The sequence below is a fragment of the Dawidia cretensis genome, assembly GCF_018598175.1.
Lineage (GTDB): Bacteria > Bacteroidota > Bacteroidia > Cytophagales > Cyclobacteriaceae > Ohtaekwangia > Ohtaekwangia cretensis.
The window spans coordinates 1-57,671 of sequence record NZ_JAHESE010000027.1; the positions used below are offsets into that span (position 1 = coordinate 1).

General features: G+C 51.0%; 45 protein-coding genes (1 of these 45 running past the window's edge). 27 read left to right on the top strand and 18 right to left on the bottom strand.

What is annotated here, in order from left to right; genetic code table 11:
• Together KK062_RS21585 and KK062_RS21590 are read left to right on the top strand one after the other, a co-directional pair.
• The coding region (locus KK062_RS21585; protein WP_254086432.1) for a phosphatase PAP2 family protein at positions 1-612 on the top strand (612 nt) is incomplete at its 5' end.
• Positions 613-681: 69 nt separating this feature from the next.
• On the top strand, positions 682-2,880 hold the full coding sequence (locus KK062_RS21590; RefSeq protein ID WP_254086433.1) for a TonB-dependent receptor family protein: 2,199 nt from the start codon (positions 682-684) through the stop codon (positions 2,878-2,880).
• Between the two features lie 129 nt (positions 2,881-3,009).
• Here the strand turns inward: KK062_RS21590 and KK062_RS21595 are convergent, their stop codons facing one another.
• The 4 genes from KK062_RS21595 to KK062_RS21610 form a co-directional block, all read right to left on the bottom strand.
• Entirely contained in the window at positions 3,010-3,759 is a 750-nt protein-coding gene (locus tag KK062_RS21595) for a lysophospholipid acyltransferase family protein (protein WP_254086434.1), read from the bottom strand.
• 255 nt (positions 3,760-4,014) lie between these two features.
• Positions 4,015-5,343, bottom strand: coding sequence for a Gfo/Idh/MocA family protein (locus tag KK062_RS21600; protein ID WP_254086435.1), 1,329 nt, complete (start codon positions 5,341-5,343; stop codon positions 4,015-4,017).
• Positions 5,344-5,462: 119 nt separating this feature from the next.
• On the bottom strand, positions 5,463-6,443 hold the full coding sequence (locus tag KK062_RS21605) for a formylglycine-generating enzyme family protein (RefSeq protein ID WP_254086436.1): 981 nt from the start codon (positions 6,441-6,443) through the stop codon (positions 5,463-5,465).
• Positions 6,444-6,508: 65 nt separating this feature from the next.
• A complete protein-coding gene (locus tag KK062_RS21610; protein WP_254086437.1) occupies positions 6,509-7,702 on the bottom strand; it encodes an RsmB/NOP family class I SAM-dependent RNA methyltransferase in 1,194 nt (397 codons plus the stop codon).
• A gap of 88 nt (positions 7,703-7,790) precedes the next feature.
• On the opposite strand from KK062_RS21610, the gene KK062_RS21615 reads away from it, so the two are divergent.
• Complete coding sequence (locus KK062_RS21615) at positions 7,791-8,711, top strand: hydroxypyruvate isomerase family protein (protein WP_254086438.1); 921 nt, start codon at positions 7,791-7,793, stop codon at positions 8,709-8,711.
• Positions 8,712-8,830: 119 nt separating this feature from the next.
• Entirely contained in the window at positions 8,831-11,680 is a 2,850-nt protein-coding gene (locus KK062_RS21620) for a CHAT domain-containing tetratricopeptide repeat protein (protein ID WP_254086439.1), read from the top strand.
• Between the two features lie 148 nt (positions 11,681-11,828).
• Here the strand turns inward: KK062_RS21620 and KK062_RS21625 are convergent, their stop codons facing one another.
• The 5 genes from KK062_RS21625 to KK062_RS21645 all read right to left on the bottom strand — a co-directional run bounded on the left by KK062_RS21625 (position 11,829) and on the right by KK062_RS21645 (position 16,621).
• Positions 11,829-12,968, bottom strand: coding sequence for a PQQ-dependent sugar dehydrogenase (locus tag KK062_RS21625; RefSeq protein WP_254086440.1), 1,140 nt, complete (start codon positions 12,966-12,968; stop codon positions 11,829-11,831).
• A gap of 88 nt (positions 12,969-13,056) precedes the next feature.
• Positions 13,057-13,629 (bottom strand): GDYXXLXY domain-containing protein, encoded by a 573-nt coding sequence (locus KK062_RS21630; RefSeq protein ID WP_254086441.1) that lies wholly within the window; start codon positions 13,627-13,629, stop codon positions 13,057-13,059.
• 23 nt (positions 13,630-13,652) lie between these two features.
• Entirely contained in the window at positions 13,653-14,954 is a 1,302-nt protein-coding gene (locus KK062_RS21635) for a DUF2157 domain-containing protein (RefSeq protein ID WP_254086442.1), read from the bottom strand.
• Between the two features lie 78 nt (positions 14,955-15,032).
• A complete protein-coding gene (locus KK062_RS21640) occupies positions 15,033-15,740 on the bottom strand; it encodes a Bax inhibitor-1/YccA family protein (protein WP_369075179.1) in 708 nt (235 codons plus the stop codon).
• 29 nt (positions 15,741-15,769) lie between these two features.
• Positions 15,770-16,621 (bottom strand): SMP-30/gluconolactonase/LRE family protein, encoded by an 852-nt coding sequence (locus KK062_RS21645; protein WP_254086443.1) that lies wholly within the window; start codon positions 16,619-16,621, stop codon positions 15,770-15,772.
• A gap of 123 nt (positions 16,622-16,744) precedes the next feature.
• Between KK062_RS21645 and KK062_RS21650 the strand changes: the two genes are divergently transcribed.
• Both KK062_RS21650 and KK062_RS21655 read left to right on the top strand, forming a co-directional pair.
• On the top strand, positions 16,745-17,179 hold the full coding sequence (locus KK062_RS21650; protein ID WP_254086444.1) for a cytochrome B: 435 nt from the start codon (positions 16,745-16,747) through the stop codon (positions 17,177-17,179).
• A gap of 107 nt (positions 17,180-17,286) precedes the next feature.
• Positions 17,287-19,044 carry an OmpA family protein gene (locus KK062_RS21655; protein ID WP_254086445.1) on the top strand — a complete coding sequence of 586 codons (1,758 nt, stop codon included), beginning with the start codon at positions 17,287-17,289 and terminating at the stop codon, positions 19,042-19,044.
• A 56-nt stretch (positions 19,045-19,100) separates the two neighbouring features.
• Here the strand turns inward: KK062_RS21655 and KK062_RS21660 are convergent, their stop codons facing one another.
• Complete coding sequence (locus KK062_RS21660; protein ID WP_254086446.1) at positions 19,101-19,568, bottom strand: DUF6841 family protein; 468 nt, start codon at positions 19,566-19,568, stop codon at positions 19,101-19,103.
• Between the two features lie 139 nt (positions 19,569-19,707).
• Here KK062_RS21660 and KK062_RS21665 point away from each other — a divergent pair, with 139 nt between their 5' ends.
• From KK062_RS21665 to KK062_RS21675, 3 genes are all read left to right on the top strand, one after another.
• A complete protein-coding gene (locus KK062_RS21665; RefSeq protein WP_254086447.1) occupies positions 19,708-28,407 on the top strand; it encodes a glycoside hydrolase family 94 protein in 8,700 nt (2,899 codons plus the stop codon).
• 82 nt (positions 28,408-28,489) lie between these two features.
• Positions 28,490-28,825 (top strand): response regulator, encoded by a 336-nt coding sequence (locus KK062_RS21670; RefSeq protein ID WP_254086448.1) that lies wholly within the window; start codon positions 28,490-28,492, stop codon positions 28,823-28,825.
• Between the two features lie 153 nt (positions 28,826-28,978).
• Complete coding sequence (locus KK062_RS21675; RefSeq protein WP_254086449.1) at positions 28,979-30,010, top strand: BON domain-containing protein; 1,032 nt, start codon at positions 28,979-28,981, stop codon at positions 30,008-30,010.
• A 75-nt stretch (positions 30,011-30,085) separates the two neighbouring features.
• On the opposite strand, the gene KK062_RS21680 is transcribed toward KK062_RS21675, so the two are convergent.
• Positions 30,086-30,565, bottom strand: a complete 480-nt coding sequence (locus tag KK062_RS21680; RefSeq protein ID WP_254086450.1) for a DUF6232 family protein — start codon at positions 30,563-30,565, stop codon at positions 30,086-30,088.
• A gap of 319 nt (positions 30,566-30,884) precedes the next feature.
• Here KK062_RS21680 and KK062_RS21685 point away from each other — a divergent pair, with 319 nt between their 5' ends.
• From KK062_RS21685 to KK062_RS21695, 3 genes are read left to right on the top strand one after another with little or no spacing between them, the layout of a single operon-like run.
• A complete protein-coding gene (locus KK062_RS21685) occupies positions 30,885-31,367 on the top strand; it encodes a PA2169 family four-helix-bundle protein (protein WP_254086451.1) in 483 nt (160 codons plus the stop codon).
• Positions 31,368-31,404: 37 nt separating this feature from the next.
• Entirely contained in the window at positions 31,405-31,980 is a 576-nt protein-coding gene (locus KK062_RS21690; RefSeq protein ID WP_254086452.1) for a DUF4142 domain-containing protein, read from the top strand.
• A gap of 28 nt (positions 31,981-32,008) precedes the next feature.
• On the top strand, positions 32,009-32,299 hold the full coding sequence (locus tag KK062_RS21695) for a YtxH domain-containing protein (protein ID WP_254086453.1): 291 nt from the start codon (positions 32,009-32,011) through the stop codon (positions 32,297-32,299).
• A gap of 307 nt (positions 32,300-32,606) precedes the next feature.
• Here KK062_RS21695 and KK062_RS21700 read toward each other — a convergent pair whose 3' ends face one another.
• The 3 genes from KK062_RS21700 to cls form a co-directional block, all read right to left on the bottom strand.
• Positions 32,607-33,113 carry an SLOG cluster 4 domain-containing protein gene (locus tag KK062_RS21700; RefSeq protein ID WP_254086454.1) on the bottom strand — a complete coding sequence of 169 codons (507 nt, stop codon included), beginning with the start codon at positions 33,111-33,113 and terminating at the stop codon, positions 32,607-32,609.
• Between the two features lie 60 nt (positions 33,114-33,173).
• Positions 33,174-33,581 (bottom strand): putative signal transducing protein, encoded by a 408-nt coding sequence (locus KK062_RS21705; RefSeq protein WP_254086455.1) that lies wholly within the window; start codon positions 33,579-33,581, stop codon positions 33,174-33,176.
• Positions 33,582-33,662: 81 nt separating this feature from the next.
• On the bottom strand, positions 33,663-35,120 hold the full coding sequence (gene cls / locus KK062_RS21710; protein ID WP_254086456.1) for a cardiolipin synthase: 1,458 nt from the start codon (positions 35,118-35,120) through the stop codon (positions 33,663-33,665).
• 81 nt (positions 35,121-35,201) lie between these two features.
• Between cls and KK062_RS21715 the strand changes: the two genes are divergently transcribed.
• From KK062_RS21715 to KK062_RS21770, 12 genes are all read left to right on the top strand, one after another.
• Positions 35,202-37,910 (top strand): vWA domain-containing protein, encoded by a 2,709-nt coding sequence (locus KK062_RS21715; RefSeq protein ID WP_254086457.1) that lies wholly within the window; start codon positions 35,202-35,204, stop codon positions 37,908-37,910.
• Between the two features lie 15 nt (positions 37,911-37,925).
• Entirely contained in the window at positions 37,926-38,471 is a 546-nt protein-coding gene (locus KK062_RS21720) for a GFO_1088 family ECF-type sigma factor (RefSeq protein WP_254086458.1), read from the top strand.
• Entirely contained in the window at positions 38,461-38,973 is a 513-nt protein-coding gene (locus tag KK062_RS21725) for a PG0215 family putative anti-sigma factor (RefSeq protein ID WP_254086459.1), read from the top strand. Before KK062_RS21720 ends, KK062_RS21725 begins: the two co-directional genes overlap by 11 nt.
• A 40-nt stretch (positions 38,974-39,013) precedes the next feature.
• Positions 39,014-39,541: a DUF4252 domain-containing protein gene (locus tag KK062_RS21730; RefSeq protein WP_254086460.1), complete on the top strand. Its 528-nt coding sequence runs from the start codon at positions 39,014-39,016 to the stop codon at positions 39,539-39,541.
• Positions 39,542-39,609: 68 nt separating this feature from the next.
• The gene (locus tag KK062_RS21735; protein ID WP_254086461.1) at positions 39,610-40,119 is read left to right on the top strand and encodes a DUF4252 domain-containing protein; all 510 of its coding nucleotides are present in this window, start codon (positions 39,610-39,612) and stop codon (positions 40,117-40,119) included.
• A 53-nt stretch (positions 40,120-40,172) separates the two neighbouring features.
• Positions 40,173-41,063 carry an ABC transporter ATP-binding protein gene (locus KK062_RS21740; RefSeq protein ID WP_254086462.1) on the top strand — a complete coding sequence of 297 codons (891 nt, stop codon included), beginning with the start codon at positions 40,173-40,175 and terminating at the stop codon, positions 41,061-41,063.
• Positions 41,064-41,077: 14 nt separating this feature from the next.
• On the top strand, positions 41,078-41,881 hold the full coding sequence (locus tag KK062_RS21745; protein ID WP_254086463.1) for a DUF2705 family protein: 804 nt from the start codon (positions 41,078-41,080) through the stop codon (positions 41,879-41,881).
• A 92-nt stretch (positions 41,882-41,973) separates the two neighbouring features.
• On the top strand, positions 41,974-43,863 hold the full coding sequence (locus tag KK062_RS21750; RefSeq protein ID WP_254086464.1) for a 7TM diverse intracellular signaling domain-containing protein: 1,890 nt from the start codon (positions 41,974-41,976) through the stop codon (positions 43,861-43,863).
• A 308-nt stretch (positions 43,864-44,171) separates the two neighbouring features.
• On the top strand, positions 44,172-47,117 hold the full coding sequence (locus KK062_RS21755; RefSeq protein WP_254086465.1) for a SusC/RagA family TonB-linked outer membrane protein: 2,946 nt from the start codon (positions 44,172-44,174) through the stop codon (positions 47,115-47,117).
• Between the two features lie 11 nt (positions 47,118-47,128).
• Positions 47,129-48,592, top strand: coding sequence for a RagB/SusD family nutrient uptake outer membrane protein (locus KK062_RS21760; RefSeq protein WP_254086466.1), 1,464 nt, complete (start codon positions 47,129-47,131; stop codon positions 48,590-48,592).
• Positions 48,593-48,642: 50 nt separating this feature from the next.
• Positions 48,643-50,109, top strand: a complete 1,467-nt coding sequence (locus KK062_RS21765) for a glycoside hydrolase family 30 protein (RefSeq protein WP_254086467.1) — start codon at positions 48,643-48,645, stop codon at positions 50,107-50,109.
• Between the two features lie 201 nt (positions 50,110-50,310).
• On the top strand, positions 50,311-50,691 hold the full coding sequence (locus tag KK062_RS21770) for a hypothetical protein (RefSeq protein ID WP_254086468.1): 381 nt from the start codon (positions 50,311-50,313) through the stop codon (positions 50,689-50,691).
• 144 nt (positions 50,692-50,835) lie between these two features.
• Here the strand turns inward: KK062_RS21770 and KK062_RS21775 are convergent, their stop codons facing one another.
• The 4 genes from KK062_RS21775 to KK062_RS21790 all read right to left on the bottom strand — a co-directional run bounded on the left by KK062_RS21775 (position 50,836) and on the right by KK062_RS21790 (position 54,018).
• Positions 50,836-51,429, bottom strand: coding sequence for a DUF1361 domain-containing protein (locus tag KK062_RS21775; protein WP_254086469.1), 594 nt, complete (start codon positions 51,427-51,429; stop codon positions 50,836-50,838).
• A 108-nt stretch (positions 51,430-51,537) separates the two neighbouring features.
• A complete protein-coding gene (locus KK062_RS21780; protein ID WP_254086470.1) occupies positions 51,538-52,437 on the bottom strand; it encodes an aldo/keto reductase in 900 nt (299 codons plus the stop codon).
• 229 nt (positions 52,438-52,666) lie between these two features.
• Complete coding sequence (locus KK062_RS21785) at positions 52,667-53,236, bottom strand: NUMOD4 domain-containing protein (RefSeq protein WP_254086471.1); 570 nt, start codon at positions 53,234-53,236, stop codon at positions 52,667-52,669.
• Positions 53,237-53,754: 518 nt separating this feature from the next.
• On the bottom strand, positions 53,755-54,018 hold the full coding sequence (locus tag KK062_RS21790; protein WP_254086527.1) for a hypothetical protein: 264 nt from the start codon (positions 54,016-54,018) through the stop codon (positions 53,755-53,757).
• A gap of 259 nt (positions 54,019-54,277) precedes the next feature.
• On the opposite strand from KK062_RS21790, the gene KK062_RS21800 reads away from it, so the two are divergent.
• From KK062_RS21800 to KK062_RS21810, 3 genes are all read left to right on the top strand, one after another.
• The gene (locus KK062_RS21800; RefSeq protein WP_254086472.1) at positions 54,278-54,619 is read left to right on the top strand and encodes a single-stranded DNA-binding protein; all 342 of its coding nucleotides are present in this window, start codon (positions 54,278-54,280) and stop codon (positions 54,617-54,619) included.
• Between the two features lie 173 nt (positions 54,620-54,792).
• Positions 54,793-56,793 carry a BatA domain-containing protein gene (locus KK062_RS21805; RefSeq protein WP_254086473.1) on the top strand — a complete coding sequence of 667 codons (2,001 nt, stop codon included), beginning with the start codon at positions 54,793-54,795 and terminating at the stop codon, positions 56,791-56,793.
• A gap of 6 nt (positions 56,794-56,799) precedes the next feature.
• On the top strand, positions 56,800-57,671 hold the 5' portion of the coding sequence (locus tag KK062_RS21810; protein ID WP_254086474.1) for a dihydroorotase. The gene runs 388 nt beyond the window's last position; 872 of the gene's 1,260 nt are visible here — the first part of the coding sequence; its start codon is at positions 56,800-56,802; its stop codon lies beyond the right edge, outside the window.

Consider the following 57,671-nt stretch of genomic DNA (forward strand, 5'->3'; position numbering starts at 1 on the left):
AAAATGTGGAGCATGACGGACGCCGACCTCGTTCAGTGTCGCCCGGTACCCCCGCCGTTTACCGCCTCGGCTGAAATGAAAGCAGAAACCGAAGAGGTAAAATGGTATTCTAAAAACCTGACCCGCGAGCGCCTCGCCATTGTACACAAATGGGCCGACGGTGCAGGCACCTATACACCCCCCGGCCACTGGAACGACATTGGCGCAGAATATATCCGCGATGCCCACTATAGCGAAGTACGCGCGGCGCGGGCCTTTGCACTGATCAACATGACGCTGCACGATGCCGCCGTCGCTTGCTGGGATACAAAATTCTATTACTTCAATCCGCGCCCGAGCCAGATGGACCCGTCCATCAAGACCGGCACCGGCGTGCCCAACTTCCCGGCCTTTACTTCCGGCCACTCGACTTTCTCCGGATCGGCTGCCACGGTATTGGGCTACCTCTTTCCGCAGCAGGCGCAATATTTCTTGCTCCAGGCAACGGAAGCATCCTACTCGCGAATGTATGGAGCGATCCACTTCCGCTCCGACGTGGAGATGGGCCTCGAGCACGGCCAGACCATCGGCGGCTTTACCATAAACTTTGCAACGACAGACGGCGCCGATTAGTCTATAATTACGAATCACCGGGAAAGGCCGGACCAAAGCCTTTCCCGGTTATCCAAACACCCAGGACACATGACAAGACTTTTTACCGCTATTGTTTTTATCACCAGCATCTCAGCGGGCTTTGCACAAACCGACTCGCTGAAGATAAAGCAGCTGAAAGAAGTTGTGATCCATTCCAGCCGGTATGAAGTAGAGCGTCTGCCGGCTACCCAAGGTACCTACCTGCTGGGTGGCCGCAAGAACGAAGTGCTGAACATCCAGCAGATGAACGTAAACATGGCGGAGAAAACCCCGCGCCAGATCTTCGCCAAAGTGCCCGGCGTATTTGTATACGACATGGACGGCACCGGCAACCAAACCAACATCTCCACCCGCGGCCTCGACCCGCACCGCGGCTGGGAGTACAACATTCGCAAGAATGGCATCATCACAAACTCCGACATGTACGGCTATCCCGCCAGCCACTACAGCATGCCGATGGAAGCGGTAGAACGTATTGAAATGGTGCGCGGCACAGGGTCGCTGCAATACGGTGCCCAGTTCGGAGGTATGCTGAACTATATATCCAAACACCCCGATACCACGCGCGTAGCGGCCTACGAGACCATCAACACCGTCGGCTCGTTCGGGCTCTTTAGCACGTACCACGCACTGAACGGAACGGTCGGCAAATTCCAGTACTACGTATACTATAACAAACGCAAATCCGATGGCTACCGCGACAACAGCGACTCCGACTTCGATGCGCAGTCGTTTATGCTGGCGTATCGCCCCACCGATCGCATAACGATCAAGGCCGAAATAGCGCGCTCAAAGTACATATACCATATACCCGGCCCGCTGACCGACAGCATGTTCCACGCCGATCCCCGCCAGTCGACACGCGCGCGGAACTATTTTAATCCGGAAATCTATGTACCGTCACTCTCCGTGGATTGGAAACTCTCAGACCGTACGCGTCTGTCATGGGTAGTATCGGCCGTGCTGGGTGAACGCAACAGCGTGCAACTCGACAAGCTGGCCACGATGAAAGATGTGATCGATCCGAATACACTCACCTACGCCTCGCGCCAGGTAGATATCGATAATTTTAACAGCTACACCTCGGAGCTGCGCCTGCTGCATACCTACACCCTTGGAAAAACCGAGCATGTAATAGTAGGTGGCGTACAGCTCTTTAATAACGACCTGCATCGCCGTCAGCTCGGCAAAGGCACGACGGGCGCTGACTTCGACCTAACACTGATCGATCCCAACTGGGGCCGCGACCTGCACTTTAAAACCAACAACGTAGCCGTGTTTGTGGAAAACGCGTTCCACTTGCTGCCGGGGTTGTCAATCACCCCCGGCGTACGCATAGAAACAGGTAAATCAAAAATGTCGGGTACTATATCGTACTATGATGCCGGCAACTTTCCCGATGACATTGTTCACACCTTTGCCCTGGGCGGCATGAATATCGACTACATCACCCGCAAGGGAAACAACGTCTACGCAGGTTTCTCGCAGGCCTACCGCCCGGTAATCTTTAAAGACATCATTCCGTCCTCGGTATACGAGACCATCGACAAAGACCTGAAAGACGCCACGGGTTACAACATGGAGCTCGGGTATCGCGGCACCACCCATGGCTTGCGGTGGGACGTAGGTGTATTTAGCCTGCGCTATGACAACCGCCTCGGTACACTTGAACAGACGAACCCCGACAATGGCACGACATATATTTATCGCACCAACATCGGCAACTCCATGACCACAGGTGCAGAGATATTCCTGGAATATAATCTGCGGCTAGGCGACTACAGCAACCTGTCGTTCTTTACCTCGACAGCATTCTTCCACGCGCGATATACCGATGCTATAGTACGCTCGGGCAAAAACGCCGGGGGAAGTGCCCAATCGGAGAACATCGACATACGTGGCAACAAAGTGGAAACAGTACCCGATGTGATCACGCGCAACGGTATCACCCTCTACTGGCGGCGCCTGAGTGCGACAGCACTGTATAGCTATACAGGGGAGAGCTATGCCGATCCGTTGAACACGGTAACGCCCTCGAAAACCGGCGCCGTGGGCCTGGTACCTTCATATGGACTGCTGGACTTCAACGCATCGTTTCGCATCACGCCGCAGTGGATGGTGCGTTTTAATATGAACAACATGACGGATAAACAATACTTCACAAAACGTCCCAGCTTCTATCCGGGGCCAGGCGTCTGGTCGTCAGACGGCCGCTCGATGAACGTGACGGTAGCATTGAAGGTATAGTCCGAAACATTTTGAATTGATAATTTGGGTTAGTTCAAACACACCCGCACGGCTCAGACTCACACGCGCTTAGGCTCCAAGCGAGAGTAGTATCCGGATATGCCTTCATCCTTTGAAGGCTGTCCGGATTTACTTTTTTACGGGGGTATTCTTCACAATCATATCATACATGATCGCAAACACCTTGTCTTTCAGCGCAACGGTATTGGCCGTGGTAAGTCCCGTCGTTTCAATGGGCTCGCCTACATAAATACGGATCGTACCCGGGCGCAAATCAATAGTACCCGGCGGCATCAGCGGGCCAGCACCCAATACCACCATCGGCATAATAGGCTGTTGTGTATCGACGGCAATACGGAACGCCCCATCCTTAAAGGGCTGCAGCAAATCCTTCGAACGGTTCTGCGTACCCTCGGCGAAGATGAGAATCGAAATGCCTTGCTTTAAAAACATCTTGAGCCTATCGATACTACGCTTGCGGCTTTCCGGGCTCGAACGATCTACAATGATAGTAGCCGCTTGCGCAATCCACCCAAACACCGGGATCTTCTTCAATTCTTTTTTTGCCAACGGCCGGAACTGCCCGGGAATGATCATCCGAATGCCGGGAATGTCGAGGAACGAGGTGTGATTGCTGACATAAATGTACGACGCACCCCGTTTGAAATTTTCCGTACCATAAAACTCATACCGGATAAACGTAAGCTGACTAAAGATCCACGACCATGCATACAAAAACGCATAACCAATGTTCCCAAAGCGCTGCCCCAGCATAAAAGGAACGACAATGCCCGGCAGCAGAATCAGCATAAACACCGTAAACACCAGAAAAACCCACACCTTATACAGCGTAAGCAGAATGAATCGAATGACTTTCAAAGCGTTGAATTAAAAAATCGACCGCGAAAGTTCCGAAACTTTTCCCAACAAACAAGCACAAAAAGGTTGAAGAGGAAGAGTAGAAAGAGAGCCACTTGGCAGGTCTGGTTCAAGTCTTAGCGCCCAGCGAAGCGCAGGCGCGTGACTTGGACCCGGTATGGCCGCAGTCTTCAGACTGCGTGGTGCCAGCCAACGTCGTAGACAAAAGGAAAAAAGGCCCGAGGAGTGCTCGAGCCTTACGTATGAATTATTACACTAAGAAAAATACCGCGTAACCCCCGGCGTAGCAACGGGATAAAACCCATTCGCATCCGGCTTCACCGGCATATCCGCATCCCAGGCAAACGTAGTCGGCATAATGCTCAGCCCGGAGTTAAGTGCCTTATCCCACTCGATCACCTGTCCTGAATAAGTCGCCATCCGCCCCATGATCGCCGTCAGCGTAGACTTCGCGCCATTCTCCGCATCCGCAAACTTATATTCACCTTTCGCAATGGCAGCAAACAGCTCATCGTGCTCAGTCTGATACGGATTATTCTCATTCTTCCGGTCGTACTTATACAAAGCCTTACCCTTGTTGGTAATCTCCGCAGCACCACACTTCACAACACCTTTCGTACCCACGAACATCTCATCCACAATCGCATACGTACCTTTGATGTGACGGCATTGGCTGTTCAGTATAGTGCCATCGGCATAATGATATTCCACATAGTGGTGATCATAGATCTCACCATACTCTTTGCCCGTCCGCACCTGGCGGCCACCCAGGCCAAAAGCCTTCACCGGGTAATCGCCCTTGAACCAGTTCATCACATCGAGATTGTGTATATGCTGTTCGTTGATATGGTCGCCGCACAGCCAGTTAAAATAGTACCAGTTGCGCATTTGATATTCCATTTCGGTTTGACCGGGCTTGCGCATGTTTACCCACACACCGTCGTTGTTCCACCACACCTGGCCCGAAGTGATCTCGCCGATCATACCATCCTTCACGCGCTTGAACAGCTCGCGATACGAGTTCTGGTAGTGACGTTGTAGACCCACGACCACGTTGAGCTTTTTCTTCTTGGCTTCTTCCGCTGCGCGCAGCACGCGCTGTATACCGGCAGGGTCAGTGGCCACGGGCTTTTCCATAAACACGTGCTTGCCCTGACGAATGGCTTCTTCAAAGTGAATCGGACGGAAGCCGGGAGGCGTCGTCAGGATCACAACATCGGCCAGCGCAATAGCTTTCTGGTACGCGTCGAAGCCGACAAACTTGTTTGCTTCGGGAACGGCGACCTTAGCCTTCACGTTGCCCTCTTCCGAATTCTCGTCGGTGAGTGCTGCATAGGCGCTGTCGAGGCGATCGCGGAAAGCATCGGCCATGGCCACGAGCTTAACATTCTGTTTGGTGAGCATGGCCTGCATGGCTGCGCCGGTACCCCGGCCACCGCAGCCAACCAGTGCGATCTTGATGGTATCATCCACCGAGTTGAAATAGCCGCCGGCATGGGATAAAAACGGAGCGGCCACCAGGCCTCCGGCCAGCAGGGAGGATTGCTTCACAAACTCCCGGCGTGATTGTTTATCTTCTTTCATGGTTCTAGTGTTTGGTATCGTTCGTTTTCTAAGCGAAGTACAGTGAATATACATCTTCCGCCATTCCTTGCCGCCGGCTTTTATACACCCGGTCGGAATGCGGGTTGACCCTTACCCTGTTATTTCAGGTACGATGCATAAAACGCATCTGCTTCCGCTGCTGTGGGCTGCGCCAACGGACGCACGATGCGGAAACCCATATACATGCCCTCGGTTAACCACCAGCGGCTTTTCGGTATCTGCGGGTCGCGTTTGTTCCACGCGGCATTAGACGGAATGCGGTTGGCCGTACGCAACATGCTGGCATCGTCCAGGTATGAACCGCCCCGAGCTGCTCGCGGGTAACGCGAAGCCGGCGCCACCGTGGGGTCTTTTGCACCGTCGGCCAGCGTGTTATAGGTAGCGGCGTCGTATTGGTCCAACGTCCACTCGCTCAGGTTTCCGTGCATATCGTACAAACCCCAGGCGTTGGGCTTCAGCTGTTTTACCGGCTGATATTTACCGCCGCTGTTGCTGACAAAATAACCATATTCAGGCAGCAGCTTAACGTCGTTACCAAAGGTATAGGCTGTCGTGCTTCCTGCGCGGCAGGCATACTCCCATTCTGCTTCGGTCGGCAGCCGGTAGAAGATGCCGGTCTTGGTGTAGAGCCATCGGCAATACATGATACAGGCTTGCTGGCTCATGCTGTTGGCCGGGTGTTGCGGCTCACGTCCCATGCCCCATGTCAGGTCGATATACTGTGCCGTAGGGCGCGACACGGCATCAACGTCGATAGCCTTTGTCTGGGGCACATCCATGTTCTTAAAGAAGGTATCCCACTCGGCAAACGTCACTTCGTGTTCTTCTATCCAGAACGCAGAAACTTCCACTTTCTTTTGCGGGCCCTCATCCTCTTCACGTCCGGCTTCGGCCGCAGCGCTGCCCAGGGTAAAGCTGCCGCCCTTGATCGGTATCATTTTAAACTTTACCGCAGCGCCGGGCACGGTCTGCTCGTACGGCAGGAAATCTTGCGCGGTAGCGATACTAAAGATACAGGAAAAAGCCAGGATCAGGGTCAGTACCTTATGGTACAATAGGTGGCAAAGCGGATGTTTCACGTCAGTCGTAAATGGTTAGGGCCTCAATATAGAAAAACCCATCACCCGCTGCAACCACGGTGTGCCTACGAGAGACGGCGCAGCAGCGCCATATAGAATCCATCAAACCCTTCGGACGGCCAGGCGTGCGCTTCATCCAGCATGTCGAAACGTCCGTTTTGCGTCTCCAGGAATTTTTTTACCTGGACTTCATTTTCAGAAGGCATGATGCTGCACGTAGAATATACCATCAGCCCACCGGGTTTGAGCATCTCACAATAATCGTTGATGATGTGCTGTTGCAACTCGCGCACATTCTGGATAAACTCGGTCGAGAGCTTCCACTTGGCGTCGGGGTTGCGTTTTAATACCCCCAGGCCCGAGCACGGCACGTCGAGCAGTAGCCTGTCCGCTGACTTCTCCAGGCGCTTGATCGTCTTGGAAGAGTCGATGACACGCGTCTCGATGTTGCTCGCGGTGGCACGTCGGGCACGTTTCTTAAGCTCGTCCAGCTTCCACTCTTCGGTGTCCATCGCGAGAATGCGTCCTTTGTTTTGCAGCAGCGACGCAATATGCAGGGTCTTGCCACCGGCACCGGCACAGGCGTCGACCACGCGCATGCCGGGCTCCAGCCGCATGAAGGGTGCGATGAGCTGGGAGGCAGCATCCTGCACTTCGAACAGACCTTGTTTGAAGGCTGGTAACCGGAATACATTCTGCCGGCGCTCGAGCACCAACGCATCCGGTACATCGGGCAGCGTGGCGGTTTCTACATGCTCTTCCAGCAGCAGGGCCTTCAGCTCGCGGGGTGAGGTCTTGAGCGTGTTGGTGCGCAGCACCACCTCGGCCTCTTCGTTGAGGGCATGCAGCTCGCTGTCCCACCGGGCGCCGAGCTCTTGTTCGCCCAGGTCGTCGAGCCAGTCGGGAATCGATTCGTTAATGCGGCGGATCTGCTGAAACTTCTCCAACCGGGCTTGTATCTTGTCGGGCTGCAGTCGGTTGAACTCATCCCACGCAGGCAGGGGTACATCATGAAGCACACACCAGCCGCCCAGCAGCGACCAATAGTCGTTTGACGGGGTGTCGGTCAGGGTTTGAATCAGCCGGTACCAGCGCACAATATCGTATGTAGTCTCGGCAATAAACCGCCGGTCCCGGGCGCCCCATTTCGGATCTTGCTTTAATACTTTTTCGATCACCTTGTCGGCGAACTTGCCTTGCTCGAAGATCATTTCCAGTGACTGGATTACGGCACGGGCAATGTTGACGTAGAGTTTCATGTGGGTGCGAAGATACTAGGCTTAGGGGAATAAGGAGAGAATTTTTACCTTGTATCAAAACGACCCGGCCCCTTAAACCCCGATAACCATGAAACGCAGAAACTTTTTGCAAAAAAGCCTGGCCGCTGCCGCCTCTACCGCAACCCTCGGCGGCGCCCTGGCGACAGTCGCTACCGCACACCCCACGGCCTCTGCCGAAAAACCATTTAAGCTCAACTACGCCCCCCACGACGGCATGTTTGCCAACCACGGCGGAAAGGACTTCGTCGACCAGATCAAATTCATGCACGACCAGGGCTTTCGCGGCATTGAAGACAACGGCATGCTGGGCCGCTCCAAAGAGCAACAAGACAAGATCGGCGCCACCCTGGCTAAGCTGGGCATGACCATGGGCGTATTTGTGATTGACACCGGCAACAACTGGAAGGTATCACTCACCACCGGCAAGCAAGAATTTAAAGACGCTTTTATCGATACCTGCAAACGCTCCGTCGAGCTGGCCAAACGCGTCAACGCCAAGTGGGCTACCGTGGTACCCGGCTTCTACGAACGCCACTTACCCATAGGCATTCAAACAGCCAACGTCGTGGACGCCCTGCGCCGCGGCGCCGAGATATTGGAACAAGGAGGCCTGATCATGGTGCTGGAACCGCTGAGCGACACCCCCGAGCTCTTCCTGCGTTACTCCGACCAGACGTATGAGATCTGCAAGGCAGTCGACAGCCCATCGTGCAAGATTCTGTACGATATATACCACATGCAGCGCAACGAAGGCAACCTCATTCCGAACATCGAAAAATGTTGGGATGAAATCGCGTACGTCCAGATCGGCGACAACCCGGGTCGCCACGAGCCCACTACCGGCGAGATCAACTATAAGAACATCTTCAAATACCTCTACGATCGCGGCTACCGCGGCATCATGGGCATGGAGCACGGCAACGCCAAAAGCGGCAAGGAAGGCGAGCTGGCGCTGATCAAGGCGTATCGGGAAAGTGACAGTTTTTAAACCCTACATAACCGTGGGGGATGATTTTAAAACAGGCCGTTTCACCTGAGAGACGGCCTGTTTTTTTTGAGTGATAGCGGCAAGACTTTTGTAAATTTGACCTCCCTAAAAACCCCTCTATGAAACTTGGCTGGATAACCCTCCTTTTTCTCTCCCTCACGTTTACCCTGAACGCCCAAATACTCAAAGACCTCCAAAAGGCGGCAACCGACACCGGGAAAAAACTGAACACCAAAGAAAACCGCGACAAGGTAGCCACCATCGTGCTCAAGGACATGGAAAAGGCGCGTGCCGAATTCGACTCCACCGACTTTGACTACGCCATCCTCGTAAGCGACAACTCTGGATTGTTCGACCTCAAAGAAAAAGGAGAAAGTGCCGCCCGCTTTACCTCCGTCGTAGGAATGGGCACATCCTATCTAAAAAACGATGAGCTGGCCGATGCCGAAAAAGCCCGCTTTCACCGCGAGATGGGCGAAGTATGGTATGCCAATGGCAAGTTTAAAATGGCGGAAGCGAAATTCACCGCCGCCAAAGCCGCCTACGAAAAAGCCAACCTGCGCGAAGACATCGGCTATATCAAAACCCTGTCAGACCAGGGCTTGCTCTATAACACCATGGGCCGCTTCACGCAAGCCGAAGGCGCCACCGCGGAAGCCCTCGACATGCGCGTAACCAGGTTCGGCGCCAATAACCTAAGCGTGGCGGCATCCCAAAACAACTACGGCGTATTGAAGTATAACCTGGCCCGCTACAACGAAGCCGAGAAAGACTTCGAAGCCGCGGAGACCGTCATCAATACCAACAACTTGCAGGCCGCCATGCAGCACGCCATCGTGCTGAACAACCAGGCCATGCTGTTCCAAACCATCGGCCGCCTGGAAGAAGCCGAGAAGAAATTGAAAGAAGGAGTAGCCATCGCCGAAAAGATTCAAGGCTCCAGGTCCAAGAACAACCTGCGCTTCCTGGCCAACCTCGCCCTGCTATACCAGCAGATGGGGAAATATACCGAGGCCGAAACAATCTACACCGGCATGGAGAAACGCCTGGGTAAAAACAATCCCGACTACGCCGCCATGCTCAGCAACCAGGCCGCCTTGTACATGGTCATGGGCAAAGAAGACAAAGTCGAAGACCTGCTGAAACGCTCCGCTGCGATCTACAAATCCAAGTTCACGGAAGACAGCCCCGCGTATGCCAGAGCCGTGAGCGACCAGGGTAATTTCTATCGCTACAAAGCCCGGTATAGCGAAGCCGAGCCCCTGCTCGAAAAAGCACTGAGCGTACGCGAAACAACACTCGGCAAGAACCACCCCCTATACGTACAGTCGCAGGAAGACCTCGCCATTCTCTACTGGAAACAAAAAGCGTGGGACAGAGCCTTCACGATGTATCGCGAGGCGATGGATAAATCACTCGACTTCGTCAGCAAGTACTTTCCACCCATGAGTGAAGCCGAAAAGACTAAATATTGGGACGTACTCTCGCCGCGCTTCCAACGCTTCTATAATTTTGCTGTCGAAGCCAGCCCCGAGAATCCACACGTAGTAGGCGCCCTGTTCGACTACCGCATCGCCACCAAGGCCTTACTGCTCAATTCAACAAACAAGGTCAAGCAAACGATCTTTGCGAGCAAAGATCCCGCGCTGATTGGTGACTACATCACCTGGCTCGATCAAAAGGAAATGCTCGCCCGTCTCTATGCCTATTCCAAAGACGAGTTGAAACAACAGAAGATCAACCTCGACTCGTTGGAGCGTGCCGCCAACGCCACAGAGCGCAGCCTGTCACAACGTTCAGCAGACTTCTCATCAGGCTACACTACACAAAAGATCAGCTATGGTCAGCTCGCCGGACTACTGACCGATACCGAGGCCGTGGTAGAGATCGTGCGCCTGCAAAAATTCGAGCAGAAGTTTACCGCCGATGCACGTTATTTAGCATTGGTGCTGACGAAAGGCGTCGAGTCTCCCAAGCTGGTGATACTCGAAAACGGTCAGCAGCTCGACACGCGTTATGCCAGGTTCTACCGCAATGCCATTCAGACACACGCCGACGATAGTTACTCCTACGACCAATTCTGGGCACGCATCGAGCCCGCGCTCGCAGGCAAAAAACTCCTCTATCTTTCGCCTGATGGCGCTTACAACCAACTGAACATTAACACACTCAAAAAGCCCGACGCCGGCTACATTGTCAACCGCTACGACCTGGTAGTATTGGGGAACTCCAAAGACCTGATCGCCCTCAAAGGACGCAAGCCCCGAACCACAAAAAAGAATGCAACACTTCTGGGCTTCCCCGATTACGGAGCCGGCGACATTAATCCGCTGCCCGGCACGAAAGTAGAAATCGACAACATCAACAAAGTGTTGAAAGCATCCGCCTACCAGGTAACACAGTTCACACAGAAGACAGCAACCGAAAAGAACCTCAAGGCCGTAAAGGCGCCCACACTGCTACATGTCGCAACACACGGCTACTTCCTGCAAGATGTGGAAGAGACCGGCAACGCCTTTGGCGTACAACTTGAAAACGCAGGCAACAACCCGCTGCTCCGCTCAGGCTTGTTGTTAGCGGGAGCCTCAGGCACCGCCAGTGGTACCCGCACACCGGATCTGGAAAGTAACGACAACGGCGTGCTGACAGCCTACGAAGCCATGAACCTAAACCTGGACGGTACCAGCCTGGTGGTACTAAGCGCTTGCGAAACAGGCCTGGGAGACGTAAAAGCAGGAGAGGGAGTATACGGCCTGCAACGCGCCTTCCTGGTGGCGGGTGCAGAAGCCCTGATCATGAGCCTCTGGAAAGTAGACGACGCCGCCACACAAATGCTGATGAGCAACTTCTATACCCAATGGATCAAACTGGGCAACAAACAAAAAGCCTTCAAACAAGCCCAACTCCAGCTAATGACAAAATACAAAGACCCCTACTATTGGGGCGCCTTCGTAATGATGGGTATGTAATACTAGGTGGTAACTGACAGCTGGTTCAAGTCTTCCGACCGAAGGGAGGGCGACTTGGACCTACCATGATGCAGTCTTCAGACTGGCGTAGGGCATTAAAAAAGCCAGGTCGAAGACGTTGGCTTTCATTAACGACGCAACGCATCCTCTACTGCGGAACAATCTTCACAACCATCCCAGGACTTTCCGTAGCAACATATAGATCACCCTCCGGCGACTGCACCACTGCCCGCACCCGTCCGATTTTATCGAGTAACTTTTCATCATGCACCGACTTATTCTCCGCACTCACCTCAACCCGGTGCACATGCGTAAGCGCCAACGCACCTACTAAAAAATTCCCCTTCCATCCCGGATACTGATCACCACTCACCCGTACCAACCCACACGTTGCAATCGACGGTACCCAATAATGCACCGGCTGCTCCATTCCTTCCTTTGCAGTAATATCCGTAATCGGCGTACCATCATAATTAATACCATACGTAATAATCGGCCAGCCGTAATTCTTTCCTTTCTCCACCTTATTCAACTCGTCACCACCCTTCGGTCCATGCTCAACATCCCACAGTGTCTCCGTGGCAGCATCATATACCAATCCCTGCGGATTACGATGCCCATAACTCCAGATCTCCGACTTGGCACTGTCTATTCCCACAAAAGGATTATCGGTTGGCACCGTACCATCTTCATTCAGCCGCAGCACCTTGCCCAGGTGGTTGCTGAGTTTCTGCGCATTCGCTTTTGTACCACGTTCACCCGACGAAAAGAAAATATGCCCTTTACCATCAAACACGATCCGTGAACCAAAGTGCACATCCGAGTTAGCAAACGGCTGTGCCGAAAACAACTCATGGAAATCCGTAAACGCATTGCCTTGAAGCTTGGTGCGGGCAATTGTCGTGCCGCCACCGCCTTCGCCGGGCTTCGCGTAGCTCAGGTAAATCCAGCCATTGTTGGCATAGTCCGGGTGCGCAATAATGTCGAGCAACCCGCCCTGCCCGTTGGCATAAACGGAAGGTACATTTTCAATCTTCTCATCCAGCAACTTGCCATCCTGAATGATGCGAATCTCACCCTTGCGCTCGGTCACGAGAATCCGACCGTCGGGAAGAAATGCCATGCCCCACGGATTTTCCAACCCGGTAGCGACAGTATCAACACCAAAAGCTTGTTTTTCAGATTTAATGACAGGCCCGTTGTAAGCAGCAGAATCATTATGCTTATCAGAACATTGTATCAGAGCGAAGGTCATGCCCGACAAAAACAGAAGTACGTATTTTTTCATGAGTGTATAAAGGAACAAAGATAGAATACGGGAGTATTCAGCAGAATAAACACTTACCAACACCAGCTTGGACCTGATGAACGGCGTGTTATTCCGGCTTATTATTCATTTCCCGCACAATGTCGGCAATAGGCCGGTCGTTAACCATAACATTTTCCAACGCTGCTTGCCCGTTACGCACACGAATCATAGCGTATACCTGCTGTGTCGAGTCCGACCGCGATTCCCAGTAAAGCCGTTCTGCTTCTGAAGCTTTCGACTCTTCGAGATAAAACCGCTCAAAAGGATATTCGAACATTACCGTGGCAGGGGTACCGCTGTCGACATACGAAATGCGTACCTTGATATAGTCATCACCTTCCTGCTCGTAAAGTGAAGCGCGCGAAATGCGGCCATAGCCGGCCGAGTCGGCCAGCGTAATGTACATATACTCATGGCCAACCCATTCCTGATAGTCGTTCACCGTGACCTGATTTTCAGAAAAATTCAGGGTGATATATTTTCCCCGGAAGGGGTCACTCGGGTCTATCGGGGCGGTTTGCAATTTAAATAATCGTCCCTCCGACAGGATTGCCTCCTGGTCGAGGATCGTTTTAAAAGGAATAAACCACTGTGCCAGGCACATGACCACAAAAGCAACGATGATCAATGTTTTTTGCATGATACGATCAATAATATATATTTCTAGTATGCACTACGCCGGTTGCGCAGCACACGCAGGTTGGTGACAAAGAACCCAACCCCCACGGCTATGAATAATAACCCGCGTGCAACAAAGCTCATCTCGGTGTCGAAGAAGCGGCACAGGATCAACAATGCCAGAATAAACAGACCATAGTTCAAAATGCTTAACTTGTTTTGCCGTGCTCCATCGCGAATGGTGAACACGCCAAAGACAAAGACGGCAACATTGGCCAGAATACGGCTAATCTGCGGTTGCGTAAACCCGACAAGAAACAACACAAGAACAACAGCGAAAGCGAAGACCTTAGCATTGAGTGCGGCGTCACGATTTCGGTATAGCATATATACCAGCAGGCCAGCGGTAAGCACAACAGAAATCCAGTACGGAGCGGCCGCACGTAGATCCACCGCGTCACTCATACTCATGCGTGATACGCTGTCCCAGAAGTCATCGAATGTTAAAAATAAAAGCATGCCGATAGTGCCCAGGCTTCCACAAATCAGGAATCCATTGACAATCAACCGGCGCTGACGTAATTTTTCGAAATGTCCAATAAGTACCAGCAAGCTCATCAGGTTGACATACAGCAGCGCGGTAAGCTCCTCGTCGGCATTGGCGAGGAAGAGGTGGTTGAACATGCCAAACGTAAAGAGCAGCGATAAGGGCAGGAGCCAGGCATGAAACGCAAAGAAATTGCTTTCGCTATGGTCGCGATACAGCCGGTAATAATACGGGCATGAAACCGCCAGCAGCGCAAAATACCACCAGGCAACGCCGGCGGGCCGCTCGAAGTAAGCGACATTACACCCATACCACGTAATGCCACCGAGCAATAACATGGACGCTACAGACGATCGGAGGATATACTGAATCGGAAAAGCCAGTAACATCCAAACCAACAGGAATTCCGACAGCTCGCCATCGATCTGGTAAACCTGGCTAACAATAGCAATCGCCGCTCCGATAGACAAAAAGAGAAATGTAGCACTTCCCTCGCGCCACGCCGTGTTGTCAGCTTTCTTAAACAGAGTAAAAGCGCAAACCGCCTGCCCCACCAACAAAGGCAGAAGCGCCAGGGCCAGCTTAGGCGCCTTGCCAAGCACATCCCAGTTATGGGCGATGATGAGGATAACGCCCAGTCCCGTCAGCAACGCACCCAGGATACCGAATACGATCACGAGACGATTAGCCGCATGTTCGGGCTTTTGAGCATAGTACGCGCGAATGCGCGCTGCTGTATCGGGCGTAATGACAGAGGCCTGCTCCAGTTCGGCCAATTCCTTTACAAAAGATTTACTCATAGACGCTGTAAAAAAATATAGCCTACGGTAATCCGTAGGCTATAAAGTTAATGTATTAATATCGGTTTAGCACGCAGCTTAGCGGCGACGACCGAAGATCCGCAGCAGATACAGGAACAGGTTGATGAAGTCGAGGTACAGGGTCAATGCGCCCATGATGGCCTCCTTGTGGTCATCATCGCTGCCTTCGTTACCGATGATGTTCATGTTTTTAATCTTCTGCGTGTCGTACGCAGTCAGCCCGACAAAGATCAACACACCGGCATAGGAAGTAATCCAATAAAGAGTCTCGCTTTGCATGAAGTAATTGGCGATCGAAGCAATGACTAAACCAATGACACCCATAAACAGGATGTTACCCCATTTGCTCAGATCGGTCTTGGTAGTATAACCGTATATACTCATTACGGCGAATGTTCCCGCCGTGACAAAGAATGTAGAGGCAATCGATGAGGCCGTGTAAACAATAAAGATACACGACATGGTAAGTCCGTTCAATACAGCGTAAATAAAGAACACGAACGTCGCCAGGTTGGCCGACATACGGTTGATCATGCTGACCAGGATGCCGACGGAGATCAACTCTAAAATGATCAGACCGAAGAACATCCACTTCGTACCAAAAATAAAACCAAGCAAAGCTTCTGACGATGCAGTATACAAGGCTACCAGTCCTGTGAGGATCAGCCCGAGGCTCATCCATCCGTAAACTTTTACCATGAAACGTTGTTGCTCGGCCAGTACCTGGTCAACGGTGGGCATTGTAGGCGTAGTAGAAGAATCCATATTCGTAAAAATTGCTTAAAGATATAGAATCATTTTTGAAACGTATAGGTCATAATGCGGTTGCCGAAAAACGTCGGAACGTAAAGCCATTTTCGGGTGGCGTCGTATTCGACATCGGCGCAGTTCAGTTTTTGCTCCCGCGTGTCCAGCAGGGCGTGTGATTTCCCCTGCGCATCAACGAAATACGCCTCTCCCGGCCAGCAAGACACGATAAACTGTTGTTTGCCTACAGGCACGATCCCGTCATTTCCGCCGGTCGCCACATCCGAGACCTTGACCAGGTCTTTTCCTTCTTTTAAGCAGTAGAGCGCACCGTTGCCCACGTCAGCGACATAAATACCCTCGGGTTGTGCAAGTAACCCGTTGATACGTTGAAAAAGGGGGCTTTCGAAATACAGAATCGCTTTATCACCCTGGATGCGATGAATTTTACCTGTACCGGAATCAGACACATACACCCTATCCGCTTTATCTACCGTAATGTCATTCAGGAATTTAGCGTCCGGTACGTCTATGCGTCGCACGATCTTGCCCGAAGCCAGGTCGATCACCGCCACTTGAAAAAGATCGGCTACATATAGATGGGGGCCGGCTATGCCCATGCCCTTCGGGGCATCGAGACCAGTGACCCACTGCAGATTGAGTACTTTTCCTTCCGGTGATATTTTTGAAATAAAACCTTTGCCATCCTTTTCGCCGGGGCCACCGTCAATATTGGATACATAACAAACTTTGCGGGCGGGGTCGATCAGAACAGATTCGGGAACACGAAAGACCGTGTCAGTTTGCCAGACCAGGGTAAGCTTTTGTGCCACGGCCGTGCAGACCGAAAAAAGCAGCAGCATACCTGAAAATAACAGGGAGGGCACAGGTCGGTTCATCGGTTTGGGGTTAGGGTTGAACGCCTTTATTCAAAGGTAGCTTTTTCCCAGTACCCAAAGAAGCCCGTGAAGGTTCGGAACTTTGACCCCGCTGTGCTAATTTGGACCAAAATTCAACTTTTTATGCTTTATAAAATTCTTGTAGAAGCACACTCGGGCGTCCGCTACCTGGTGTTGCTGCTGTTGATCGTGGTAATTGTAAAATCACTGATGGGCCTGATCAACAAAAGCCCCTTCGCCAAAGCCGACAACATGCTCAGCCTGTTTCTGCTGATCTTCACACACATCCAGCTACTGTTGGGCCTGTTCCTGTACTTTGTCAGCCCGCGCGTGAATTTCGGCCCCGAAGCCATGACCGACTACTACCGGTACTTCACTGCCGAGCACATCACGGGGATGCTGGTGGCCGTCGTACTCATAACAATAGCCCGTTCGACGTCTAAGCGTATGACCGCTGCCGCCGCCAAGCATAAAAGACTGTTCCTCTTTAACACCATTGCCCTGGTGATCGTCCTGGTAGTATTGGTGCTGGGAGGTGTAAAAATTGTAGGAAGGTAACAGATCATACTTTTCGATCGACAAAGCCGGGTTTATCCCGGTTTTTTTGTATACGACCATTTCTGTTATTGTCTTAACTTTACACCCTAATATCTAACCTCTACGCTATGAGATCGTTATTACTTTTGTTACTGGTGTCGCTTACATTCTCTGCCCGTGCGCAGCAGCAATCCATGCTGCGGTATGAGCTCGTGAAGATGGACAAGAATGTAAACACCTTCCGCCACGAAGCTGCACCCGTAGTCTCTCCCGATGGCAACACCCTCTATTTCTTTGTGCAAAACCACCCCGACAACACCCTCGGAAAGGACGACACACAAGATATTTGGGCTTCTAAAAAAGACGCCAACGGCGTTTGGGGCGTAGCAGAACACTTGCGCAACCCGTATAATATCCACTCCTCTAACCAGGTATTTACAGTGTTCGACGACGGCAGCCTCTTCATTCGCGGCGGCCGCTCCAAGGGGGAAAAAGGATTCTCTATTGTCGCCAATGGCTCGCTGAAAGAACTGGATGTAAAAGACTTCAAGTCTATGAACAAAGGGCGCTTTTATGGCGCCAGCATGTCGGCAGACAAAAAATTCATGGTGATATACTTTAGCGAGAAGGATAACGCCGAGCTGAGCGATCTGTACCTAAGCCAGGCACAACCCGACGGCAGCTGGTCGCGTCCCGAAAAGATGGGCCTGAGCACCACGACCGACGAAGTAGGGCCCTTCATCGGCCCGGATCAAAAAACGCTATATTTTGGCAGCGCACGCCAGGCCCCCGGCCGCCAGGGCGGTGTTGATATTTACAAAACGACGCGCCTGGACGACACCTGGAAAAAATGGTCAGACCCCGTCAACATGGGCAAGCCCATCAATACCAACGCCCTCGACTTCTACTTCACCATCGACCGCGATGGAAACATCTTTACCAGCCGCGCCAACAAGGCCCTGGAAGGTGCGCAACTCGATTTATATCAGCTCGTACCCAAGACTTTCAAGGTAAATCTTACGGGCGTAGTGTTAAACGAAAAAACACAGGATCCCATCGTAGCCGCCCTTGATGTAAAGATCAAAGAGAAAGAGCCCCTGAAGCTGAAATCAAACACCACCGGTAAATTTGAAACCAAACTGCCCGAAACGCAGGCGATTACAATCGCCGCATCCGCAGAAGGCTTCCTGCCGAAAGAACAATCCCTGAAACTGCCGGTATTGACCGTCGACACGACGGTATTTGTAGAAATTTTGTTAAAGCCGGTAGCGAAGAAACTGCTTGTCATGGGGAACGTATATGATAAGAAAACAGAAAAGCTGATCGCAGCCAAAGTGGACATTACCCTGCGCAAGGATCGCAAAACAACGTTTAAAGTACCCGCCGAGAAAGGTACATTCGAGAAAGAAGTGCCGAAGGTAGGTTGGTATATGCTGAACGCCACTGCCGAAGGCTACCTCAACGCCACGGATAGCGTAGAGCTTGAAAGCGAAGAGCTCTCACCCGCCACCCGCGATCTATACCTCGAGCCGATTGAGATCGGCGTTACCGTGCGTCTCAAAAATATATACTTCGACTTCGATAAAACGACCTTGAAGAAAGAATCTTTCACCGAGCTGAACAAAGTGGCGGACTTCTTAAAACAAAACGCCACGGTAGAAATTGAAATCGCCGGCCACACCGACAGCAAAGGCTCCGACGATTACAACGCCAACCTTTCACAAGGCCGTTCGCAATCCGTGGTAGACTATCTCGTCAGCCAGGGCATCGAAAGCTTCCGCCTCACAGCCCACGGCTACGGCGAGTCCAAACCCATCGACACCAACGACACCGAACCCGGCCGCGCCAACAACCGCCGCGTGGAGTTCACCGTCGTCAAGAAGTAAGAACGCAAAAATATGTAAGCAAAAGAGGCTGCCGTGAGCAGCCTCTTTCGTTTTTTTCAGACCTCAGCTCCTTGCGCCTTATTCCTGGCCACCAACCCATGCTCCTCCAAAAGCTTCTGCTCATCGCCGGTGACATATGCAAAGACTTTTAGCACGCTATCAAAGTATCTCAGAAAATAAACCACATCAAACTCGATCGAAACATCACGCCCCTGCTGCCGATAACGCGAGTCCCAGTGCACCCTGGCCATGACGTGGAAATCATCGATTAATGTCACGGCCAGTTCCTTGATCTTCATAGACTGGGTCCCAATACTTTTATAGAACTCCATCCCTTGCGGAATAACCTTTCGAAACTCTGCCCCATTCTTCCCCGCATTCACACCCACCGGGCTTGATTCAATGAAGCTCTCGGCAAACGCAGCTGCCGTACCTTCAACATCTGGCTTCCCCGCCAGTCCCCGGTTGAAACGATCTTCATACTCCCGGAAGAACGCTTCGGTTTTCTGTTTGATCTCTTTCATAATCATTTGCATTTTGAATGATTTCCGACCCCATACTGTAGATCGCTTTCCCCACTGCGCCCCGTCTCCAGGCAGGAACGCTTATTCCTACGCATATCTGCCTGGCAAAACTATGCCCATCCCCTAAGCCCCGTAATCCATGAAGGTAAACACAACGTCCATTGAAGATTTTTTCTCCCAGTTGCGCCAACACCTGCAGCGAGATGGTCTCAACCGGGAGGATGTTAACGAAAAGCCGCCCTTGCGATCAGAGCTTTTCAGTGCGGAACAAATGGACCAACATGCGCAATTTCTGGCGGGCACACACAAGCTCACCAATAATAAAGCCCCCGAGCTATTGCTCGGTCGCCTCGCCGTGAACGAAGACGTGCTGTTCCGCGTAACAAAGCTGTTACAGGATGCTGTCAAAGAAAAGAAAGTCGTAACCCCCGCGGGTGAATGGCTACTCGACAATTTCTATCTCATTGAAGAACAAATACGGCTGGCCAAACGCCATTTGCCCAAGGGCTATAGCAAGGGTCTGCCGCGTTTGGAAAAAGGCAAATCCGCCGGCCTGCCGCGTGTATATGAGATCGCTACCGAGATCATCTCGCACAGCGATGGACATGTAGACATGCATAACCTCAGCAGTTTCATTGCTGCCTATCAAAAGCTCAACCCCTTGACGTTGGGTGAGCTATGGGCTGTACCCATCATGCTCCGTCTGGCCTTACTGGAGAACCTAAGTCGCGTGGCGGCACGCATCGCTATTGATCGCGCCGACGAGGACCTGGCCAACGATTGGGCACACCGCATCTTAGAGACGGCCGAGAAACATCCCAAAGACCTCGTGCTCGACATCGCCGACATGGCCCGATCCAATCCGCCGATGGTCAGCGCCTTCGTCGCAGCGTTTACGCGCCAGCTACAATGGAAAGGACCTGACCTGACACTGCCCGCATCGTGGATCGAGCAAAACCTTTCCGAGAGCGGTCAGACCATCAATGCCCTGGTGCAGGAAGAAAACCAAAAGCAGGCTGCCGACCAGGTGTCGATGAGCAACAGCATCAGCAGTTTGCGCTTTCTGGTAAAAACCGACTGGCGCGACTTCGTCGAGACCATGAGCATGGTCGAGCAGACACTGCGGGCTGACCCGGCAGCAGTATATCCCAACATGGACTTCCATACACGCGATCAATATCGTCACGTTGTAGAACGAATCGCGAAGCAAAGCGGCGCGGCTGAATACGAAGTGGCGCGCATCGCGTTGGAGTTTGCAAAAGAACATTCCGGCGGCACGCGCGACGTGCGCACGTTGCACGTCGGTTATTACCTGGTAGGAGAAGGTGTGAAGAAGACCGAAGCCGCGGTACGGATCAGATTGACGACGGTAGAAGGTGTACGACGCTGGACGGCACGCCGCCGATATGCCTGGTATGTGATCGGAGCAACCGTGCTTACCCTGTTAATAATGTCCATCGGCGTAGCAGGCGGCTTCTCCCAGGATGTGGTGTGGGGATGGTGGCTGGCGACGGGCATTGTTGCTTTGTTATGTGCCAGTCAATTTGCACTGTCCATTGTCAACTGGCTGTCAACACTATCAGTCAAACCCCACCCGCTGCCAAAGATGGATTTCTCGGGTGGCATACCCAACGAAAACCGTACGCTGGTCGTTGTGCCCACCTTGCTGGTCAGTCCGCGCCAGGTAGAGAAATTGCTGGAAGACCTCGAAGTTCGCTTTCTCGCAAACCGCGATCCTAACTTGCTCTTTGGCCTCTTGACGGACTTGAAAGATGCCGACCAACAAATTCTACCGGCCGATTCGCTGCTCGTACAAATCGCCCGCGATGGAATTATTGCCCTGAACAAAAAATACGACCGCGATGTAAACGATACCTTCTTCCTCTTCCATCGCCCGCGTGTGTGGAACGCGGTGGAGAAAATATGGATGGGATATGAACGCAAACGAGGCAAGCTTTCGGAATTAAACCAGCTGCTGCGCGGAGGCGCTAAGACCAGATTCTCCGTGATCGCGGGCGAAGAGCATATTTATAAAACCGTGCAATATATCATCACACTGGACACAGACACCCAGCTGCCGCGCGATGCCGGTTGGATGCTGGTCGGCATGATGGCACACCCATTAAACCAGCCTGTATACAGCGATAAAAAGCGTCGCGTAGTACAAGGCTACAGCATTATTCAACCCCGCATCGCGATCAGCCTGCACGGTGCGACCCGCACCCGGTATACACGCATGCATGAGAACGATTCAGGCATCGACCCGTATACACAAATGGTGTCCGATGTATACCAGGATGTATTTAGCGAAGGCTCCTTTATCGGAAAAGGCATTTACCACGTTGACACCTTCGAGAAGGTGTTAAATAACCGCTTCCCCGAAAACCGCATCCTTAGCCACGACCTGCTGGAAGGATCCTACACACGCTGTGGCTACGCAAGCGACGTACAGTTCTATGAAGAATACCCCGCGCGTTATAGCGTAGACGTCGGCCGCCGGCATCGCTGGATACGGGGAGACTGGCAGATTGGTAACTGGTCATTACCGTGGATCCCTGACGCCCGGGGCCGGTTTATCGTCAACCCGCTAAATGCGCTCTCCCGCTGGAAGATATTCGACAACCTGCGCCGTAGCGTCGTGCCGGTAGCCCTGGTGCTGCTCTACCTGCTCGCGTGGCTCGTGTTGCCGGCAACCTGGTTTTGGACGGTATGTGCCACAGGGGTCATTGTGTTGCCTGCATTGGTGGTTTCTATATGGGGCTTGATGCATAAGCCCGCAGAGATCAAATTTCGACAACACCTGGTAAACAATATACGCAGCATATACCATACGTTGGCACAGACAGGGCTTACGATCGTCTGCCTGCCATACGAAGCCATGGTCAGTCTCGATGCTATTGTGCGCACCGGATGGCGTATGATTGTCAGCCGCCGGCGACTGCTGGAGTGGAATCCCTCGGGTTTTGCGCAAAACGGTCGTCCGGAAACACTTCCGGAAACCTACGTCACCATGCTTGCGTCGCCGCTGTTTGCCATTCTGACAAGTGCTGCGATCATACACTGGAACCCGGCAGCATGGGTAGCGGCCGCACCGTTCTTATTGGTGTGGATGCTGGCGCCTGCGGTGGTCTGGTGGTTGAATCAACCCTTGCCGACCGTTTCGGGTGAGCTGAACGCTGACCGCAAAGAAACGCTTCGTGAGCTGGCCCGGAAAACATGGGCCTTCTTCGAAGACCTTGTAGCGGAACCAGACAACTGGCTGCCCCCGGACAACCTGCAACAATATCCTATACCGGTGGTAGCCCATCGTACGTCACCCACCAACATCGGTTTGTCGTTGCTGGCCAATCTTACCGCCGTCGACTTTGGCTATATACCCGCCACGCAATTTTTACAGCGGACCGAGCACACATTCTCAACGCTGAATCGCCTCGAACGTTACAAAGGACACTTCTATAACTGGTACGATACACAAAGCCTGCAGGTATTGCCGCCACGTTACGTGTCCACGGTAGACAGCGGCAACCTCGCGGGGCACTTGATTACACTGCGGCAAGGATTGCTCCAAATGCCCGATCGTAAAGTGATCGAACGACAGGCATTGATGGGACTGCAAGACACAATCCGGATTATATTACACAGACTTCCTGAAATACATCAAAGCATATACCAAAGCATCGTCCGCGACCTCACGCAAATGCTGCAAAAGGAATTTATCGATCTGGAGGCGCTACGTGCGTTGTTCAGCCAGGTACGCATAAAAGGTATAGCAGTATTAAACCGTCTCGACGCCCGTACCGAGACGCACCGCTGGATCGTCGTGTTTGACAAACAAATCCAGACCTTTCTGACCGAGATCGATGCCATGGCCCCTTGGCTGGCGGCCGGTCCTATACCGACAAAGTTTCAGGAGATGAGCTTGTTAACGGATGCGCCCACCTTCGCGCAAATTCTACAGGCTGAGCATCTTTTGGAAGAAGAGATGACGCGTCTGTCCGGCAAAGCACTAACGCCCGAAGAAGTAAGCTGGGTTGGACTATTTCGTACGGCCTTGCACGAGGCGGCATCATACAGTCGTCGCCAGCTGGCACGCGCCGCCGACCTGGCCGAGCAGTGCGCCTACCTGGCAGACATGGAGTATGACTTCTTATATGACAAGTCGCAGCACCTGTTAACGATTGGCTACAATGTCGAAAGCCATCGTGCCGATGCCAGCTACTACGACCTGTTGGCATCCGAAGCACGCCTCGCCACCTTTGTCGCCATTGCGCAGGACAAGCTGCCGCAGAAGAGCTGGTTTGCCCTGGGGCGACGCTTGACAACGGCGGGTAACACACCAGTACTGTTATCCTGGAGCGGATCGATGTTTGAATACCTCATGCCCATGCTGGTCATGCCAAGCTATCGCAACACGCTGCTCGACGAGACCATGCGTGGCACCGTACAACGGCAGATTGAATATGGACGTCAGCGGAATGTACCCTGGGGTATCTCGGAATCATGCTACAACGTAGTGGATGCGCACCTGACATATCAATACAGGGCCTTTGGCGTACCCGGCTTAGGCTTTAAACGCGGCCTGGGTGACGACCTGGTCATTGCGCCGTACGCCACCGTGATGGCGCTGATGGTCGCGCCCGACGACGCCTACAACAACCTGGCGACACTCCGCGACCAAGGCTTTGAAGGACAATACGGCTTCTTTGAAGCCGCTGACTATACCCCATCACGGTTACCGCGCGGACAATCACGCGTGCTCGTTCAAACCTTTATGGCGCATCACCAGGGCATGAGCCTGTTGTCGTTGGCGTACGTACTGCTCGACCAGCCGATGCAAAAAAGGTTTGAAGCAGATCCGCAATGCCAGACTGTATTGTTGCTGCTGCAGGAACGTGTACCACGTACAACAAGCTTCTACTCCGCGGCGACCGAAATGCACGAAGTTACGCTCATGCAGTCGGTACCCGAAATGCGCGTCATCAATACCGCCGATACTCAAGTACCCGAAGTACAACTGCTATCAAATGGCCGGTACCATGTCATGCTCACCAATGCCGGCGGTGGCTACAGCCGTTGGCGCGACATGGCAGTGACACGTTGGCGGGAAGATACAACCTGCGACAACTGGGGCACCTTCTGCTATATACGCGACCTCGATCGCAATGAATACTGGTCGACCGCATATCAACCCGTACTGCGCCCCGCCGAGCGCTATGAAGCCGTGTTCTCACAAGGACGCGTGGAATTCCGCCGCCGCGACATCGACATTGAAACGCATACAGAAATCATTGTATCGCCCGAGGACGACGTCGAGATCCGCCGCATTCATTTGGTAAACCGCTCCGGTCGCAAGCGACACATGGAAGTGACCAGCTATGCCGAAGTGGTATTGGCGGCGGCCATTGCCGATGCCGCCCATCCTGCTTTTAGCAACTTATTCGTGCAGACCGCTATAGAGGAGGCACACCACGCTATTCTTGCCACCCGTCGGGCGCGTAGTCACGACGAACAGCCACCATGGATGCTGCATATGATGAAGGTCACCGGGCAAGGTGCCGACAACATTACCTACGAAACCGACCGCGACAAATTTATCGGCCGCGGCCATACACTCGCAAACCCGCGCGTGATGCGCACACGCGAGCCACTGGGAAATTCACAGGGCTCTGTATTAGATCCTGTCGTATCCGTACAATACCGCATAACATTGCCACCAGGCGAAAGCGTCACGTTCGACGTCGTAACGGGCATGGCAAAAACACGTGAAGAAATAAAAATCCTGGTAGACAAATACCAGGATCCCCACTTACGCGACCGCGCCTTTGAATTGTCGTGGACGCATAGCCAGGTAGTACTACGTCAGATCAACGCGGCAGAAGGCGATGCTCAACTCTTTGGACGCCTCGCCAGCGCGGTAATCTATGCCAGCCCCTTCCTGCGTGTCAGCCGTACCGTGCAAGTACGAAACCAACGGGGGCAGTCAGCATTATGGGCATATGCCATATCCGGCGATCTGCCGATTGTGTTGCTTCGGCTATCCGACTCTACCAATGTGACCTTGGCCCGCCAGATGGTGCAAGCGCATGCATACTGGCAACTCAAAGGACTGGCCGTGGACCTGGTTATTCTGAATGAAGACCAATCGGGATACCGGCAGGTATTGCAAGACCAGATTCAAAGCCTGATCGCTGCCGGCGTGGGATTAAACTCCGGCCGTCAGGGCGGAATATTTATCCGTTCGGCCGACCAGGTGTCGGGAGAAGACTGGGTACTGCTGCAAACAGTGGCGCGCATAATCGTCTCGGACACGCGCGGAAGCCTGAACGAACAAATTAAACGGCGCCCGTTGCCGAAACCTGGTATCGGTTATCTGCAAGTATCGGCGACTGCACCAACCGTGGTGGAAGAAACGACCGAGGTCCCGGCTTTACTATTCTTCAACGGCCACGGCGGCTTTACGGCGGACGGTCGCGAATACATCATTCGTACAAGCGCCACCAGCACCACGCCCCTGCCCTGGATCAACGTGATCGCCAATAACCATTTCGGCACCGTAGTAACCGAAAGTGGCCCGTCATACACCTGGATTGAAAATGCGCACGAGTACCGGCTTACACCCTGGTATAACGATCCGGTTACCGGACGCGCCGGTGAAGCATTTTATATACGCGACGAAGAAACAGGCCGTTACTGGTCGCCCACACCACAACCTGCAATAGCCGGTGCGGTATACACCACGCGCCACGGCTTTGGTTATACCGTATTCGAGCATCAGTACGACGGCATCCGCACCGAAGTATGGATCTACGTAGACCGCGAAGCTGCTGTGAAATTTACAACCCTGAAGATTCGAAACGTCTCCGGCCGCCCCCGGAAGCTCAGCACCACTGCCTATGTAGAATGGGTCCTGGCCGATCTGCGCGAAAAATCGTTGTTACACATAGTAGCCGAACAAGACCTGGCAACACGTGCGATCATTGTCAGGAACGCCTACAGCATGGAATTCTCCAACTACGTTGCCTTCCTGGATGTGGACGCACCTACGTATACCTATACCACTGACCGGCAGGAATTTCTGGGCCGGAACGGTACGCTGCAACAGCCCGACGCCATGCGACGCCTATACCTGTCTGGAAAAGCCGGCGCGGGTCTTGATCCGTGTGCTGCCATACAGGTGCCGGTAGAGCTCGAAAATGGCGCCGAGCAAGAAGTGATCTTCCGCCTGGGAGGAGGACGCAACGCATTTGAAGCAACCGAAACCATTCGCAGGTTTAAAGGGGCGAAAGCCGCGCGCGAGGCACTGACACGTGTACACCAATATTGGAATCACACGCTGTCCTCGGTGCGCATCAACACGCCAGACAGCGCCTTGAACATCTTGACCAATGGCTGGCTGCTATATCAGGTAATGTCGTCGCGTCTGTGGGGTCGCAGCGGCTTCTACCAGTCGGGCGGCGCCTATGGTTTCCGCGATCAATTACAAGATGTATTGGCACTTGTGCATGCGGCTCCCGCAATAACAAGACAACAGATCCTGTTGGCAGCGTCGCGACAGTTCCGGGAAGGTGATGTACAGCACTGGTGGCACCCGCCGCTGGGCCGCGGTGTTCGTACCCAATGCTCCGATGACTTCCTGTGGCTGCCCTTTGTCGTAAGCCGATACGTGGAAGCGACAGGCGACGTGGCCATCCTTGACGAAGAAGTCTCCTTCCTGGAAGGTCGGCCGCTAAATATGCACGAAGAGTCGTACTACGACTTACCGGCGGTGTCAGACGAGCGGGCCAGTCTCTATGAGCACTGCCGGCGCGCCGTACGAAGAGGCCTGCAGTTCGGTGAAAATGGATTGCCCCTTATCGGCTCCGGTGACTGGAACGACGGCATGAGTATGGTGGGGATCCATGGTAAAGGTGAAAGCGTATGGCTGGCATTCTTTCTATATGATGTGCTGCGTCACACGGAAGTCCTGGCACAGACACGCAACGACGCCGCCTTCGCCTCGGAATGTGCACACCAGGCATTACAGCTGAAACGAAACATCCACAACAATGCATGGGACGGCGGATGGTATGTACGGGCGTATTACGATGATGGCACACCGCTTGGCTCGTCGCGAAATGTCGAGTGCCGCATTGACTCGATTTCACAAAGCTGGTCGGTATTGTCGGAAGGGGGAGACCCAGAACGATCACAAGTAGCCATGGAGGCTGTCAACAAACACCTTGTTCGACGCGATCGCGCGTTCATCCAGCTACTCGATCCGCCATTTGATAAATCGGAGAAAGATCCCGGTTATATAAAAGGTTATGTGCCGGGTGTGCGCGAGAACGGAGGTCAATATACACACGCCGCCGTATGGATGATTATGGCCTTTGCAAAAATGGGCGATCACCGGCGTACCTGGGAGCTGCTCAACATGATCAACCCCTTAAATCACGGTCGCGACCCGAAAGAGATTTCCGTATACAAAGCAGAGCCATATGTTATTGCAGCTGATGTCTATGGTGTCGCGCCACACGACGGCCGGGGTGGCTGGACCTGGTACACCGGCTCAGCCGGTTGGGTATACCAACTGATCATTGAATGGTTCTTTGGATTAAAGCGGCAGGGCGACCGCCTGCTGGTAAGACCCTGCTTGCCGCCGGAGTGGCCCTCTGTTACGATGCAATACAGGTTTCACGAAACCGTGTATGCACTGCAGCTGGACCGTGTAACCGGGGGCGAAGAAATAGAAGTCTGGGTGGACAATGTTCGTCAGGATGGTCACTTCATTGACCTCGTGAATGACAAGGTCGACCATGTGGTCCGGATTACGGTAAAGACGCCGGAATGGGTAATATGATGCCCAGTTTAATGCGATGGGCAAGGAAATTAGCGTAAAAGTAACGGGATATGTTTGGTAAGAGTTTTTAATAGATAGCTGTATGAAAACCAGGAAGATACTGTTGATTGACGACGAAAGGGATTTCGGCATCCTGATGAAAAATTTCTTTTCCCAAAAAAATTGTGAAGTATACCACGCCCAGACACTGGCCGAGGGAATGAAAATTTTGGAGCAAGAGAAGCCCGACGTCATCTTTCTGGACAACAATCTCCCGGACGGTCTCGGCTGGGGTAAAACAGAATACATCCTCGTAAATTATCCGTTATCACAACTAAATTTAATCAGCGCCTATCACGTACCGAAAACCTCTGCATCCTCTTTTCGCATTCTGGAAAAGCCACTGGTATTGGAAGAGATTAACAAGATGTTTGAGTAAAAGAAGCCACGTCCCATAGGATCATCATTGTTCAACCGTTTGAGTAACGCGCTGCTCAAAGGGACGCCCCGTATTGCTATTTTCGACAGGCATAGTTTTGTCGCCCGTTGTGAACGTTCAATAAAAAATGTTTCACAATTAAAAAACAATCTCATGTCAAACTACAATCGTGGGCAGCGGGGTCAAAGATCCCAACGTCCTAATTATAATCGCGAAGACAGCAATCGTAACTACAGTAACGAAAATCGTGATTACGGCAACGAGTATGGTATCAACTGGGGTGCACAGCAGGGAAATGACTACAACGAAAATAGCTGGTACGGACGCAGCCGCCAGGGCGACTATGGCAATACGGGCTATAATACAAACTACGGCCAGTCTCGTTATGGCAACTCCGGCGACATGTCCAGAAGCTATGACCGTGATTATGACACCGACTATTTTGGCAACCGCCGGTCGTACGAGGGTGGTAGCTATGAAGGCGGTTATGGCAACCGTGGATACAACGACGACGACTCTGGCAGCTATGGAAGATCCGGGAATCAGTATAACCGCGGCAACTACAATAATCAATATGATCGCGGTAACTACAGCAATTATGGCAGTTCAGGCGGCTATGGGAACAGCAACTTCGGAACAGGCTACGGCCGTGGCTATGATTATAATCGTGGACAACACGATCAGGGAAGCATTGGTAATGTAGGGAACTATGGCACAATCGGAAGCTATGGAAATGAGCAGTATCGTGACCGTGGTGTCTGGGATAAGACGAAGGACGAAGTTTCGTCCTGGTTCGGAAATGAAGATGCCGAACGTCGTCGCGAGATGGATCGCCGCTTCATCGCGCAACATCGCGGCAAAGGCCCCAGAGGCTATAGCCGCTCCGACGACCGCATCAAAGAAGATGTTAACGATCGCCTGAGTGATAATCCGTACATCGATGCCAGCGATGTTGAGGTGTCGGTAAGCAATGGTGAGGTCGTACTGAGTGGAAAAGTAACAGATCGGCATGATAAACGTCGTGCAGAAGATATAGCCGAAGGAGTCTCTGGCGTACGGAACGTCGAGAATCGCATTCGTGTTCAAAGTGAGATAGGGGAGAGCAGCAGCTCTTTCACGACGACACCGCGTAGCACGCAGACAACGGAAAAAAGCAAGAGTCGTAATGGCTTGGTAGAATCGTAATATCGATGCAACACTTCGCAAAAAAGGCCGCTCAACAAAACGTCGGGCGGCCTTTTTTTAATGTCTGACTCACTGTTATTCTTTCACCGTAATAAAAGGGCGGCTTGGAGTAGGCTTGGTTAATCGCAGCCCTTCATTCAGTGCATTGACGATTTGAGTGATGTACTCCTTCTGCGTGCTCACAACCGCATTCCGCTCGCCCTCCGCTGTAGCAATTCGAACGGCATAACGCTCACGCATTAAACCTGTAATCAACAGGCCAATCAATGCCAGTGCGCCGCCGATCCAGATCGCCATCGTGTTGGCGCTGACATATGTACCGTTAATATTGGAATCGGGAATGCTGCTGGGGGAAATGAGCCCCAGTACACCTACAATGCAAAGGAGTAAGCCAATTACCAACACGAGAATGCCTGGCAAGCGATGAGGCTTGAGAATCAGCAATCCGTGCTTGATAATGCCTTTTAAACTATAGGACGTGTTCTTTACTTGAAACGTCGAATCCGTGATCGTGACATCATGACCATCGGTATACAAGACTCTATCAGGTATCATAATATGTTAATTGTTTGTTGTCAATGAAATAGGTATTGGAAAACTCTATGCCACAAAACCGCATATGTTTGTTTTGCCAGGGAAAGCTGTGTAGCCTGTGTAAAAACTGCTACAGCTTGTGTAAACCTGCGTCAGTCACTGATTTTTTGGATCGGACGATACTGTAGACGATATACCGTATACTGGGGATGCCTTCACCCACACAAAAGCAAAAGCCGCTCCGTCGCGATAAATAAGCTCATGGATATGCCATCTGGCATCAATTTTTCTAAAGGATTACGTAACACAGACAAACAAAGACCATTAAATAACTAAAGTTATGAAAGCAAATGATGAAAGGCTTATTGCCATCCTCAACGATCTCGTCCGTATTAACTACGATCGCATCGAAGGATATGAAAAAGCCATTGAAGAAATCAAAGACTTCTCAGAAGTAGAGATAAAAGGTGTATTTCTCAAAATGGCCGAAGAAAGTCGCAAACACCGTACAGAGCTGACACAGGCTGTGGTACAGCTCGGCGGTGAGCCAGCCACTGATACGACAACGGCAGGTGACATTTATCGTGTATGGATGGATGTTAAAACAACCTTCGCGGGTAACGATGTTCTGGCATCTTTACAACTGTGTGAGTATGGGGAGGATAAAGCACTCGAGGCCTATAAAACGGCATTGGCTAACGACGTTGCCTGGCCGACAGATATACGTTTGATCATCGAGAAAGAACGCGCTTCATTAAAGTCTTCGCACGACCGGATTAAACGTTATCGTGACGATTACGCAAATGCGGAAAAATCCCATTAATTCGAAAAAATCCGTCAATCACAAAACAAACACGACAATGAAACGTATCATTAGAATATTGCCGCTCTTTATCGCCGGTGTCGTAGCTTTTAGCTGCGGACCAAAGAAGGTTGAAAATACCAATGAAGTAGCCGAAGAAGCGAACGAAGAGAAGTTTGAAGATCGCAAAGACGAGAAGGACGCCGAATTCGTGGCGGAAACAGTTGCTTCGAACTACGCGGAGATCGCGCTGGCGATACTGGCCAAGGAGAAATCGAATAACCCACAGGTGAAAGAAGTAGCCCAGGAGTTAGAGGCTGGACACAATAAGATTCTCGGCGAGATCCAGTCGTTCGCAAGCGCAAAAGTTATCACAGTTCCCACTGAAGCGAGAGATGCCGAGCAGAAGACCATCGAAAATCTTCGTGAAGAGAAAGACGTAAAGGAATTCAATAAGAAGTGGAGCAAAGAACTGGTAGATAAACACGAAAAAAGCATTAAAGAGTTTGAAGCCCGCCTGGAGAAGACCCAGGATGCCGATCTTAAAATCTGGATAGAACAAACACTTCCCCATCTGCGTGAACACCTGGACAAGGTAAAAGCGCTGGAGTCAAATGTTACCGCTTCCAGATAATTGTTTAACCTCTAAATACGGAAACATTATGACAAGTACATCAAAAGTAATCGTAGGCATTCTTGGCGCCGCCGCCGCTGGAGTAGTATTAGGAATGTTGATCGCACCTGAAAAGGGATCTGATCTGCGCGCAAATCTAAAGAACACAACAGATGACTGGCTGGGTGAGATCACGGAGTGGATGGGTAAAGGTAAAAAGTACCTCGCTGACATAAAAGAGCAGGCGGAAGGTGAAGCGGCAGGTCTCGCGTCAGAAGCAGAACAAGGCGTTAATAGCTTAAAAGAATCTGCCCGCCGTCGCGCTTCTACGCATCATTAATAAATAGAACCGATCATATAAACGGCCTTTTGCATAAGCCTTTCTCGGAATTCACTGACACTGGAATCTGACGCAAAGCCGCAAAAGATCATAAGGAAGGCTCCCGTAGGGGAGCCTTTTCTTTTTTGAGGAAACGCCGACGAAAAGGAGGAAGAAGCGGGGATGTCTCAGAGTATTCCCAGTGTATGCCCAGTGTTTAGTCAGACATAAGTCAGTGTTAAAAGCACTGAGACGACTCCGGCAATACAATAACACTGCTTGGGCTCAGAAAGAAAGAATCCTGGGGGGCTCCGAGGAGCCTCTTTTTTTAACGCAGTTGGTGTACGGCGAGATAATCTTTGATCTGGATAATCGTTTCTTCCACGTTCTTAGCAATCAGAATACGGTAGGTACCAATATTTTTAAAGAACCGTATCGTGATCTCATCCTGATGCAACAGAATTACCTTTTTATTAGACTTGATGGCCAGGGCTACTTCCGAGGCCGTGCCGGCGGCCATGCCCAAAACAACAATGATATTGCTGGACAATACATTGATTATGTTGCGGCCACTACCCATACCGGTAACAATCTTAATCTGCGCATTCTCTGAAGCCCCTTTATCATGGGCGTCAGGCAGCACGCCGATGGTGAGACCATTGGCATCGCGCGCGCCCTTCATGGCGGCGTCCATCACCCCAAAGCTGCGGCCACCCGTCAGCACGGCCCATCCCTCTTTGGCGATAGCACGGCCCAGCTCAAAGGCCATTTCGTTCTCGTCAGGAGTGGCGTTTTCGCCAGGTCCCATTACACCGATGATAATTTTTGCTGACATATAAGATTAGTTGCTGCTAAATTAATGTGCGATTCTATAATTACAAATATATACTATGCTTCATCCGGCAAATTCATGCTGACAATCCCGACATCGGTATATCTTTTCTCCCGGTGAGAATACACCGAAGAACAAGACCCGCAAACCCGTTAAGAACGTATCCTGGAGCTTTTTGGGGAAATCACGTTCCAGCGAAATGGAATGACAAGCTGGGCAGCGCGGGGTGGAATCTTCGCTTAACTGCATATTTCCACCGTCCAGAATCTGGCGCGCACGCTCTGCATCTTCAGCGAACAAATGAAGCCGTACCCGAAAAGCCGCGAAAGGCTGCCCCGGATATAGATTTGAAAGATTCTCCTCCGTCAAAAAACAGGGTATGCCGTAAGCGTCCAACTTCGTCTTCGCCAGGTTAGCTTCAATGGCGTGGTTGAATTCCAAAAAAGCAATGATCGTACCCCCGGTTTCCATTGCAGATAAATTGTTCTCTAAAGTAAAGACTTTATGGCAAAATAAACAGATTGGTTCCGATAGTACAGGACAGTTGCCTCCCTATAATAGGGGCGAAAACAGCCGGGCAGCTTTGTCTGTAACATGGTCGAACCAGCTGCGGGAAGTGAGCATCTCCAACGTAAGCTCCTCGCTTTGAGCCAGGTCTTCCAGGAACTGGGCCGTAAGCTCTCCGCAAATGCGTTCGCCATACACCACGGCACCGACTTCGAAATTAAACTCAAAGCTCCGGAAATCGATGTTGGCCGTGCCAACAATCGCCAGGTTGTCGTCCGCCACGATCGTCTTGGCGTGCACAAACCCCTTTTTATAGCGATAGATTTTTACGCCACAGTCCAGCAATTCTTCATAATAAGAACGCGAAGCTGCATTGACAAACCGCAGGTCGGACTCCAGCGGTACAAGCAGCCGCACATCCTTGCCGCTAAGCGCAGCTTTTTTAATCGCGTCGTTGATGCTGTTGTTGGGGATAAAATAAGGAGAAGTGATATATACCCGCTCCCGGGCATTGACAATCGCCGTAAAATAGCACAGCATGATACTCGCCCGGGGATAGTCAGGACCACTGGCCACAATTTGCACCAGCGAATCGCCCTTGGGCATACGTGCAGAATCTGGGAAGATGGTGCTGTCGGGAGGTAGATCCTGGCGCGAACAGAAATTCCAGTCGGCTAGAAAGTGATACTGCAAGCTTTGCACGGCCGGGCCGGAAATCTTAATATGGGTGTCGCGCCAAAATAACGATTGCCCTGGCAGATCATTGAGATAATGGTCCGCTATATTGATGCCGCCGACAAAACCAACATGTCCATCGATCACGATGATCTTGCGATGGTTACGATAGTTTAGCCGGCTGGCGATAAACGGAAGGTGCACTTTAAAGAACGGAAACGACTCCACACCTGCGGCGTCCATCTCCCGGAAAAACTTCCGCTTCAGGCCTTTACTGCCAAAGTCGTCGTAAATGAACCGCACCTTGATACCCTGGCGCGCCTTCCGCATCAGAACCTCCTTCAGGCGGTTGCCGATGCCGTCATCTTCATAAATATAATATTCGAAGTGAATCGTTTGCGTAGCGAGCTCCAATTCGGCAAGTACCTCCGGAAATTTCGACTCACCATTGATCAGCAACGTAACCTTATTGGACGACAACGGCTCGAACGAATCGTTCAGTAACAGGTTGACCATATCCCGCTGGCCATCGAGTTTGTGCCGGTTACTTTCTAGGATTTGGTGTGTGGTCGTAATGATTCGCTCCCGGATGCGCAGCAGCAAACGGTCATTGGCAATCAGCTTCTTATTATAGATACGCTTTTTGCGATAGTTGACCCCAAACGAAAAATAAACGATCGCGCCGACAATCGGCACCGTAATGGCCAGCACCAGGTAGCCAAGCGCCTTTGAAGGATTCCGCGAATCCATAATGATCCGCACAACCGTAAACAACGTGATAGAATACAGAAAGACCAGGAAGGCGAGTTTGGGAGTAAGCGTGAACATAGCAGGCGTACGAAGAACGCAACTTGACTGGTGAGAAACAACCGGCTTTACATTATTTGTCTTATTTGGTAAGTTCGGCCCATGCGTCTCTTCATAAAAGCCCTCCTTTTAGTATGCATGCCGGGACTGGCGGTCGCCATTACCCCCGCCCAGCAAAAAGCACTTAATAGCTATGTGGAATATGCCAACCATTCGGCCGGGGAAGTCACCCAGGTGGTACGAAGCCTTATGGACTATTACCCATCGCTCGCGAAGCCTTCCAGTTGGTCCACGCCCCGCTATAGCTGTCCCGTTCAACTGGAAGATTACTACCTCAAAAACGCATTGACATTAAGCGCCGCCCTGGCTGGCCAGGCCGCCCCCCTAAACGCCCGGCTGAACGACCTGCGCACCGCCGCCGAAAAGATCGACGCCCAATGTAAAGCCCTGGATACCTATCACAAGCTTGGAGACTATAAACAGGACAACTATGCCAAAGCTCGCGAGATCGTAACGACCGTACAGGGCCTGGTAAAGGACTACCAGGCAAAACAAACGGCATTGCAGATCGCACTGGAGGCAGCCTATAAAAAGCTTGTGCCTTCCACAGGTCCCTACCGACAAGCAGACGACAAACTACAAGCCGCCATGGCACAGGAGAGAGCATGGCTCGACACCTGGACATTTAACCTGCAACAAGAAACGCACACGGGTTGGCCGGTGGAGCAACTGCAAAAGAGCATTGTCGCAACGATGACACTAGTGGAAGACATGAAAAAAATCAGCACGGGCTTAAAATACCCCGCGTCATTTTCCTGGTCAAACCTGATAGAAAGCTGGTATACGATCCTCGATGTAAAACGGCGGGGATGGGACGAATACAATTTTGACGCGCAGAAATCCGACGCGCACAGTAACAAAGTCTACCTGGACCTGATTAACTATTACAACGGTACACTGGTTTCCGGATATAACAGCCTGTTGGACTATGCTACCGCCGACGGGTATCGCGGGCTTAAAGCCTTCGCCTACTTTCCACGCTATGACATCCGCACCCAAGCCGTACCACCATCCGTCACGATCAAACCTTTTCAGGATGCGGCCGTGCCACCGCTCGCCGCTACCCCCGTAGCCACGCCGATGCCACGAGTAATACACACATCATTGGGCCGTTACATCGACTACATAAACGAAACCTGGCGCCAGACACGGTACATGCAAATGGTGCTGACAAACCTGAGCAGCAGCGCCGACTACTACCGGAAATTGGAATCGTTTGAGCGGCACGGCGCCATGAACTTCAACTATCCTGACTTTACAGTCCCCCGATCGGCCCATCAGCAAGCCATGGTCGCCAGCAAAGCCCTGCCACCGGCAGTGGCGGCAACGTTGAATGCTGAAGCAACGCAGATACTAACCATCCTTCAGGAAATGGATGCGCTGGCCGCGACCCTCCAGATCGAAGTGCAGGAAAAACGGTATGAAAAAGATCGACTGGCGCGCATAACCGAGATGTTGGACCGGGAAAAGGAATTGATGAAAGCATGGGACCAAAAAAAGGAAAAGCTCTATACGGATATCCGCCAGGCCTTTGACGCCTGGCCCCCGACGAATAAAACGACGTCGTGGTATGTCGCGGGAAAAGCCCTGGGAGACCTGGCCGACCTGGATAGAGAAGCCTTGTTTCAAGCAAAGCAACACTACGACAATGAGACGCCCGCTACGATCTCGACTACCGCCATAGATGCCGGTCTACGCGATGTGATCGCCCGGGAATATGAGAATATGAAGGGAATTGAAAAGATCGGCCGTAACAATGGAAATTGTCCCTATACGCCATACGAGGACCTGCCCGAGTCGTCGCGCAAACTAAGCGAAGAGTTGCGCAAGCTAGCACCGGCCGTGGACGCGCGGCGGGAACATCCGTACTACTACATGGTATACCAATACAACGATGTGGTGGATGACTACAATAAATTCTGCGAGCTGTCACCCGACGTATTACTGCTCAAGAAGGTCAAACAGCCGCAATTATTCCTCCCGCGATATGCCGGCCAGCCTTTGCCGGACAAGCGTCCTACGCGCCAGCCAGCGACACAGGTACCGGCAAACGATGCCGCGAAAAAACCGGAACAAAATCCACCCGTTAAGGTAACACGCGAGCCAGGACAAAACACCCATACCGTACAACATGACACCGTGTATATTGAGCGGCGTGACACCGTCTACCTATCGGATGCCGGCGAAGACATTCGATCCATGGAAGGCTATGCTACCAATCACATGGTACTTCTACTGGACGTATCCGGGTCCATGAACCAGCCGGGCAAACTGCCGCTGTTAAAAAAATCGGTACTCGACCTGTTGTCCATGATGCGCGTTGAAGATCAGGTCACGATCATTGCCTTTTCGGGTAAGCCAAAGGCGTTGCTAACCGCAGCTTCCTTTAAGGAAGAAGAAAAAATACGACGGGCGGTTGACGACCTGCAATCATCCGGCAAAACGGATGGCAACGCGGGTCTGACGCTAGCGTACAAACTGGCCGACCAGCACTATATCCGCGGCGGCAACAACCGCATTCTGCTGGCGACCGACGGCGAGTTTTCGGTGGACAGCGACGTAGCAGAGCTAATCGACAAATTTTCGAGGGAAGACATCTTTCTATCCATCTTCAACTTTGGCAAAGGGATGGGTGCCTCGAAAAGCCTGGAAAAACTCGCTACCGCGGGGAAGGGAAATTATGCCGCCATTTCGGCGCAAAACGTCGATCTTAAGCTGATTCGCGAGGTAAAAGCGAAAAAGAAAAAATAATGTGTAACAAACCTGATGAGCGGGCGTCTTGCCTTTGAATTTCAGTACATGAACCTCGAATCCTTTCAAAACCGGGTGCTGCCTGCCAAGAACAAGCTCTTTCGCTTCGCCCTTCGCTTTCTGGGGAGCGAAGAAGATGCGAAAGACGTGGTACAGGAGGTATTCATTCGGGTTTGGAACGGTCGGGAGCAAATGACAGAGATACAGAACTGGGAGGCCTGGTGTATGCGCATCACCCGCAACCTCTCACTGGATCGTGTCCGCTCCAACAATCGCCGGCAAACCCGGCCGATGGAAGAGACCTTCGACGTTCGTCAGGAAGCGTTAACACCGCACGAATCAACGGAGATCAGCGAAAGTATGCACCGTATCAGTCAAATCATCGAAGCACTGCCCGAAAAACAACGGCAGATCATACACCTTCGGGATGTGGAAGGATACAGCTACAACGAGATCTGCGAAATACTGGAGCTCGATATGAACCAGGTAAAAGTAAACCTGTTCAGAGCACGGACAACAGTGCGCGAAAAACTCACCAAGATGAACGCCTATGGACTCTAATAAAATCGAAGCACTGCTGCAAAAATATTGGGAGGCCGAAACCTCACAAGAAGAAGAACAGCAACTGCGCGAATGGTTCCGTACCCACGAGGCCCCAGAACCGTGGAAAGAAACCGCTGCCATGTTCCGTTACTTCGACGAGACCAAAAAAAAATCACTGGACGACGCTTTGTTTAATGCCACCGTGGTAAGCAACCTGCCCACGGCCAGGGCAGGCCGCGTACGGAAACTGGTTTATAACACCCTACGGATAGCAGCCGGCGTATCCGTGCTTTGCCTGGCCACGTGGTTCGTACACAAAGAAATGCAGGAGTCCACTGACCCAGAAATAGTGGATACCTACAGCGACCCCAAGCTGGCATTTGAAGAAACTAAAAAGGCCCTGCTACTCATCTCCCAAAGTTTCGGCAAAGCCGAAAAGCAGGCCCGGAAGATCAACATGTTTAACGAGGCACAAGAAGAAATTAAAAAAGAGAAACCATCTCAAGAGCAAAAGCTTTGAGAATAGCAATCGACAGGAACAATAAAACGGACTAAACACCATGAAAAAGATATATATAGTAATGATCGTGATGATGGCAGCAAACGGCGTGTTTGCACAGGACTTTATCTCTAAGTTCTTCAATAAATATCAAAACGACGAGTCATTTACGCAAGTGACAATCAGCAGCAAGATGTTCAGCCTCTTTACCAACATGGAGGTTGAAAACAAAGAAGATCAGGAAGTGCTAAGTGCTATTAGCAAGCTCAAAGGCCTGCGCATTCTCGGCAAAGAGAATACATCCGACGCCCGCTCGCTATACAAAGAAGCCTTTGCGCTCATACCCACCAAAGAGTTTGAAGAGCTCATGTCTGTGCGCGACAAAGACAAAGACATGAAGTTCTACATCAAAGAAAGCGGCGGAAAGATCTCTGAACTGGTAATGATCATGGGCGGTACCAAAGATTTTATGGTCCTAAGCCTTTTTGGTGAGATCGACCTGAAACAAGTATCGCACATCGGCCGTAAAATGAACGTGAGCGGACTCGAAAAGCTCGAGAACGTAAAAGACGGAAAGAAACACGAGTAGTAGTTCGCCTAACATAGTGCCAGTCTCGAGACTGGCGCTATACACTGTCTAACCATTAATAACCTCTCATGCGATATATCATAACACTCCTGCTACTGGTAGGTGCCGGCTGGGTTAACGCCCAAAGCCCGGTAACCGAAACACTGTATAAGAAACATAGCGACGCCCTGACCTTGTTTTTCTATAACAACACGCTTCGCATGCTCAATCAAACAAACGACAAGGACTTCGATGCTTTGATCGAAGACGTAGAAAAGATGCGGTTCCTGATGATCAAAAAAGCAAGTGGGTTTGCCACAAGTGACTACACAAAACTGGTTACGGATTATAAAGCCGAGCAATTTGAAGAAATGATGTCAAGCCGTTACCAGGGAAAAAACTTCGATGTATTTATGAAAGAAAAGGATGGCGTAACAAAAGGAATGCTGGTATTGGTCAACGATGCAGAAAATTTGTTCGTACTGGATATCGTGGGACGGGTGGCCATGGATAAGATCACAAGCCTCTATAAAACGGTAAATGAAAACAGTGAGATCGGCGACAAGATCAAGAGCTTTACAAATAAAGATGGGCATTGATGTAATGCCGGCTGTTTTATGACACGTATAGTAGCATTAATCCTATTCAACTGGTGGAAAACGTACTGGCAATAAACAACCTCAGCAAGCGCTTTGGTCGCATCCAAGCCGTCAACAACATAAGCCTGCAAGTAAAGGCCGGACAGGTCTTTGGTATGCTTGGCCCCAACGGCAGCGGCAAAACAACCACGTTGGGGATGCTGATGGGCGTTGTAAATCCCACCGCAGGTAATTTTACCTGGTTTGGCCAGGCGCCGACCGACCATATTCGCAGAAGAATTGGCGCGGTGCTCGAGCACCCAATCTTTTATCCATACCTGAGTGGCCGGAAGAATCTCGAGTTGAATGCCATGATCAAACAGTGCCCGACCGGGAATATCGCAAAAGTATTGGCCCTGGTAGAGCTGGCGGAACGCCAGGACGACGCCTATAAGACTTACTCGCTGGGCATGAAGCAACGCCTGGCGATCGCATCAGCACTGCTGAACGATCCCGACGTGCTAATCCTGGATGAGCCCACAAACGGTTTGGACCCCATGGGTATCGCGGGCATTCGTGAATTGATCATTAAGATCGCAGCAGGAGGGAAGACAATCATCCTGGCCAGTCACTTGCTCGACGAAGTACAACGCGTATGCACACACTTCGCCATACTAAAGAGAGGAACGTTGGTACATCATGGCCCCGTGCACGATGTTGGTAAAGGCACGGAAACGGTGGAAGTGAAAGCCGACGCTCCCGACCTGTCTCAAGTGCTGCTGGCGTTTCCCGGTACGTCCTCCGTTAACCGCGAAAACGGCAGCTTTCAAGTGCACCTGCGTGAACAGTTCAACGCGAAAGACCTCAATCGCTTTCTGTTTGAAAAGGACATTGTTGTCTCACACCTGGTCACTCGTCAGAAAAGCCTGGAACAGCAATTCCTCGAAATACTTGCCGAATCATAATTCACAACGCCGCCATGCTTCAACTGCTACGCATAGACCTCAAAAAAATGACCAGCTACCGCACCTTCTGGGTAGTATGTGGTCTGTATTTCATGACCCTGGGCTTCGGCGCCGCCAGCGGTATGGAATTTCTCAAGTGGCTCGCCAGTTTCATCGATGGCTTTGGGCAAGAAATAAACATCGAGCGAATTCCACTCTATCATTTCCCGGACGTATGGCTTAACCTGATCTGGTGTGCCGGCCTGCTCAAAGTAATCTTGGCCGTTATGGTGGTCATCTCGATCACCAATGAATACACCTACCGTACATTGCGACAAAATATCATTGACGGCCTCAGTCGCGGCGAATTTTTGTTGTCGAAAATACTCACGAATGTATTGCTGAGCCTGATGAGCGTAACAATGATTTTTGTTATTGGCTTGATAACAGGTATAATCTATAGTCCCTCGTTGGAATGGAATAGAATGGTGACCGACCTGGAGTTCCTTCCCGCCTATTTTCTGGAAGTATTTTTCTTTTTGTCGTACGCACTCATGCTCGGCATCTTAATACAACGCTCTGGCCTCACAATCATCCTGCTGCTGTTGTCGCAATTGATCGAGTTTATCATCACATCAAACGTCGACAACTATCTACCCCGTGTGATTCCGTTTTTCCCCATGGAATCAATCAGGAACCTTATTACATTCCCCTTTCCCCGGTATGCCTTCTCTGAAATCCGCGACTATATTAGCCCTGGGGCTGTAGCGGTTGTGCTCGTGTGGACCTTTGTCTTTAACTATATCAGCTACCGCAAACTAAAACGGTCTGATATCTAGCATACGACCTGTCGCGGAACCCATTTGTCGACAGTAGTTGTTTCCCTTCCCAGGGTGCTTTAACATTGCATTGGAAAAGCCCGTGGGGAAACATGAAGAAGTTAATTGCCCTTGCCATCTGTTGGAGCGTGTGCTACGCCAGCCTGGCCCAACCTGCTGTTGCGCTGGAGAGCGTATCGGGGCAACACATATTTTCCTTTCAGGAGATTCAATACCTGGAAGACCTTTCCGGTAAGCTTACCATTAAAGAGGTAAGCAGCCCTGCCTGGAATATTCATTTCAACCCCAGTGTAACGTTTAATCCCGAGAACAAACACCGCAATGCCGCCTACTGGCACCGGGTAAAAGTAAGACTCGACCCCACGCTGGAAACACGTTGGGTGATTGAATTCTTTGATCAGACAATCGACAGCATCGAGTTCTTTATCCCGACAGCAGATGGAGAATATGTACGCCATAGTTACGGGGACCATCAGGAGTTCTCGGCCCGCCCGCTAAAACATAAAAATTTTGTCGTCCCCATTGCCAATGACGTAGACGGTGAAGTAACGTATTACTTCCGGCTTCGTTCTGCACAGCAGGCCGAAGCGATCGTTGTACTCCGCTCAACAGACTACCTGTTTGAATATGCCACTGACGAATACTTCTTCTTCGGCATATTCTACGGCATGATCCTGGTCTTCTCTTTCTATAACCTGCTGATGTATGCCGCCGTGCGCGAAAGCCACTACCTGCTCTACATGCTGTACCTGGTAGGCATCGGGGTATACGAAATGAGCGCCGACGGCATAGCCTTTCAATATATATGGCCCCGGGCCATCACCTGGAACCAATACGCACCGGGCATAGCCCTATACCTGGCCTCAACCTTTGCGCTCTTTTTTGCCGCCTCGGTACTAACCCTCCGGAAAGAAGCACCAGGATTGTATAAGCTTATCCTGGGAGCCTTTGTTTTCAGAACGATCTTTCTCTTAATAAGCCTGTTTGTCGTACGCGAATGGTTTGCCGTTCGGTTTATTGAGATTGTGCCGTTCGCCGCAGCCTTCTATGCCGGGGCATACCGTTGGGCCAAAGGGTATTCAGCCGCCCGGTTTTTAGTAATAGGTTATAGCATCTTGCTGTTTGGTGTAGTAAGTAAAGTGTCGCTGTATTTTGACTTTGAGTGGATGCCCTTTGGACAGCTCTCACACTATAGCCTGGGCTTCTGCTTTATCATGGAAATGCTCTTCCTGTCATTTGCGATTAGCGACAAAATCCGGTTGCTCCGCATCGAAAAGGCCGAAGCGCAGGAGAAGACCATTGAACAACTACATGAGAACCAACGCCTGAAAGACGGCTTGAATCAGGAACTGGAAGAACAAGTGCGGATGAAAACGGCCCAACTGGTACAAAAGACCGAGCTCATCGAAGAGCAGAACCACCGCCTGGAGGAAGCCAACGTCCGGCTGGCCCGGCAAGCGGAGGCAATCGCTGCGATGAACACACTGCTGGCCCGTGACAACGACCAGCTAAAACATGACGTGGCAGAAGTCAAAGAAGCCCGCATCATGTCCAAAGAAGTCGACTTTGAGGAATTCAGCGCGATGTACCCCGATGATGACAGTTGCCTGAAGTTCCTCGCGGATATAAAATGGCATCACGACTACGCTTGCCGCAAATGTGGCCATACCCAATACAGTGCCGGCAAAAGCCCCTACAGCCGCCGCTGTTCCAAATGTGGGTACGACGAATCCGTAACCGCCTACACCGTATTACAGAACACCCGCCTGCCCATTAACAAGGCGTTTTATATGATCTTCCTGGTCTACAGCTCGCAGGGAAATATATCCTCTCATAAGCTCTCCGAGATCCTGGGCATCCGTCAAAGCACCTGCTGGACCTATAGCTCACGCATCAAGAAAACCATGAAGGAAAGACGCCGCCATGGTGGCCTACACCTGCGCGAAGGGTGGAATTCCATTTTAGTAGAGGAAGACAAATGAATTTATTGCGCTGAATAATAACGAGTTAGCAATTCCGAAAAATAAATCCGGGTACTGCGTTCGAAATCGTAATCGATTGATATTCTTTTTTTTACCTCTGGGCTTGCCGTAAACGATTGCGCTTTTCCTGGCGTATCAGCACCACTTCTCGGTTCCAGGCGCAATGCCATCAAATTGTGTCAAAAGGGCATTTTTAACTTGCGACTGAAGCGTATCATTTTTTGTAACTATCTACATTTCAGTAAGTTGTATCGCGATTAGAAAACACTCCTCTACATTTGGTTCACAATCAACCAAACTCAAACACTATGAAAAGAGGTTTACTCCTGCTATGGAGCATGCTGCTATCCGCGGCCCTATGGGCTCAAGATGGCAGCATCTCTGGGAAAGTTACTTCACCAGACGGGCAGTCGCTGCCCGGCGTAAACGTCGTGCTGAAGGGTACATCTACTGGTACCATCACAGATGGTGACGGCAACTACAAGCTTGACGCCACCGAAGGAACGCTGGTCTTTTCGTTCATCGGCTACCAAATTTTAGAGATTCCCATTGACAATCGGTCAGTCGTCGATGTGAAAATGGAAGAAGACCTAACCACCCTGGAACAGGTTGTTGTAGTAGGGTATGGAACCCAGAAGAAAAAAGACCTGACTACGTCGGTGGCCATCGTAGACCAGACCTCCATCAAAGACCGTCCCCTGACCTCCGCTGCAGAAGCATTACAGGGTAAGGCGGCAGGTGTCCAGGTCACGCAAACATCCGGTAAGCCGGGCGGTGAGATCTCCATTCGTGTGCGCGGAGCCACGTCTGTACAGGCCGGCAATGAGCCGCTGTACGTCGTGGATGGTGTACCGACAACCGACATTCGCGGCATCAACGCCAATGATATCGAAAGCATGAGCGTGCTGAAAGACGCTTCATCGGCAGCAATCTATGGTGCACGTGCGGCCAACGGTGTGGTACTGATCACAACAAAGCGCGGTAAAGCCAACGCCCCAGTGCTTCAGTTCCTCGCCAACGTAGGGGTCACGGAGGTCACAAAGAAACTGGACGTGTTGAATACCGAGCAGTATCGTGACTTGATGAGCGAAATTAACAACACCGTAGTCGACCCGGCCATTACTCAAAACACAAACTGGCAGGACGAAACCTACAGAACCGGTTCATTTCAAAACTACCAGCTTTCTTACGCTGGAGGTACTGACAAAAACCAGTACTATGTATCCGGCGGATATCTCAAAAACAAAGGTATCATAAACCCGTCGGCGTACGACCGCTATACACTGCGCCTGAATCTTGACAACCAGGTAAAAGAATGGCTGAAGTTCGGTACCAACTTTAACTTCGTGCGTTCCGAGTATAAGAACACCGAAGATAACAAAGCTGGAGGTCGGGGAGGTGTAATCTTAAGTGCGCTAACAACACCTCCTTTTCTGACGACGTACAATCCCGACGGCAGCGGGCAATTTGCGCCCAACCCGTTTCAACCTTCCTGGGAGAACCCTGTAGCCTTCATGGAAGGGGCTGATGAAGGCACAACCGATGATCGTCTCATTGGAAATTTTAATGCCGAAGTGAAGATTCTCGAAGGGCTTTCCTTCCGGACTAATTTCGGGGTGGACTATACCATTCACCGCAATGATTATTACCTCGATCCATTCAGAACAGTATTTGGTCGGGATCCATCCAACCATGGTATCGGACGTACCGATCAATCTACAACCTTTTCCTGGTTGAGCGAGAATACATTCAACTATGTAAAATCGTTTGGCGTACACAATGTCAATGTACTGGCGGGCATGACAGCGCAAGAGTCTACGTGGGAACGTACCTATATCGAAGCAAAAGACTTTCCCAACGTAAGCGGCGTCCAAACATTAAATGCCGCAAACCAAATTGTCAACGCTTTCACAGAGGCGACCGACTGGGCTATAGCATCGTTACTGGCACGTGTGAACTATGACTACGATGGAAAGTATCTTTTTGCGGCTACGTTGCGACGGGATGGATCATCGCGATTTGCAGCCGGTAGTCAATGGGGCACATTTCCTTCGTTTTCGGCAGGGTGGAGAATTTCGGCTGAGCCGTTCATGCAAGGCGTCGCTGCTATCAACGACTTAAAGCTACGCGCTGGATGGGGTAGGAACGGTAATCAGGAGAATATTAACACCTATGCCCCGTATACTCAAGCGGGCTTCAGACGCAGATCTGAACTGGGACAAGGTCCGGAGATTATCAAAGAAAATGTATTGGGTGGCCCCGCCATCACCTGGGAAGAAACGACCCAGACAAACATCGGCGTTGATCTTTCCGTGCTAAACTCGCGATTGACATTTACGTTCGACGCCTACCTGAAAAAAACAGATGGCTTGCTGCTCGACGTTGGATTTAATGAATATACAGGTTTCGCATTTGCTCGCAAAAATGCTGGTAAAATGGAAAACAAAGGACTGGAGTTGGCCCTATCGTCAATCAATACCGAAAGCGAACTGCGGTGGACCACGGACTTCAATATATCGTTCAACCGAAATAAGGTGACTGAATTGACGTTGAACAAAGTCTACTATTCCGCTCCAATGTACAGCAACGGCGATCAAAACCTTGCGAGAATGACGGAAGGTAGCTCGTTGGGTACTTTCTTTGGATACATCTATGAAGGGGTTGATCCTGAAAACGGAAATCCGCTATACCACGACTTTACAGGTAACGGCCTGAATGACGCCGATCGTACTGTGATTGGAAACGCGCAGCCGAACTTCATCTTCGGGTTGACAAATAACCTTTCCTACAAGCGATTTGATGTCAATATATTCCTGCAAGGATCGCAAGGAAACGATATCTACAACGCCACTCGTATGGAATTGGAAGGCATGTATGACACCAAGAACCAATCAACAGTGGTGTTGAACCGGTGGACCGAGAACAATCGGAATACCGACATACCGCGCGCAGGCATTGGTACCGGTAGTATTCGTAACTCAACGCGATTCGTTGAAGACGGTTCTTATCTCCGGGTGAAGAGCGTAACGCTTTCGTACAATGTAAATGCCAGTCCGCTGGAGAAACTGGGTATCAATAAACTCTCGGTATATGCCACCGGGCAAAATTTGCTGACATGGACAAACTATTCCGGCTACGATCCTGAAGTGAACGCATATTCTGTTGCGGGAGGAAAAGGAACCGAGATTGGCATCGACTACGGAACCTATCCGCAATCGAGAACAATCATTCTGGGCGTAAATGTTTCATTCTAAACAGACGAGCGATGAGAAAGGTAAAAACATACAATTATATAGGCGCCATTTTGTTGGTTGGTGCATTTTTATTGGGGTGCGATGATTTTTTGGACAGAGACCCACTTTCTAAGTTAACGAACGAGGATCTTGGAAATGACGGCAAATCAACTGGATTCACAACGGCAAGTCAGGCGGAAGCGATCCTGGCAGGCTGTTATGGCGATTTTAGAAACGAATACTTCCAATTGGATTATTACGTAAATGGCGATGCGCAAGCCGACAATGCGTATGCCGGCGCTGACAATCCCAATAATTTTCAGATCGATGAATATGCTATTGAATCGGTGAATAATAACGTGCTTCGTGACTGGCGTTACCTGTACGGTACAATCGCCAAAGCCAACACGGTGTTAGATCACATCGATTCTGTTGCGGATGCAGCCCTGACGGAAACAAGAAGAGCCGAAATCAAAGGCGAAGCGGCATTTGTGCGGGCGTACATGTACTTTGAGTTGGTTCGTCAATACGGCGATATACCGCTGCTGGTGCATGAAATAACCGAATGGGATGTGGACGATGAAACCAAAATATACTTGTCTCGTACACCGCAGGCTGAAATATACCAGCAGATAATCAAGGACCTGGAACTTGCCGTCGCCAATACACGGGCTGCTGCGGCAAACAAAAACGTTGTGACGAAAAGCACAGCACATTTTCTACTGGCTAAAGTATACGCAACCGTAGAGCCGCACGACTGGGCAAAGGTTAACGAGCACGCCGATGCCGTATTGGCAGCCGGGTTCGAGCTGTTACCCGAGTTCGATCAATTGTGGGACGGAACACAGGAGAATTCTTCAGAAGCAATCTTTGAAATCACGTACGACGGATGGGATGCTGGCACAGGCAACTGGGGGGCAGGAATGTTCTATGGCATCGACTGGAAGAAATTCAATACTCCCACCAACGACCTGGTAGCAGCATTTGATGCTGAAGGCGATGAGATCCGTAAAAACGCATCCATTCGTTTTGCAGATGTTACCGGCAAATGGTCTGACCGTTACTGGCCGCTAACAAACTTTCCATACTCCTATAAATACAGAAACACCAGTGGTACACAAAACTATATTTTGTTCCGACTGGCCGACATCATGTTGCTGAAAGCCGAAGCATTGACAGACGCTGGTGATTTGGAAGGTGCAGCAGACCTTGTAAATGAAATTCGTGCGCGCGTAGACCTCGACGACATCATACCGACAACAGATGCTGACATGGTCCAGGCGATTGCAAAGGAACGCCGCTTAGAACTTGTCTTTGAGGGACAACGCTGGTACGACCTGAAACGCACCGGAAAGGCGATTGAGGTAATGAATGCCTTCCGCGATGGAAACGGTAATAGCTTGGGATATCAATTAACCGAAGACCGTTTGCTCTGGCCCATCCCGCAAAACGAGCGTGATAAAAACGAAAAGCTGACACAAAACGACGGATACTAAAAAAACAAAGAAGAACCCCGCATATCAGGGTTCTTCTTTAAAGTATAAAGATGAAAGAAGAACTGAACTCAACCGTAAAAGGGATTAAACTCGGCCTGGCATTAGTGCTGACGAGTGTGCTGTGGCAAGGATGCCAACGCAACGACCAGGAAAAACAAACAACATCGGAATCTGAAGTTGAAGCGTCGTCTATCCATTCCTACCTAACCACCAGCGACAGATCGTCTCTCTTGGCGAAAGACCAGCAGGCCCTGGCGTTTAGCACAGAGCCTACGAACCTACCCGTGATCGGGATAGACTCGACACAACGGTACCAAACGATCGACGGATTCGGCTACTCCCTAACCGGAGGAAGTGCTTACCACATTCAAACGCTGACACCCTCCACACGCGAAGCATTGCTCAATGAGCTATTCCGATGGGACAGCACCAACATCGGCGTGAGTTACCTGCGTGTAAGCGTCGGTGCCTCCGACCTGGATGACCATGTGTTCTCATACAACGACGTGCCCGCAGGCAAGACCGATCCCGAGCTAACAGGCTTTACACTGCAGGAAGACAAAAAATACCTCATACCGGCACTCAAGCAAATACTGGCTATCAATCCGGACATCAAGATTATGGGCAGTCCATGGTCGGCGCCCGCCTGGATGAAGACCAATGGTCATCCAAAGGGCGGAAGCTTAAAGCCCGAATTTTACGCAGCCTATGCGGAGTACTTTGTCCGGTATATACGTGGCATGGCCGCAGAAGGAATAACAATTGACGCCATCACACTGCAGAACGAGCCCGAGAATCCGAAGAACACCCCCAGCATGTTGATGACGTCTGCCGAGCAAGCTACGTTTGTGAAGAACAACCTTGGCCCGGCATTTGAAAACGCGGGCCTTAAAACGAAGATCGTGATCTTCGACCACAACTGCGATCATCCCAATTACCCCATCGAGGTGCTGAACGATGCAGACGCCAGGAAGTACATCGACGGGTCGGCCTTCCACTTATACCTCGGTGAAATCGAGGCACTCTCGGAAGTACACCAGGCACACCCCGACAAACATCTCTACTTCACCGAACAATGGACGTCACCCCAAAGCACCTTCGGCGACGATCTCCGCTGGCACACCCGACACCTGATCATTGGCGCTACGCGCAACTGGAGCCGCAACGTGCTGGAATGGAACCTTGCCGCCGATCCTGAGTTTAAGCCTCACACCGACGACGGTGGATGTACGACGTGCCAGGGCGCGTTGACAATCGACAAGGATGCTGTAACACGCAACGTATCCTATTACATCATCGCCCATGCATCGAAGTTCGTACGTCCAGGGGCTGTGCGTATAGCCTCGACCATTACGGGGGACCTATATAACGTGGCATTCTTAAATGCTTCAGGCGAGAAAGTACTGATCGTAGTTAACGACAGCAACGAAGTCAAACGGTTTGGTATTCGCTACAACGGCAAAGTAGCTGCCGCAGCACTATCTCCAGGAGCGGTTGCTACATACACCTGGCCTTAAATAGGCAACAGGCGCCAAAATGGCCTGCCTAAAAGGCAGGCTTTTTTTTGTCCCGGTCGGGAACTTGTTTAATAATCATCGATTCCAATCTTTTTGAGGCATATTCTTTCTGACTGGATTCTCGTGCGGCTGCCTCGATGTCGTAAAAAACCGTGTTGGTACACCGATTGACTCTTCCTTCCGCAGAAGGAGAAATGAATTATGAAAAAGAACAATTTCCAGGACCTGTTAACGTCGGTAGATGTTCTGAATACTATAAACGGAGGCATCAGCGAACCAAGCCTGACCGTCCATCAACAAGCGGACGGACGCGAGCTTCACGTGCGAGTGCCCGGTATGGAAAAAGAAGTACTGCAGGCGGAGGTTCATAACAATACGCTATCGGTATTCTACCTCATTCCCATCACCGTACGGGAGAAAGTCGTACAAATGCCCCAGGTAGTGTATAGCAAAACGATCCCGTATTTTGTTGACGTCAGTGGCATCCGCGCCGAGCACGAAGGCCAGGAGCTTGTAGTGCACATGCCGTTCAACGAGTTGTCCAACGGGTATCACAAAAAGTTGACAATGGACGAAGACTAAAGAATAAAAACGCCCCGGAACAAAGCTGGGGCGTTTTAACTAGTCATTGGGACGCGACGCAGGTTTCCGTGCGTACACCTGTGCAAACTGAACCAATAGCACATAGCCCAGCACCAGGAAGGCTGCGAAGATAATCGTTACGCCTTATGTGTGTGGATGCTCGAAGGGGTGCAGTATACGTTGTGTAATGTCACGCAGCAGCGGTGTAGGAGAAGATATAATGTCCCAGCTGTTCCAACGCAGATAACGGCCGAGGTAGATTCCAAAGCCCGATAACAACAAGGTACCCACAGCGACACACCAACCTATCCAGGGACGGAAGCGTGTGGCAAAAACGGACTGTATATCCATAATCGAAGCATAACCGAGCATCAGCCCATTCCAGGCAAAGAAAAGGATCAAAGCCAGGTCGTACCAATACGGCACACCCGGGCGCGGTCGAAGGTGAAATAAATCTGTCAGGATATAGGGCGCGTTGGGTAAGAATGCCAGCCAGGTTGCGAATAATAACAGAAAGCTAAAAGTACCCAGACGGTGATGGTATAATACCAGCAGGGTGCTGATAATATAAGGAATAAGGGCCAGGAAAATATTCCAAACTAGAAACACGAATGTAATACGGGTAGTGTATTGCACGCGAAGAGCCACCAGGGTTACGCACAAAATGGTGGTGAGCGAGAAAATAAAGAGAATGGAAAGTCGGTTATGTTCTTTCAGGCGGTGAAACAGGTTCGTCATGTGTAATGCTTTAATACCTTTCACGGGCCAGCCGGAAGAAAGTTATTCCGGCTGGCGACAAATTCCTCTGTTTCATCCTGACGCCCGGCTAACCGGGTAGTCGGAAAACTAGCCCGGGATTTCGCCGCGAGAGGCGATATACAGCTCGTACCAATCCTGATGGCCGAGGTTAATATTAAAGGCATCGGCAATATTGCGAATACGCTGTTCTTCTTTTGTACCAATCAGCGGTAACGCGCCCAACTTGATCAGCCAGGCCGCAGCGACAGACTCAATGTCGACGTTATACTTCTGCGCAAACTCTTGCAGCTTCTTCCGCACGCGCACTGCACGTTCATCCGTGCCGCTCACGATCTGCCCGCTAGCCACGGGTGCCGACGCCAGCGGACGCATATACCGTTGCTTGATGTAGTCGACTTGGCCGTTGTCCAGCGCCGAGGTGTTCAATAAGTTCAGCTCCAGATGATGGGTTACGATCGGCGTATGCATATACGACGCCAGTAATTGATGTTGGAACACAGAGAAGTTTGCCACCCCAATGCTACGCGCCTTTCCCGACTTTAGAAGTTGTTCCAGGGCAATAGCCGTCTCCTCCAGATTGGAAATAGGATCCAGGTGGTCGAGCAGGAAAATATCAATATAATCTGTATTGAGCCGGCGCAGCGAATTTTCAACGCTTCGCTGAATATGTTGCGCCGATGTGTCGTAATGTTTCACTCGTACATCCGGCTGGTCCGGACCAGGCACGCGCAGGCCACATTTTGTGAACAACACCAGGTCTTCGCGCTTAAAAGACTTCTTGCGAATCAACTGGCCAAACATCTCCTCGCAACGGGAAGAACCGTACGTATCGGCATGATCGAATGTATTAATACCCAGTTCCAGACACAGGCTGACGATCTTTTCCATAGACACAGATTCAGTAGCCGCATCGTCGTGCCATCGGTAAAAGCCATAGACGGCAGGAGAAACTTTGGGGCCGGCATCACCGAGATAGATTTTTTCCATAAGGTTATGATTACTTCAGTACTACTACAAGTATCGGATTTAATACGAAACAAAAAAATGGGGGGCGAATTTCTGCCGGGGATTTGGCCCTGGTCAGAAAGGCTGCTGAACGTTAGGGAGCGCTGTTTGGCGCAGGTGAGCCAGTGGTGAGGAAGGCTGACGGGTAACAGAGCAGTGGGAAGAAACCTGAAGTCTAAGGATCAATACCTTAAACTTCAGGCCCCGGGCCTTAAACCTTTACGTGGCCCCAGTTCTCTCCAATCTTGATACGGTGGATCTGCATGTCAGAAACACGGAACTTCTTGGCGAGCGCCTTCAGGGTGGGTTGTTTCTTTGACTTGAAAAGCGCGACCTTGATCTGCTTTACCTTGTCGGCCGTAAGCTTCGGGCCTTCTTCCGGATTCATACGCAGCAATACATTGGGATCCTTCTTGGCATGTTCGATCTGATCTTCATGCTTCACCCATTTGAGGTTAGAAGCTTTGTTGTTTTCCTTCTTGTGATCGACGTGGATCACAAAGGTCTGCTTCGTACCGCCCTGCTTGCAGAAGTATTCTGCGACAAGCCGATGAATGTAGTAATTCTGGCGAGTATCCTCCCGGCCTATAGTAATGCTCGGGTAGCCTTGCGTTAAGCGCGGTTTCAGGATATAGCCATCTTCCAGCTCAGACTTAAAGCTTACAATCCGTCCTTTATCCGATACGGCGTATCGCTTGGTGGTTGTGCCTTTCTTCAGTTTCAATTCCTTCCAGGTCTCTCCGGCGAGGAATTTTAGTTTAGATTGTTTAGTTGTTGCCATAATATGTAGAAATTAATAGGGTAAGGGTTCAGGAGAAAGTTGCGTCGGCCGATGCAATAAGTGTACCGACCCCCGGGCTATCGTGCGCGCATACGCTTGCCACGGTGGACTTGCGCGACAAGGAAAGACAAGGGAGTGAAATAAGTTTCGTACAATGATACCATGGAACCAGCTGCCTCCTTTCAATGACGAAAGGAAGTACATACAACTGGTAAGGGTAGGCCTTCGAACCATGTTTATAGCTAAGTCTAATGCTTTTACCATCCGACAACCTGTAGGACAGAGGACATCAGGAAACCAGACTGGGTAGACTTTGAGCCTTATTAAAGTAAAGACTATTTTTGATAAAGGACAAGTGTTTAGCGAAAAAGGTAACAGTTTTTCGTAGAATAGACGATAAAGGATATGGGTTGATGTCTATGCCTGACCAGTTGCGGTTCAGTTGTATAGTATATTTTCTCAGGGCATAGGCAGACCGGTATCTGGCGCTTGCTAGCCAATAACCAGCCACTCCGGTATTACCCCAAAAATTCTTTCTTTACCACCAATAAGTAATAATCATTTTCAATCTGCAGGTAGCCCTGCTCGTAGCAATAGATGTACCGCGATCCTTCCTTCGTAGTATACAAACTTGTAAAGTGCTTGAAGTCGAATCCGCGACTGACGAGTTTCTCCCGGCCAACCCGATTCTTACCATCCGGATTCAAGTCCATGAGAATACGCCGGTTCTTGCGTAGGATATTGTTTACGTTGCGCATGTAGTTCGTGTCGTCACTGTTCAACCGGTTATTATACGCACTGCGACAATGATCAGAACAAAACTTCTTATCAACGCGGCCTCTTATGGCCGTCCCGCACTCCGTGCAGGACTTAGTTAAGCTTTCAGACATCATACAAAATCACAAACAATCCGTTTACAAACGGCTACAAACGAATGTAAACGAATATAAGCGTTTATCATACGATTATGGCATTTTTCTTCCACCAATTTTGACCCAACACAAAAGCAACCAGTAATCAATAAAATAAATACATATAGCTATGAGAAACTTAAGAAACAGTGTACAACTAATCGGAAACGTAGGATCAGCTCCCGAAGTAAAAACCTTCAACAGCGGAAGAGTTAAGGCCTCTTGTTCAATGGCAACCAATAGCTCCTATAAAAATCAAAAGGGGGAAAAGATTGAAGAGACGCAATGGCACAACCTTGTGTTTTGGGGAAAGTTGGCAGAAGTAGTGGGCGAGCATGTGAAGAAAGGAAATGAAATTGCCATCGAGGGCAAGCTCATACACCGCGCGTACGATAACACCCAGGGAGAGAAACGCTACATCACCGAGATCACCGTAAACGACATGGTCATGCTTGGCAGCAAGAGAAAGTGAGCAAGCGAAAAAAAGCAAGATGTTACTTCGTTAGCGGTTAACCCGAGGCCTGGCCCAAGCGCCAGGCTTTTTTTGCGCCGCCCGCCACCCGTTGATCACCGTTCGGTCTCCCGATTCAGTTTTTGAGACCAATCGTCCTACAACGGGTTCATCGAAAATTGTACATTGCGGGGATGAATTTGCTGTATCCTTCGTTTTTGTGGGCATTGGGTGTACTTGCTGTACCCATCATCATCCATCTCTTTAACTTCCGCCGGGCAACCCGTATATATTTTTCCAATACACGGTTCCTGCGACAAGTAAAGGAAGCCTCCACCGCGCGCCGTAGACTGAAGCACTATCTCATCCTGGCAGCACGACTGTTGTTCCTGCTTTTCCTGGTCATCACATTCTGCCAGCCCGTCATCCCGGCCAAAGACCAATTAGCCAATAGTCGGGCCATTGTGGTCTATCTCGATAACTCGCAAAGCATGTCCGCCCGCCTCGAAGACAAAACCCGGGGCCTGGACGCCGCAGCCCAGATGGCGCGCAGCATCGTCTCCATGTTTCCCCCCGACACCCGCTATAAGCTCATAACCAACGATTTTGCGCCATTTTCAAATACCTTTAAGACCGGTGCCGAGATTCAGGACCTGCTGACGCAGCTCCGACTTTCACCCATAACGCGGTCCATGCAAGAGGTTGCCGAAAGAATCACACAAGACGCAACGTCCGGGCAATCCCAGGAAGTGTTCTGGATCGCAGACTTTCAGAAATCAACCGCCGGCAAGATTGACCACACGCTCGACTCCGTAGCCCGCTGGCACCTGGTACCCATTCGTTTTCAACCCATGTCAAATATCTTTGTTGATTCGGCATACCTCGAGAATCCTTTTGCGGCCGGTGGCGAGAAAAATGTGCTGCAAGTAAACGTGCGTAACGACGGTGCACGAGAAGCCGATCAGGTAAACGTCAAGCTGCTGGTAAACAACGTCCAAACAGGGGCCGCCACTGTGAGCATCCCGGCCGGAGGTATGACCGAGATCAATTTCGACCTGGCGACAGGATTGTCCGGACTTCACAACGCTGTCATTAGCTTCAACGACTTCCCGGTAACCTTTGACAATACCTTTAACCTGGCCCTAAACTTTGCCGACAAGATTCGGGTGGTGGAAGTTAAAAGCATTACAGCCTCCGAGGCGGTTCAGAAGGTATACGGCAATCAGCAAGTATTTGCCTATAAAGGATTTGCAGTTGGCAATTTCAATTACAATGAGTTGGACCAGGCTGACCTCGTAGTCATGAACGGGCTCAATAACATCGAGCCCTCGCTCGTCGGCGCCGTGCGCAGCCACCTGCAAAACGGAGGAACAGTGCTGATCGCCCCCGGTGCGGAACCGCAAGTAGAAGGATGGAAAAATGCGCTGGCATTGCCCGCGTTGAACACCGTTCCCCAGGAAGCAATGGTCGAACTGGATCGCCCGGACTTTTCGAATCCTTTTTTTGAAAACGTGTTTGAAGAAAAATCCGTATCACTGGCCATGCCCAAAGCCAGCCGGGTCTGGGAGTGGGGGAGCGATCGGTCAGCCATTCTGCGATTCAAAAATGACCAGCCATTCTTGTCTATGTTTGACCAGGGTGGTAAACTGTACATGTTGGCGAGCAGCCTCGACCGGGATCACACAGACTTTCATCAACATGCGCTGTTCGTTCCCGTCATGTATCGCCTGGCGGCCAGCAGCAAAAAACAGGAAGGCAGATTATATTACTCGTTGAACGAGACCTTCATCCCGCTACGGCTCGATAGTCTTCCCCGCGACGTGCCCGTGCGCCTGGTAGGAAAAGAAGAGGTGATTCCCGGACAGCGGGTCGTTGGAGATAACGTCTTCCTCGACATCCCGGGCTTTTCGGTCGAACAAGGATTTTATAAGATTGTGGCTCAAGAGGATACCGTTGGCTTAATCGCCTTCAATGTTAACAAGGCAGAATCCCTGATGGAACAATATACAGGCGAGGAGGTCAAAGCCCTGGCAGCAGGGGGTGAAAACGTCAGTATTTTCGAGGCTTCCTCTATCGACGCTTTTAGCAACGAAATAAAGGAACGATATTTGGGCACGCCGTTGTGGAAATATGCGTTGATGGCAGCGCTACTCTTTCTACTGGCGGAGATCCTCTTGATTCGCTTTCTAAAATAGAGATTAATGAAAATCTTAATCCAGTCTCCGGAAATTATAGATCCCCAGTCATCCTTCCATAAAAAAGAAAAAAACGTATTGCTAAACAATGGCCGTATCGTCGAAATAGGCGATAAAAACTACTCGGCCGACCGCGTCATTAAAGCCGAAGGAATGAAGCTGTCCATCGGGTGGTTTGATCTCGGCACCTTCGTAGGAGACCCCGGATTAGAGCACAAAGAAGATCTCGAGTCGGCGTCCAAAGCCGCCGCCGCCGGAGGCTTTACCGAAATAGCCGTACTGCCCAACACAGTACCCTCCGTCCAATCAAAGAACGAGGTCGCATATATCACCCGGGGTAACGACAATCGCCTGGTGCAAATACACGCACTGGCGTCTGTAACCCGCAATAACAAAGGTGAGGAGCTAACAGAAATGATCGACCTCCACGAGGCTGGAGCAGTAGCCTTTACAGATGGCCTCAAGCCGATCTGGCATACCGACATCCTGTTGAAGTCGCTGCAGTACCTGCAAAAATTTGACGGCCTCCTCATCGACCATCCGGAAGATATTTGGTTAAATATGTTCGGCCAGATGCACGAAGGCCTTCAAAGCACCATGCTGGGATTGAAAGGCATGCCGCGTATTGCCGAAGACATCATGGTAAGCAAAAGCCTCGAGCTGTTAGGCTATGCCGGCGGCCGTCTACACCTCTCGCGCCTGTCGACAGGAAAAGCGGTCGATCTGATACGAAACGCCAAAAAGAAATTACAGGTGAGCTGCGACATGGCAGCATACCAACCGTTGCTCGACGACACGGCATTGGTAGACTTCGATACCAACTACAAAGTCAATCCGCCACTGCGCGAGAAAGCTGACAACGACGCCCTCATCAAGGG

Coding starts and splice junctions, on each gene's coding strand:
- KK062_RS21590 (WP_254086433.1), top strand. CDS start 682: ATGACAAGACTTTTTACCGCTATTGTTTTTATCACCAGCATCTCAGCG.
- KK062_RS21600 (WP_254086435.1), bottom strand. CDS start 5,343: ATGAAAGAAGATAAACAATCACGCCGGGAGTTTGTGAAGCAATCCTCC.
- KK062_RS21610 (WP_254086437.1), bottom strand. CDS start 7,702: ATGAAACTCTACGTCAACATTGCCCGTGCCGTAATCCAGTCACTGGAA.
- KK062_RS21615 (WP_254086438.1), top strand. CDS start 7,791: ATGAAACGCAGAAACTTTTTGCAAAAAAGCCTGGCCGCTGCCGCCTCT.
- KK062_RS21620 (WP_254086439.1), top strand. CDS start 8,831: ATGAAACTTGGCTGGATAACCCTCCTTTTTCTCTCCCTCACGTTTACC.
- KK062_RS21625 (WP_254086440.1), bottom strand. CDS start 12,968: ATGAAAAAATACGTACTTCTGTTTTTGTCGGGCATGACCTTCGCTCTG.
- KK062_RS21630 (WP_254086441.1), bottom strand. CDS start 13,629: ATGCAAAAAACATTGATCATCGTTGCTTTTGTGGTCATGTGCCTGGCA.
- KK062_RS21635 (WP_254086442.1), bottom strand. CDS start 14,954: ATGAGTAAATCTTTTGTAAAGGAATTGGCCGAACTGGAGCAGGCCTCT.
- KK062_RS21640 (WP_369075179.1), bottom strand. CDS start 15,740: ATGGATTCTTCTACTACGCCTACAATGCCCACCGTTGACCAGGTACTG.
- KK062_RS21645 (WP_254086443.1), bottom strand. CDS start 16,621: ATGAACCGACCTGTGCCCTCCCTGTTATTTTCAGGTATGCTGCTGCTT.
- KK062_RS21650 (WP_254086444.1), top strand. CDS start 16,745: ATGCTTTATAAAATTCTTGTAGAAGCACACTCGGGCGTCCGCTACCTG.
- KK062_RS21655 (WP_254086445.1), top strand. CDS start 17,287: ATGAGATCGTTATTACTTTTGTTACTGGTGTCGCTTACATTCTCTGCC.
- KK062_RS21660 (WP_254086446.1), bottom strand. CDS start 19,568: ATGAAAGAGATCAAACAGAAAACCGAAGCGTTCTTCCGGGAGTATGAA.
- KK062_RS21665 (WP_254086447.1), top strand. CDS start 19,708: ATGAAGGTAAACACAACGTCCATTGAAGATTTTTTCTCCCAGTTGCGC.
- KK062_RS21670 (WP_254086448.1), top strand. CDS start 28,490: ATGAAAACCAGGAAGATACTGTTGATTGACGACGAAAGGGATTTCGGC.
- KK062_RS21675 (WP_254086449.1), top strand. CDS start 28,979: ATGTCAAACTACAATCGTGGGCAGCGGGGTCAAAGATCCCAACGTCCT.
- KK062_RS21680 (WP_254086450.1), bottom strand. CDS start 30,565: ATGATACCTGATAGAGTCTTGTATACCGATGGTCATGATGTCACGATC.
- KK062_RS21685 (WP_254086451.1), top strand. CDS start 30,885: ATGAAAGCAAATGATGAAAGGCTTATTGCCATCCTCAACGATCTCGTC.
- KK062_RS21690 (WP_254086452.1), top strand. CDS start 31,405: ATGAAACGTATCATTAGAATATTGCCGCTCTTTATCGCCGGTGTCGTA.
- KK062_RS21695 (WP_254086453.1), top strand. CDS start 32,009: ATGACAAGTACATCAAAAGTAATCGTAGGCATTCTTGGCGCCGCCGCC.
- KK062_RS21700 (WP_254086454.1), bottom strand. CDS start 33,113: ATGTCAGCAAAAATTATCATCGGTGTAATGGGACCTGGCGAAAACGCC.
- KK062_RS21705 (WP_254086455.1), bottom strand. CDS start 33,581: ATGGAAACCGGGGGTACGATCATTGCTTTTTTGGAATTCAACCACGCC.
- cls (WP_254086456.1), bottom strand. CDS start 35,120: ATGTTCACGCTTACTCCCAAACTCGCCTTCCTGGTCTTTCTGTATTCT.
- KK062_RS21715 (WP_254086457.1), top strand. CDS start 35,202: ATGCGTCTCTTCATAAAAGCCCTCCTTTTAGTATGCATGCCGGGACTG.
- KK062_RS21720 (WP_254086458.1), top strand. CDS start 37,926: ATGAGCGGGCGTCTTGCCTTTGAATTTCAGTACATGAACCTCGAATCC.
- KK062_RS21725 (WP_254086459.1), top strand. CDS start 38,461: ATGGACTCTAATAAAATCGAAGCACTGCTGCAAAAATATTGGGAGGCC.
- KK062_RS21730 (WP_254086460.1), top strand. CDS start 39,014: ATGAAAAAGATATATATAGTAATGATCGTGATGATGGCAGCAAACGGC.
- KK062_RS21735 (WP_254086461.1), top strand. CDS start 39,610: ATGCGATATATCATAACACTCCTGCTACTGGTAGGTGCCGGCTGGGTT.
- KK062_RS21745 (WP_254086463.1), top strand. CDS start 41,078: ATGCTTCAACTGCTACGCATAGACCTCAAAAAAATGACCAGCTACCGC.
- KK062_RS21750 (WP_254086464.1), top strand. CDS start 41,974: ATGAAGAAGTTAATTGCCCTTGCCATCTGTTGGAGCGTGTGCTACGCC.
- KK062_RS21755 (WP_254086465.1), top strand. CDS start 44,172: ATGAAAAGAGGTTTACTCCTGCTATGGAGCATGCTGCTATCCGCGGCC.
- KK062_RS21760 (WP_254086466.1), top strand. CDS start 47,129: ATGAGAAAGGTAAAAACATACAATTATATAGGCGCCATTTTGTTGGTT.
- KK062_RS21765 (WP_254086467.1), top strand. CDS start 48,643: ATGAAAGAAGAACTGAACTCAACCGTAAAAGGGATTAAACTCGGCCTG.
- KK062_RS21770 (WP_254086468.1), top strand. CDS start 50,311: ATGAAAAAGAACAATTTCCAGGACCTGTTAACGTCGGTAGATGTTCTG.
- KK062_RS21775 (WP_254086469.1), bottom strand. CDS start 51,429: ATGACGAACCTGTTTCACCGCCTGAAAGAACATAACCGACTTTCCATT.
- KK062_RS21780 (WP_254086470.1), bottom strand. CDS start 52,437: ATGGAAAAAATCTATCTCGGTGATGCCGGCCCCAAAGTTTCTCCTGCC.
- KK062_RS21785 (WP_254086471.1), bottom strand. CDS start 53,236: ATGGCAACAACTAAACAATCTAAACTAAAATTCCTCGCCGGAGAGACC.
- KK062_RS21800 (WP_254086472.1), top strand. CDS start 54,278: ATGAGAAACTTAAGAAACAGTGTACAACTAATCGGAAACGTAGGATCA.
- KK062_RS21805 (WP_254086473.1), top strand. CDS start 54,793: ATGAATTTGCTGTATCCTTCGTTTTTGTGGGCATTGGGTGTACTTGCT.